We start from the raw sequence: 57,671 nt of genomic DNA on the forward strand, positions 1-57,671 counted from the left end.
TATCAGCAAATTATTGGATATTTAAAAGATGGCATGCATGCCTGGAATACACTGAATGAGCCCATCGACCTGATGATAGCAGTAGAAGCAGATGAATTGGCTATGGATATAAAATTTGATGAGCAGTTAATTTTAATTGATACACGTTCTGATGAGGAATTTGAAGCGGAACATTTGAAAAATGCTATCAATATTCCTTTCACCGAACTAAAAGATCCGGCCAGTATGGCTAATTTTGAAGATTTTCAAAATATTTATATTTATGGCGAAAATGGTTACAGGGGTATCACCGCTTGTTCACTTATTAAAAAAGAAGGCATCCATAATTTGCGGCACTTGCAGGGTGGTTGGCCCGAAATTAAGGCAATGGGTGCTGTATTTGAATTGATAAAGCCTTCCAAAAAGGCGAATCATGATCCAAAGGAAAATTAAAGCAGAAACGCCATAACTATTTTAGTAAATGTGCATGCTTCTCCTGCTGAAAAGTCCATTTCCAGCGCCGATGGCTCCACAAATAATTAGCCGGCCTTTTTCGCACTTCAGCTTCTATAAAGGCAATCATTGCTTTCGTAATGGCTGCTTCCGGTAAAACTTTGGGGGTAGTAGTAAATACGGTGGCTTCTGATTGATAGTAACCTCTTTTTACCCGGTAAAAATTACAGAAAACAACAGCAGTATCATTATAGCGGGCACTTAGTTCAGGGCCTTTTACAAAAGGGGCAGGTTTCCCAAAAAAATTAAACCAATAAGTATTATCCGGCTTGCCCGGATTTTGATCACCTACCAAAATTAATGCATATTGTTGTTTTGATTCCTGTGCAAATTCTTTCTTGAAATTAGATGCAGATACCAATTTTGTTCCAAACCTGCTACGAATGTGCATGAACAGTCGGTTAAAAATTTTATTTTCAATAGGCTTGTACACCACAATAAAGTTGTATAATAAATGTTGTGCATAGGCTACATTTGCCAGTTCCCAGTTAAAGAAATGACCCAGCAAAATTTGTACATTTTTACCTGTGGCATATAATTCGTTAATAGTATGGTAGTCTGCCTTTACTCTTTTATCCAATTCTTTCCCTGAAATAGAAACTAATTTAATTACTTCGGCAAATGTATCGGTGAATTGCCGGTAAAATTCTTTTGCAATTTTTCTTCGCTCCGCTTCCGATTTTTCAGGGAAGGCTGTCATCAAATTTTCATCCACTACTTTTCTCCGGTAACCAATGACATAATAAATAATTATATAAAAAAAATCACTTATCCAATAAATTGCACGCCATGGTAGCAAGGAGAGTAAATAAAATAATGCGTAAACAATGTAATACATATTTTTTCTGTAATGAATGATGAAAGGGGCGAGATTTTATTGAATTAAAATAGTGAATAATGTTTATAGTACAATGTTTTGCAGTAAAGCACTCTTTTCCGGATGGTCAGTATTGAAATGAAGCCCCCGACTTTCTTTACGAAACATGGCGCCTTTTACAACAAGATATCCAACGGTAATTACATTTCTTAATTCACATAGTTGTGGTGATACTTTGGCGGTTCTATACAATTGTTCCGTTTCCTCATATAACAAGTCCAATCGTTTCATGGCTCTTTGCAAGCGAATATCTGTTCTTACAATACCCACATAATCACTCATCAGTTGTTCCAGCTCTTTTCTGCTTTGGGTAATTAAAATCATTTCTTTAGGATGGGTTGTTCCTAATGCATTCCAGTCGGGAATATTTTCCTGAAATGCTATATGAACAATTTGTTCAACACTGGCTAAATAACTTCTGTGGGCAAATACCATGGCTTCTAATAAACTGTTGCTGGCTAAACGGTTGGCGCCATGCAAACCAGTACTGGCACATTCACCACAAGCAAACAAGTGTTGAATGGATGACTCGCCCCATTCATTGGTTTTAATACCTCCACAACTGTAATGTGCGGCCGGAGCAACGGGTATCATTTGACGTGATATATCAATACCAATACTCAGGCATTTTTCATAGATGTTTGGAAAGTGATGTTTAAATTTCCCCATATCCATGTGGCGGCAATCTAAATAAACATGCTCTGTACCGTCCTTTTTCATTTCATTATCAATAGCTCGGGCTACTATATCTCTCGGTGCCAGATCTTTTCGTTCATCATATCTTTCCATAAACGCTTCACCCTGCTTATTTCTTAAAATACCCCCATCACCCCGCACGGCTTCTGTAATTAAAAAGGAAGGAGAAATGCCGGGCTGATATAATGCAGTTGGATGAAACTGAATAAATTCCATATTTTCAATGCGGCCTTTGGCACGGTATACCATTGCCACTCCGTCACCGGTTGCAATGGTAGGGTTGGTGGTAGTTCTGTAAACCTGTCCGCAGCCACCGGTAGCCAGTACGGTAATTTTTGCCAGCACTTTTTCTATTTCATTGGTTAATGTATTTAGAACATATACGCCATAGCATTGAATATCCTGTGTTGATTTGGTAACTAAATAACCCAAATGGTGTTGTGTAATCAAATCTACCACAAACCAATGGTGTATTAATTGTATGTTTTTTGTGGCCTGCACCTCATTTAACAAAGTTCTTTCTAATTCCTGACCTGTAACATCTTTATGGTGTAAAATTCTGTAAGCACTATGTCCACCTTCTCTTCCCAATGCATATTGGCCGGAAGCATCTTTATCGAACTCTGCACCATATCCAATCAATTCTTGAATTCGGTTCGGGCCTTCCTTTACAACTATTTCTACAATTGCTTTATTGCATAGTCCATCTCCGGCAACCAAAGTATCTTCAATATGTTTTTCATAACTGTCGGTAGTATCATCCCAAACACCAGCAACGCCGCCCTGCGCATATTTGGTATTGGTTTCTTCTGCATTTGTTTTAGTAATAACGGTAATGGTTTTATCTGGAAAATGCTTAGCTACCTTCAACGCATAACTTAATCCGGCTATGCCGGAACCTATCACTAAGAAATCAGTACGCATATGGTTCATGTAATTATCAATAAAGGTATTAATACTAAAAATTATTCAATTTTAATGAACCGGTTCAATCCATACGTTGCTTTCTTTCAGCAAGTCAATGAGTTCATTTAAAGCAATGCCACTGTCTATATTTCTTTTTACAATTTCTTTACCTCTGTATAAAGTAATTTTTCCCGGGCCACTTCCAACATAGCCAAAATCGGCATCGGCCATTTCGCCCGGCCCATTTACAATACAACCCATGATGGCTATTTTAACGCCTTTTAAATGGTGCGTTTTTGCCCTTATTTTAGCAGTGGTTTCCTGCAAATCAAACAAGGTTCTGCCGCAACTGGGGCAGGAGATGTATTCTGTTTTAGAAATACGGCAGCGGGTAGCCTGTAAAATGCCAAAAGCGGTATTGTTTAAAAATGCTTCTACTGTGCTGTTTTCCAAATAATTTCTACCGCTGGCTGCGGTGCTTTTTTGCGCCAGATTATTGTAGATTGCTGCATCAATTTCTAAAAACAAGCCATCGCCCATGCCATCTAATAACATGGATCCGGCAACGGTTGCAAAATGTACCAGATGTTCATCAACGGTATGCCATTTGCTTGTGATATGGAAAATTACCGGATTTTGAATATTTCTATTCATCAACTCTATTGCCATTTTTCTCATAGCCGGCATAGTATGGGTGTTTTTTGTTGTTAAACAAATCACCACGGTAGGATCATTGGCCAATTCTGTTAAATATGTATAATCATTCAGCGTGGTATCATCACTAAAGCAATCTAATAAAACAAAATTAATAGCCGCATCTTTTTGAATGGTTTGTATATAACCAGAGCCGCTGAATATAGGATGATATTTACTTTTATCAGCAGCTAATGCCCAGCTGGCCGGATAACAAATTACCTGTAAGGTTCCCGGTAATTCAAATGATAGTAATTGATGGCCGGTGAAAATATAATCTGCTGCTGCATCTCCAATATTCCATTTATCTGTTGTTGCATCATAAGTATAACCAATACTACGCAAATGCTGTGGCGTTATGTTATCTATCTTGCTGAAATCGGCTACAACAACCGGCACTTGTGTGCCACCTGTATTCTGTACCATGAAAGAATCCCTTCTTTTATATTGAAATGGATTATAGGGTATGTTGTTTACAGCAGGAATTTTATTTTGATTGCTTGAGCTTTGTCTATAGCGTTTTACCAAATCTTTACAAACAGGTATTTCAAATTCAGGATCTTCAGTTAAAGAAACCCTAATGGTATCGCCAATGCCGTCTTCTAATAATGTACCAATGCCTGCAGCACTTTTCATACGTCCGTCTTCACCATCGCCGGCTTCGGTAACCCCGAGGTGTAAAGGATAACATTCGTTAAATTCTGCCATCATTTGTTGTACCAACAGGCGGTATGCTTGTACCATTACCTGTGGGTTGCTCGATTTCATACTAAGTACGATGTTATGATAATCTAAGCTTCTGGCAATTCTTAAAAATTCCATGGCACTTTCCACCATGCCATTGGGTGTATCGCCATAGCGGCTCATAATTCTGTCGCTCAATGAACCATGATTGGTGCCAATACGCATGGCAGTGCCATATTCCTTACAAATATTTACCAATGGGGTAAATCGTTCGCGGATGCGTTCTATTTCTTCGGCATATTCCGCATTGGTATATTCAATTTGTTCAAACTTCTTTTTATCAACATAATTACCGGGATTGATGCGTACTTTTTCTACTATTCTGGCTGCTATTTCTGCTGCATTGGGCGTAAAATGAATATCAGCCACCAACGGTGTGTTATATCCTCTTTTACGTAATTCATTTTTGATGTTCAGCAAATTCTCGGCTTCATTTTTTGAAGGAGCTGTAATACGGATTAATTCTGCACCGGCTTCAATACAACGAATGGCTTGCTCAACTGTGGCAATTGTATCCATGGTATTGGTAGTGGTCATGGTTTGTATGCGAATAGGGTGCCCGTTACCCAACAGCAGGTTGCCAATTTTTACTTCTCGTGTTTTTAAACGACAGTATTCTGTTAGGTTGTTACAATAAAGTTGCATAACTAATATTTTGAAGCGATTGTAATAAAAACAATTATTTGCGCTAAAAGTTGCTACCAGTCTTTTTCAGTATTAACCGGTTTTATTTTTTGTTTTTCGTATTGTTGTAATTCTTTTTCCTGCTGGCGTAACTGGTTCAGCAAATTATCGGCCTGTTGTTTGCTTAAAGGGTTTTTAGGCTGTTTTTGCTGATTGTTTTGCTGCTGTTCATTCTTTTTTTGTTCATTCAGCGCCTTTTGCAAATTGTTTCGGGCCGAGTCGCTATTAGGGTTTAACAATAAACTTTCTTTAAATGCATTAATAGCATCATTCAGCTGTTGTTGCTTGATAGCTGCCACCCCTGAATTATAATAGGCCTTTGCTTTTAATGAAACATTGTTGCTCGCCAATGCAACTTGCTGAAATTGTTTTGCGGCTGCTTCATAATTTTTTTGTTGCTGTAAAGCGTTGGCTTTGTTAAATAAAGCAATGCTGTTATTGGGATTGGTTGCTAATACTTTATCATACACTGCCTGTGCTTCCGCATAATTGCCCAACTGATACAATTGATTGGCTTTATATAACAAAGCGTATTCCGTTTTATTTTGTGCTGTTGTCTGAAAAAAAAGGAGTAAGCAGGTAAATATGATATAAATTATTTTCATTTTTTGTTTAGGCATTTACCAATTGTTTTGCCATTTTGTTTGTTTCTGTTTCTTTTGTCCGTACAATATAACTTTGTTACGCTTCTTTTCTGCAATAAATATTTCCAGCAAAAGTAATATAAGTGCTACTGACAAAAATAAAGGGTAGTACAAAATATATTGCATATACCCACCATTGTTGTTCAACGGCTTGGTTTGCATATTGTTTAATTGCATGGCTATTGCATTGGCCACACTGCCGGTATTGTCTAAAAAATAATATTTACCTTCTGTTTGGTTGGCCAGTTCCTGCAATAAAGTGGCATCTAATTTTGAAATAACTGTTTTGCCATTGGCATCTTTTTTATAAGCCCCATTTTCCATAATCGGTGCACCTCCTTCCGTTCCCACGCCAACGGTATATAAAACGGTGCCATGCTCTGCCAATGTTGCGGCAGCAGCTTTTGCACCTGCATCTAAATCTTCCCCATCGGTAACCAATACAACAGCTTTATATTTTTTTTCTTTATCATCTAGCGAGGCATCGGCTAATCGAAGTGCCGCACCAATATTGGTTCCCTGAACCGGTGCCAAATCGGGCGATGCATAATCAATAAACAATTTGGTGGCTACTGCATCGGGTGTAAGTGGCATTTGCAAATAGGCTTCTCCGGCAAAAACAACCAAACCAATGCGGTTGTGTTGAATTTCGGGAGTAAGCTGATTTAAAAATGATTTGGCCTTTTCTAAACGGCTGGGGGGTACATCCTGGCTCAGCATACTTTTACTTACATCCAATACCAGCATCACATCTATACCATTGCCCTTACCACCTTTTTCTGATGTGGGTTTGCGCAGGTTGGCCCAGGAAAATATTAAACAGCCAATGGCTATAAATACCAGTACAATTTTCAGTCCGTACCTTTTGGGCATATAATTATTGGTGAGTTGTTGCACCAATGTTGCATTGCCCAACATTTTTCTTATATGGCGCTTATGCCTTATGGCAGCAATATATGCTACCGCTAACGGAACAAGCACCAATAGTGCCCATAAATAATTTTGATTGCCAAATTGTACCATGTGCTGCAAGCTACAGGTTCCTGTTAAAAAGGAAAAACTAAATTATTGGTTCACCAACACTATTTCTTCCCTTTAAAAAATCCCAATTGGGTTAATATATCATGTACTATTTGCGGGCCGGTGTTTTGTATGGGTGTATTTGAACTTCCCTCTATATTCAACACAAAAAAATAAGGATGCTTATTTTCTTCCACCCAGCCCAATACCCAGCCAATGCTTTTTTGGTTTAGCATAGTGCCTTCGCCATCAATGTAAGATAACTGATAATTGGCATTGCTTCCTTTCAGCATCAACTTTTTGATGAGAATTTGCCAAGTTTTATCAAAGGGCAATTGGCCAAAGTAAAGGCGTTTTACCAGGCCTAATTGTTCATCTGCGGTAATGGTAAGGGTATTGTTCATCCAAAAACTGTCAATACTGCTGCCTATTTGATGATTGCCATATTGCAGGCTATCTAACCAATACTGCATTTTTTCTTTCCCGGTTCTTCTCGCTATTTCCTGAAAATAGGGGGTGGCAGCTGCCTGAAAGGCTTCATCAAAACGCAGGGTTTTATTCCAGGCCGCAGCTGTATCTCCGTTAACAGAATGGTGTACTTTACCTTCCCACGGAATCGTCATTCTTTCATTGGCAATAGTGCCAATTTGTAAACCCACCAATGCATTTACGATGTTGAATGTTGCGGTAGGCTGATAGGCAGAATCTTTATAACGTTTTAAATGATATATGGTAAAGCTGCCCCTTCCATTGTCTAATAATGCAAAGCTGCCCTGAACACCATGCTGTGTAAAATAAGTTCCCAGCGAAGTATCTTCCTCAATATTATTAGAGCTACAGGCCGATAAAAATAGTACCGGTAATAGCACTGTTGCAACTATTTTCAACCGCTGTAACCCATCTGTTTTTTTAAAAAATCTAAGAAAACTTTGCATAAATATTATTTTAACACATTCAATTTTTTGCCTACTTTTAAAAATGCCTGAATGGCATGATCTAAATGATGTTGTTCATGTGCAGCACTCAATTGCACCCTTATTCTGGCCTGCCCTTTGGGAACAACCGGGAAAAAGAAGCCAATTACATATACGCCTTCCTGTAACAATTGTGCAGCAAATTCCTGAGCCAGCACAGCATCATACAACATAATGGGTACAATGGGGTGTTCGCCGGGTTTAATGTCAAAACCTGCTTCCGTCATTTTGATTCTGAAATAGCGGGTATTGTATTCCAATTTATCGCGCAGTGCAGTGGTTTCTGTTAACATGTCTAATACTGCAATGCTGGCTCCAACAATGCTGGGGGCCAGTGTATTAGAGAACAGATAGGGGCGCGACCGTTGCCGCAGCATTTCAATAATTTCTTTTCGGCCACTGGTAAAGCCGCCGCTGGCACCGCCTAATGCTTTACCCAAGGTTCCGGTAATAATATCAATTCTGCCCATTACACCTCGGTATTCGTGGGTGCCCCTGCCGGTTTTACCTAAAAATCCGGATGAGTGGCATTCATCAATCATAACAATGGCATTGTATTGGTCGGCCAGATCGCATATTTTATCCAATTGTGCAATGGTGCCATCCATGCTAAAACTGCCATCGGTAACAATTATGCGGCTACGGCAACCGGCCGCATTTTGCAGTTGTACCTCTAAATCGGCCATGTTGTTATGTTCATACCGAAAGCGTTGTGCTTTGCAAAGCCTTACCCCATCAATAATAGAGGCATGGTTCAACGCATCGCTGATAATGGCATCTTCTTCATTAAACAAAGGCTCAAATACGCCACCGTTGGCATCGAAAGCGGCAGCATATAAAATGGTATCTTCTGTTCCCAGAAATCGGGCAATTTTTGTTTCTAATTCTTTGTGAATATCCTGGGTGCCACAAATAAACCGAACACTGCTCATGCCATAACCATGTGTATCAATGGCTTTATGTGCCGCTTCAATTACTTTGGGGTGGGCCGATAAACCCAAATAATTGTTGGCACAAAAATTCAATACTTTATGGCCGTTAACCATAATTTCAGCGCCTTGTTCGCTGGTAATAATGCGTTCTTTTTTCATTAAACCGGCTTCGGCTATGGCAGACAGTTCTTTCTGTATCCGTACAACAAAAGGTTCGTTCATGGTGCATTTTTTAAGGTGACAAAGGTAGGGAAAGCCATTGGCAAGTATCTGTTTTGTATTCCATATCTATATCCCGGCATTCACACTTCAAATAAAATGCGTTGTTGAAAATGAGGCCGGGTATTGGTTGGTTCGCTCAACTTTGCAGAACTGGCCATAAAAAAAGGCAGCTGCTGCTAACCCTTTCAAAAAAACTGTTTCGTGTATAACCGCTGATATTCAAATATACAAACCGGAAGAGGCGATAACAAATATTTTTTTACAGTATATGCGAAAAGATTGCAGTTAAATATCATGCCTGTTTTCGATTGGCTTTCCCTTAATTTAGTGGCGGAATTCAGCATGGAATTCTAAAGGCGATTGGTGTGTTTTTGATAATCATTGAACAGACTTAATTTTTCTTCTTGAAAAAAATCAGCGTATACACGGCAGCCTCCATAGTAATTGCGAATATGATTGGCACCGGTGTTTTTACCAGCGTAGGCTTTCAGCTCAATGCCATTCAAAATACCTGGAGTATTTTGAGTTTATGGGCTATTGGTGGCGTACTTTCACTTTTTGGCGCATTTGCGTATGCCGAATTGGGTACCCACTACAAAGATTCCGGCGGCGATTATATTTATTTATCCCGCATATTTCATCCTGTATTGGGTTATCTCTCGGCCTGGGCAGGTTTAACCGTTGGTTTTTCGGCGCCGGTAGCCTTGGCTGCCATGGCATTTACCCAATACCTTTCGCCCGTACTGGGCTTTGCAGGTAACCAATGGTTGGCCATTGGTATTATTGTGCTAATTGGGCTAATGCATAGTTTTACCATTCGGCATAGTAGCCAACTCCAAAATATCAGCACATTGGTTAAAATAGGTTTTATTGTAATCTTAATCATTATTGGTTTGTTGTATGCCTCACCGGCAGCCAATGCCATTCAGTTGAATAACAACTGGCATAAAGAAATACTACAACCCGGATTTGCAGTATCAATGGTATATGTGGCATTTGCTTATACCGGCTGGAATGCTGCTGCGTACGTGGTAGATGAAATTGAAAATCCCGGCATTAGCCTGCCACGTGCCTTAATTGGCAGCACTTTATTTGTTACCGTGGTGTATATTTTATTTCAATATGTATTATTGAAACATGCTACCGTATCGGCTTTAAAGGGCAGGGAAGAAGTAACTTTTATTGCCTTTAACAATATTTTGGGTACTACCGGCGGTAAATGGGTGAGTGCTTTTATTGCCATTCAGTTAATAGCTACCATTAGTTCTTATTTATGGGTGGGGCCAAGGGTAACCTGTGCTTTGGCGCAGGAAAATACGCTCTGGCGGCCTTTGGCAACTAAAAATAAAAATGGTATACCGGTGGCTGCTGTTTGGTTGCATGTGGGTATTGCTATTGTACTACTTTTAACCGGTTCGTTTGAAAAAGTATTGCTGTATGCCGGTTTTATTTTGCAGTTAATGGCATCCTTAACAGTAGCTACCAGTTTGTTTACAACGCCAAAGCCACACAAAACATTTAAAAGTCCGTTAAAACCTTTGTTGCAAATTATTTTTTTGTTGTTTAATGTATGGGTACTGGTATTTACGCTGATGGATAAACCGGTTGAAAGTACTATCGGCGTTGGGATATTACTGGCAGGGTTGGTATTGTATTTTTTCGATTCACCTTATCGGCCGCAACAAAAAGGGACAACTGCAATGGAGTTGCCCCAGTAAAAGGCACTAGTGTATTTTCTAATAATTAATTATCTGTTCTTCTATCGTTTCGGGAATATTGCGCCACTCGTATTGCTGGTTTCTGAGCTGGGGTTCAAAACCTGCTTCACGGATGGCATCCTGGATGGTTTTATAGGTAAACCGATGGGGTGCTCCGGCGGCACTTACTACATTTTCCTCAATCATAATACTGCCAAAATCGTTGGCGCCGGAATGTAAACAAACCTGAGCGGTTTCTTTTCCTACGGTTAACCAACTGGCTTGTATGTTTTTGATATTGGGCAGCATAATGCGACTAATGGCAATCATCCGGATGTATTCATCGGCAGTGGTTAAATTGTGCACGCCTCTGATGCGGGTTAACAGGGTATCTACATCTTGAAATGTCCAGGGTATAAATGCCAGAAAACCTTTGGTATTGGCGGGTTTCATGGCCTGTACTTCGCGAATGCGGGCAAGGTGTATAAACCGCTCTTCAATGGTTTCTACATGGCCAAACATCATGGTAGCACTGGTGGTAATATTCAGTTCATGGGCTTCATGCATTATGGTCAGCCATTCATCTGCACCACATTTGCCTTTTGATATTAATCTTCTTACCCTGTCAACCAATATCTCAGCACCTGCACCGGGCAAAGAATCCAATCCCGCTTCTTTCAATGCAGTTAATACTTCACGGTGGGTTGATTGTTCTAATTTGGTAATATGGGCAACTTCCGGCGGACCAAGTGCATGCAATTTAATGGTGGGAAATTCCTGTTTGATTTGCCGGAAAATATGGGTGTAAAAATCCAAACCCAACTCCGGATGGTGGCCGCCTTGTAGCAACAACTGATCGCCACCGTAACGAATGGTTTCCTTAATTTTTTTCCGATAGGTATCCATATCGGTAATATAGGCTTCAGCATGTCCGGGTATACGGTAAAAGTTACAGAACTTACAATTGGCTATACATACATTGGTGGTATTTACATTGCGGTCAATCTGCCAGCTAACCTTACCATGTGGCACCTGTTTTTTCCGCAGCGTATCAGCCACAAACATCAATTCGGTTAGTGGGGCCTGCTCAAACAAAAACATGCCCTCCTCAATGGTTAAAAATTCCAGATTTAATGCTTTCTGATATAAATCATTCAATTGCATAAACAATATTTAAAGTGTAACAAAGGTAGGGGGCTAAAAGTTGTATTTACAAATGCAGCTTATAATAAACCCTATTTTCATGTGTTGCCTTTTTTTGGTTGCACAATACTCATCCATGCTTCGGTTAAAACATGTCTTTGTTTTTCCGTTTAAATATTCATCACACCTTTCGTGTTTTTGTATAAACTAAACTTGTGTAAATTATAAATCTTGCTTATATTGAATAACATTACCCATACATGCTAAAATCTGAATGGGAATCATTGCATGAAATCAATCCTTGTATTTTGTATCAGTTTATTCAGTATTTCATTAATTGAGGCACAGTCGGTACAAGCTACTAAAACCTTTGCCCAATTGCTCCCAAAACCCATAGCCGGTTTTCAATTTATACAATTAAGCGGAGGCATCATTATTTTAAAAGCGGCTTTGGATGATATACCCGATTCACTCAATTTTATTTTAGATACCGGCAGTGGCGGCATATCGCTCGATTCGGCTACGGTAGATGAATTTCATTTGGAAAGGGTGCACACCGACCGCACCATTCGGGGAATTGCCGGCATTAGAAAGGTTGATTTTACTTATCATCATCGCCTTTCATTTCCGGGGTTGAACTTAGATAGCCTCGATTTCCACATCAATAATTACGATTTGTTAACCAGCGTTTATGGCGTAAAAATTGATGGCATTATTGGCTATTCGTTTTTTAGCAGGTATGTAGTAAGTATTGATTATGATACCCATACCATTGGGGTGTATCCGCCGGGTCCATTTAAATATCCAAAGGGTAGTGGCGGATATATTTTACATCCCCGGTTTAGTACATTGGTATACCAGCCGGCTACCATTACCGATGCCCGAAAAGTGCTGAGCCGTTTTATTTTTGATACAGGAGCCGGGCTGTGTTTTTTAATTTCCGATCGTTTTTTGCAGGATAGCAATTTGCTGAAAACCAAACGCAAATTATACCCCACACAAGCCGAGGGTTTGGGCGGTAAAAAGGAAATGCAGTTAACCGTTACAGAAAAAATTAAGATTGGCCCCTACCAGTTCAGAAGAGTGCCTTTACTAATATTCAGGGATGATTACAATATTACCAGCTATCCCTTTTTGGGTGGCATTCTGGGTAATGATTTGATGCGCCGGTTTAATGTAATTCTCAATTATTCAGAAAGAAGTATTTACATTGTTCCCAACCAGCATTACTTCGATCCATTTGATTATTCTTATACCGGACTGGGTATTTATTGGGTAGATGGTGCCGTAAAAGTAGTAGATGTAATGCCCGGCTCGCCCGGCGATAGGGCAGGCTTTTTACCCGATGATATCATTCTTGCCATGAACAATGTGTTCACTCAAAATATTCAAACTTTTAAAAATATACTGCAAAATGCAGGCTCAAGAATAAAAGTAATTGTGCAACGCAAAGGCCGACTCGAAACTTTAGATTTGAAAATTGTGAATATTTTGCGCCGATAAATCCTGTTTTATCAATTTTTAAATCTGCTGTTCCAAAACAGGTGCGCTAACTCTCCTTTTTTGTTGCTATTTTGCACCCTTCACTGAACGATTATGATTGAATTTAACCGATTTGTTTTAGAGAATGGATTAAGGGTACTGGTACATGAAGATACCGCTACACCCATGGCTGTTGTGAATGTGATGTATGATGTGGGTGCCCGTGATGAAAACCCAGCTAAAACAGGCTTTGCCCATTTGTTTGAGCATTTAATGTTTGGCGGCAGCAAACATATTCCCGATTATGATGAGCCCCTGCAAAGAGCCGGAGGCGAAAACAATGCCTATACCACCGACGATTTAACCAACTACTATTGCCAGTTGCCCGCCGAAAATATTGAAACCGCCTTTTGGTTAGAGAGCGACCGGATGTTGAGTTTGGCCTTCAGCAAAAAAAGCTTAGAAGTGCAACGGAAAGTAGTGTGTGAAGAGTTTAAAGAACACTATATCAACAAGCCTTATGGCGATATGTGGCATAAAATGCGGGCATTAGCTTATCAGGTGCATCCTTACCAGTGGTTAACCATTGGTAAAGAACTGAGCCATATTGAACAGGTGCAGTTAGAAGACGTAAAAGCATTCTTCTTCAAACATTATCGACCCGTTAATGCCATATTGGTAGTGGCAGGCAATGTAAAAACCAACAATATCCGCCGTTTGGCCGAAAAATGGTTTGGCGATATACCCAAGGCCGAAAAATATGTACGCCATTTACCTGCCGAGCCTTTGCAAACGGCTGCCAGAACAATGGAAGTAACTGCCGATGTGCCTTTGGATGCGTTAATGAAAACCTGGCACATGGATGGGCGCTTACACAAAGGCTACTACGTTGCCGACCTGATTACAGAAATTTTAGGTGGTGGCAGCTCTTCCCGTTTATACCAGGCATTGGTAAAAGAACAGCAATTGTTTTCTGATATTCAATGTTATCAGTTGGGTAGTATTGATCCGGGATTGTTAACCATACAGGGCAAATTGGTAAAAGGGGTTGCCATGCAACATGCCGAAGCTGCCGTGAATGCGGTAATACAGCAATTGGTGGAAGAGCCGGTATCTGAAACTGAATTAATGAAAATTAAAAACCGAACAGAAAGTGTGATTGTGTTTGAAGATATGGCCCTCATGAACCGTGCCAACAGCCTGGCTTATTATGAACTGCTGGGCGATGCTAATTTGATTAACCATGAACTGAACCGTTATCATGCCGTTACTATAGAAGATATAAGGCAAGGTGCACAAACTATTTTTAAACCGGAAAATGTAAATACCCTTTATTATTACAGCAAAGCATTATGATGAACAGAACCCAACAACCTTCCATTACTGAACCTATACACCTGCATTTACATTTACAGCCTGCCAGGCATTTTACACTCGATAACGGTGTACTCGTTTATGCAGTGGAAGCTGGTGCTCAGGAAGTAGTACAGTTAGAATTGGTTTTCCATGCAGGTAACTGGTACGAGCAAAAAAATATACAGGCAGCTACCACTAATTTCTTATTAAAAAATGGCACCCGCACCAAAAATGCATTTGAACTGAATGAACATTTTGAAATGTATGGCGCTTATCTGAACCGGGGCTGCTACCACGAAAGGGCTTCGCTTAGTTTGCACAGTTTAACCAAATACCTGCCACAGTTATTGCCTGCTATGTCAGAAATTTTAAGCGAGTCGATTTTTCCCGAAGAAGAACTGAACATTTACCGGCAAAATCAAAAACAACGGCTGGCGGTGAATTTGAAGAAGGCAGATTTTGTGGCCAATCGTATGATAGATGCCTATTTGTTTGGTGAACAACATCCTTATGGCAAATACAGTAATCCGGCTGATTATGATGCATTAACGCGTGAAGATCTCTTGCAGTTTTATGCGCAATATTATTTGAAAGGCAACTGTACCATTTTTATTGCCGGTAAATTACCGGCCAATGTTGAGCAGTTGCTCAATCAGTTTTTTGGTCAACTGCCATTGAACGGTACTGCATTGGCGAAGCCTAATTTTTCAATTACACCTTCGGCTCAGAAAAAGTATTCTGTAATGAATGATGCCAATGGAGTACAGGCTGCCATTCGTTTGGCAAGGTCTTTTCCCAATCGCCATCATCCCGATTTTTTGAAAGCGCAACTGCTGAATGCATTGTTTGGCGGATTTTTTGGGTCGAGGCTGATGAGTAATATTCGCGAAGACAAAGGCTATACCTACGGCATCCACTCTTTTATACAGGCGCATCAGCAACAAAGTGCCTGGATGGTTACTACCGAAGCGGGAAGAGATGTTAGCCGCGCTACCATTGAAGAAACCTATAAAGAAATGCTGGCCCTGCAAAAAGAACCTGTAACGGCAGAAGAGTTGAGCCTTATTAAAAATTTTATGATTGGAACCTTGCTGGGTGATGTGGATGGGCCTTTTCATATCATAGAACGTTGGAAAAGCTATATTTTGAATGAGATGCCTGCCGATTATTTTTATACCAGCATTCAAACCATAAAAAACACTACCGGAGAGGAGCTGCAGGTACTGGCAAAAAAATACCTGAATCCGGATGATTTTTACGAACTTGAGGTGATATAAATTAGAATTGTATGGTATCATTCCTCTCTAAAGTATTATTCACAGCGGTAGCCATACTGCTGGCCACATTCATTTTGAATGGCGTGCATGTGAATAGCACTGCTACTGCCATATTGGTGGCGGCTGTGCTGGGTTTACTGAACACATTTGTAAAACCCATCTTAGTGCTGTTAACCATTCCATTCACCATACTTACACTGGGTTTATTTCTGTTGGTCATTAATGTAATAATTATTAAATGGACATCGGTGCTGGTGCCCGGATTCAGGGTTGATGGCTGGTGGCCTGCCCTTTGGTTCAGTATCATTGTATCGCTCGTATCTTCTTTTATAGAAGGGTTGGTGCAAGCTCAGGAATAAAAATGTTTTATAAAATTTTATGGGCTCAGCAATCATCTGTAATACATAACAATTATGTATTGGTGTACTTCAGTATTACCATATTCCTGCATTTTTCATTAACTGGTGTATAAATTTCGGAAAAGGTTTTTCTGCCAGCTTTGCCAATGCAATGGTTTCATATTGTTGCAAGGCAGGCAATTCTGTTTTGAATTGAACATGTATCAATCTTCCTGAAATTTGTTGGTGTGTAAGCTGCTGTGTTTCCTTGCCCGAAACCTGCAATAAAGTATAATCCTTCACCCCCCATTGTTCGTGTAACCATTGCTGCACCTGCCTTTCCGTCCATTCTATTTCTTCTGCACTTTCAACCAAAAACAATTCATACAAATTTTCCCATATATCTTTTCTAGCTCTTTTGTGTATCCATACCATTCCATTGTGTTCCAATAAAAAATAATAAAACCTGCGTTTTTTTTTCAGCAATATTTTTTCTTTCACGGGTAATTGGTATACAGTTCCTTCCTGATGTGCTTTACAGATGGGCTGTAATGGACAAGCACTGCAGTGTGGTAACATCGGTTTGCATACCGTAGCGCCAAAATCCATAATTGCCTGATTAAATAAATCTGGGTGTTGCTTGCACAATACTTCCTGTGCCAGTTGTGTAAATACCTTTTTTCCTTTTGTACTATCGGTAGGGGTATCAATGCCAAATACACGTGCCAACACACGAAAAACATTACCATCTACCACGGCATAAGGCAGTTGAAAGGCAAATGAAGCAATGGCTGCTGCTGTATAAGGGCCAATTCCTTTCATACCCAGCAGGGCAGTATAATCGGCAGGAAATTGTCCGCCGTATTCTTGTAATACGAATCGTGCAGTATGCAATAAATTTTTGCAGCGGCTGTAATAGCCCAGTCCTTCCCATAATTTAAAAACAGCTTCATCTGTTGCATGGGCTAAATCGGGCAGGCCAGGGTACTGCTTTAAAAAGCGTTCATAATAAGCCCAACCTTGTTCTACACGGGTTTGTTGCAGTATAATTTCGCTCAGCCATATTTTATAGGGGTCTTTCTCACCCTTCCAGGGCATGGTGCGTACATTATGGTGCCGGTGCCAGTGCAAAAGCAAGGGTGTTAATTTTTGTTGCCGCATAGGGCAAAGTTGTAATAAAATTGGCACAATACATGAAACTGTTGAGCGGTTAAAGTATAATTCAATCAAAGAATATCCGGCATAATATTATGTAAATCATGCACTTATAAATATATTTGCAATCAGTCATTAATATGTATTATTTTTTTATTTTCTTGTATTACTCAAAATTTATCCTAATTTTAAGAACTATTTATCCGAAAAGCTTTTTTTATGAGAAAATCAGATCTCATTACCATCATTTCCGAAAAAACAGGTATACCAAAAGTGGATGTACTGGTAACGCTTGAAACCATGTTAGGCGAAATAAAAAACAATCTGGCTGCCGGTCGTAACATTTATATCAGGGGTTTCGGCAGTTTTGTTACCAAAAAAAGGGCGGCTAAATTAGGCCGTAATATCAAGTACAATACCACAGTGCAAATACCCGAGCATTTTGTTCCCGCCTTTAAGCCTGCAAAAGAATTTATGGAGGAAGTTCGGAACAAGCGCAAGTCGGAATAACTTTGCGCAAAATTGAAATAGTGAAAAGAAGTCAAATTTTACTGGTTGCCGGTGCCGTTGTGGCGGTAGTGTTGTTATTTGTATTTGGAAAAGTGAGTGCCCCCAAATCCTCCGGAGCCGCAGCTTCAATGGAGCAACAGGCAGGTGCACCACCCGCAGTTCAGTTCAAAGATATTTTACAAAAAGCCCGCCAGCAGCTCAACCCCGAACAAAATCAAAGAATCATTGCCCTTGAAAATGCCATAACCCGTGGCGATGTAAAAGACCAGCAATTGCACGTTTACCACCAGTTGGCAAAGTTCTGGAAAGACTCTGCCCACGTTTTTGAACCCTATGCTTATTATACTGCACAGGCAGCTAAGTTGGAGAATTCGGAAAAAAGTCTCACATTTGCCGCCCAACTGTTTGTAGATAACCTGCTGACAGAGAATAATCCGGCTATGCAACACTGGCTGGCAGAAAATGCAAAAGATCTTTTAGATAGGGCACTTGTTATCAATCCCAACAACGATTCCAGTAAAATAGGGTTGGGGGCTTGTTATATGTTCGGCAATATTTCCGATAATCCCATGCAGGGTATCCTGCCGGTTCGTGAAATAGCGCAGAAAGACTCCAATAACCTCTATGCACAAATGGTATTGGGGTTAGGCGGTAAAAAAAGTGGTCAGTTAGACAAGGCAATTGAACGTTTTCAGTTTATTGTGCGGAAAGATCCGCATAATCTGGAAGCCATTTTTCAGTTAGCCGAAACCTATGATATGCAGGGCGATAAAGCCCATGCCATTCAATGGTATGAAACGGCTAAACGAATGATTAACAATGATGCCATCAAAAAAGAAATCGATAAGCGTATCAATGAACTAAAATAAATTAATTAACTAAAAAAAACCTGACAGCGTATGCCTTGTGGTAAGAAAAGAAAACGTCATAAAATTGCTACTCACAAACGTAAAAAACGTTTAAGAAAAAACCGTCATAAGAAAAAGAATAAATAATTTCTTAACAGGTTTTCATTTTATAAAGTAAAGGTCTCCGTATCCTTTATACAGGAGGCCTTGCTTCTGTTTCACTGTAATGTATTTGCCGCCTCCTTTCCGCTGCAACTTTACCTTTCCCACCTTTAAGGGTAAATACATGAAGTGTACACTGCGTGCTCCTGCTTATAACCGGGGTGCGTCATTATGTATATTAAAGTTGCCAAATTTGTGAACAAAGAACTGATTATTAACGTCTCCCCCAGTGGGGTTGAGATTGCTTTACTGGAAGATAAAAAACTGGTAGAACTGCACAATGAAAAAGCAGATGCCAATTTTGCCGTGGGCGATTTGTATTTGGGAAAAGTAAAAAAACTGATTCCAGGATTGAATGCCGCATTTATTGATGTGGGATTTGAAAAGGATGCTTTTTTGCATTATACCGATTTATCGCCCTATGCACACTCTATCCTGAAATTTACCCAATTGGCTATGCACGATAAGGGCGAAAAACCTTTCGACTTTAGTACTTTCAATATTGAACCTGAAATTGTAAAAACAGGCAAAATCAATGAAGTACTGAACGGGAAGCCCAATATATTGGTGCAAATTTTAAAAGAACCCATTGCAGCCAAAGGCCCACGCCTCAGTTGCGAATTAAGCCTACCCGGCCGGTTTGTAGTATTAACCCCCTTCAACGAAATTGTTGCTGTATCTAAAAAAATTCATTCTGCTGAAGAAAGAAAGCGCCTGCATAAAATTGTAGAAGCCATTCGCCCCAAAAACTTTGGGGTTATTGTTCGTACTGCTGCTGAAGGTAAAAGTACTGCGGAACTGCATCAGGATTTAATTGCACTCAACGAAACCTGGAAGCAAATTCAACACAACCTGAAAGGTGCAGTGGCACCGGCTAAAATACTAAGCGAGCAGGATAAAACAACCAGCATGCTGCGCGATTTGCTGACAGTAGATTTTAACCGGGTGGTGATTAATGATAAAAATATTTACAACGATACCAAGGCCTATATTCAAAAAATTGCACCTGATAAGGCCGATATTGTTACCTATTACAATGGCCCCTTACCCATATTTGATCAATATGGGGTAACCAAACAGGTAAAAGGCTCTTTTGGTAAAACGGTGAACCTGCCCAGCGGTGCCTATTTAATTATTGAACATACCGAGGCCCTGCATGTTATTGATGTAAACAGTGGGTATAAAAGTGTTAGCAATAACCAGGAAGAGAATGCCCTGCAAACCAATTTGGAAGCAGCAGAAGAAATTGCGCGGCAGTTACGCTTACGCGATATTGGCGGCATTATTGTGATTGATTTTATTGATATGAAATTGCCCGATAACAAACGAAAATTGCAGGAAGCGATGGAAGCATACATGCAAACCGATCGGGCTAAACATGCCGTATTGCCTATTTCCAAATTCGGGTTAATGCAAATAACCCGCCAGCGGATGCGTCCGGAGGTAAACATCAATACTTCTGAAATTTGTCCGGCCTGTGGCGGCACTGGTATGGTAACGCCTTCTATATTACTGGAAGATGAAATAGAAAAACGACTGCAGTATCTGGTAACCCATGGTCATAAACAAATTGACTTATATGTGCATCCCATTGTATATGCATTCTTAACCAAAGGTTGGTTCAGGTCTATTGTAAAAAAATGGAAAATGAAATTCAAAATTGCTCTGAAAGTCATGCCCAATAACAATTATAGCTTTATAGAGTACCATTTCTTTGATGAAAATGAAGAAGAAATTAAATTCTGATTAATGCACATAAGGCTATCTTCGGATAGCCTCTTTTTATGCCGCTTTTTATTGCAACAAAATGGAAGGAACAAATAGTAGCAGTAAAACAGTTTTTTGTTTTCGTAACAGATGCATGCCATAACGCATGCTCAATAAATAAACAAACCCTAACCCTTTGTTTTCATTTCTTTTACTTAATTTAACGCCTTGCCAAATACCCTTCTATGCAACAACAGCGTTATTATTCCTTAGATGTATTTCGCGGTGCTACCGTAGCACTCATGATTTTAGTGAATAATCCGGGCTCATGGGAACATATTTTTAACCCATTGGAACATGCACCGTGGCATGGCTGCACACCCACCGATTTGGTATTTCCCTTTTTCCTCTTTGCCGTAGGTAATGCCTTCTCATTTGTACTACCCCGATTTGAACAAAAAGGGAATGCCTTTTTCCTAAAAAAAGTTTTCAAAAGAGCCATCCTTATTTTTCTCATTGGCCTCTTTTTAAACTGGACGCCCTTTGTGCAATGGCATGATGGCCAATTAGTTATTAAAGGTTTTGAACAAGTACGCATTATGGGCGTATTACAACGCATTGCACTCAGCTACTTTTTTGCAGCGCTGATTATTTATTATGCTAAGGCCCGTGGCGCTTTTGTGATTGGCTGTATTATTTTATTATTGTATTGGGTACTCACCCTGCTGGCAGGTGAGCCTGGCGATCCTTTTAGTCTGCAGGGCTTTTGGGGCACTTCATTCGATATTCATGTATTCGGACTGAACCACGTGTACAAAGGAGAGGGGGTGCCTTTCGATCCGGAGGGACTGTCGAGTACGCCCGGTGCTGTGGTGCAGGTAATTATTGGGTATTTAACCGGACAATACATACAACAAAAAGGAAAAACCTATGATATGCTGGCAAACCTCTTGGTGCTGGCACTCGTATTAATGGCTGCCGGTTATGCCTGGGATATGGTATTCCCCATCAATAAAAAAATATGGAGCAGTAGTTATGTGGTATACACCAGCGGTTTGGCCATGGCTACACTGGGCATTCTCATCTATGCCATTGAGTTTAAAGAAAAACGAGGTGCCTGGAGCCACTTTTTTGACGTATTTGGTAAAAACCCCCTTTTTATTTTTGTACTGAGTGGCTTTTTACCCCGTATACTGGGTTTAATACGCATACCACATGGCAGTAACGCAGTGGGCTTGCCGGTATATATTTCACCTTTTGGCTGGTTTTATGAACAAATCTGTAAACCCATTAGTACCGATGAACGCATCGGTTCTCTTGTTTATGCCCTTATTTTAATTGCCTTTTATTGGCTCATTGTATATATGCTGGATAAAAAGAAAATCTACATCAAGGTGTAGCCGTTAGTATCTTTTACTTAGCTTACATATCAATGTTAAATATGAAATTTATGCAAAATGAGATGTACAAAATCCAGCCCATGCCTAATGCGTAATCATGTTGAATACTTATTGGTGGCCATCCCCCCAAACAGAAAAAGCATAGAAGCTGCCACGAAGCCATGTAACAGGTATATGAATGAAATGCCATCTTCCACAAAGACTTGCTAAAAACCAATCGCCAAAGGCCCCTACGTGTGCTCTGCGTTATAACCTGGCGCCCTTTGCGTGAAAAAAATGAACCACAGTTAATTAGCATACAGTAAGGATTCCCTTTCAATGATTAAAACCCCTAAGACAAGTATTACTGACACGAACCCACAAATAAAGGAAAGAAAATTTTTAAAGCATCACCAACAGCCTACCCTCCGTACCCCCTTTTCCTCTCTACCTTCTTCGAGACTGATTCGAAACAGGTTCGACACATTTTTGGCAAATGCCGAAAAAGACTGGTATATGCATCAAACTTGTCGAACACCTGTCGAACAAATTCGCTGAAATACCCATTTTACTGCATCTTTTTTCTAAAACCTTAATTTTTCTATAAAAAAAACACCAATCATCAAATAATTCCATCAAAAAACAAGCGGCATACTTATCTTAGATGCTCTTTTTTTTGGATACTTTCCGATTATTTTTTTAACTACAAAAATTTGCACATGAAGCAATTCAATTCTTTTGTTGTTTTCCTTGTATTGGCCTGTGGCCTTAATGCCCAAACTGCCGGCTCTTACAACCAACACGAAGCTTTTGCCCCGATGTTTTATCCTGCCTTTGGCGATAAAATAAGAGCGGCAGATGGTACCCCAGGCCCCGAATACTGGCAAAACCGGGCCGATTATAACATCGATGCAAGTATCGATACCCTGGCACAAAGCATTAAAGGTGCTGTACGCATCAACTATACCAACAACAGCCCGCAAAACCTCTCGTTTCTTTGGTTGCAGTTAGATCAGAATATCTACAACCTATCCTCTCGCGGGGTAGCAACTACCGCGGTAAGTGGTGGCCGTTGGGCTAATCGCAATAATTTTAATGGTGGTTATCATATTGAATCAGTTGATGTGGTGGTAGATGGTAAAACCGAAAAAGCCAACTATCTTATTAACGATACCCGTATGCAAATTAAACTGGCCAAATTGTTGAAAGCACAGGGCGGAAAAATTCAGATAAAAATTAATTACAGCTTTAAAATTCCCGAATATGGTACCGACCGTATGGGCAGGCTGAATACAAAAAATGGTTGGATTTATGAAATAGCACAATGGTACCCCCGTATGTGTGTGTACGATAATGTATATGGATGGAATACATTGCCTTATTTAGGCCAGGGTGAGTTTTATTTGGAATATGGCAATATTGAATACCATGTTACCGTACCCGGCAATTTTATATTGGTAGGCTCCGGTGAATTAATGAATCCGCAAGAGGTATTAACCCCAACTGAATTAAAACGTTGGAAAGAAGCCACTCAAAGTGATAAAACAGTGATGCTGCGTACGGCAGCCGAAGTTACCGACCCCAATAGCCGGCCATTTAAAAAAATGCTTACCTGGAAGTTTAAATGCCTGAATACGCGTGATGTGGCCTGGGCTGCCTCCAGATCCTTTATTTGGGATGCTGCCCGCATTAACCTGCCCAGTGGCAAAAAATCGCTGGCCATGAGTGTGTATCCGGTGGAAAGCAATGGCGATAGTAGTTGGAAACGCTCTACCGAATTTGTAAAAGGCGCTATTGAATATTATTCAAAATATTTATTTGAGTTTACATACCCAACTGCTACCAACGTAGCCGGTATTGTGGGCGGAATGGAATATCCGGGTATAGTATTTTGTGGGTATCGTGCTTCAGGTTCCAGTTTATGGGGTGTTACCTCACATGAATTTGGCCACAACTGGTTTCCGATGATTGTGGGTAGCAATGAACGTAAGTTTCCATGGATGGATGAAGGCTTTAACACCTTTATTAATACCATGGCCGATGCACATTTTAATAATGGCGAATTTTTAAATCACCGCATGGATAACCACCACATGGCTGCCCGTTATGTATTTAGAGATAGTACCGAAAGTATTTTTACCATTCCCGATGTGGTACAACCCCAAAACCTGGGTATTTATGCTTATTATAAACCAGGTATGGGTTTGGAATTGCTGCGCGAAGAAATTTTAGGCCCCGGCCGTTTTGATAGTGCCTTTAGTTACTATGTGCACCAATGGGCATTTAAACATCCCACACCCTGGGATTTTTTCCATTGCATTGAAAACTATACCGGCGAAACTTTAGATTGGTTTTGGCGGGGTTGGTTTATGCATAGCTGGCGTATTGACCAAGCGGTGAAAGGCGTTGCATATAACAATAATAACCCCGCCGATGGCAGTATGATTACCATTGAAAATTTAGGTCAGTTGCCCATGCCGGTTACTGTGGCAATTACAGAAGCCAATGGTAAAACTGGTACCGTTCATTTGCCGGTTGAAATTTGGCAGCATGGTGCTACCTGGAAATTCAGGTACCCATCTACCGATAAAATTACCAAAGTGGTGATTGATCCAAACAACAAAATACCCGATTTTAACCATGCTAATAATACCTGGAAAGCAGAGTAATTAGCACAGTTATTTCATGCAATAATTTCCGGATGGAGTACCTAAAATACCCATCCGGAATTTTTTTTGTGCGGCACTTCCAGTCAATTACCGGCTTTAAGTTTAGGGTTGTTTACATGGTCTTGTCCTAAAATAGGTTCACGGAATTGTTAACTTTATTTCGCAAAAAATGATTGTTTGAAACGTAGATTAATTGAATTAAAAGATTGCACGCATTATAAGTGGAGAATTGAAATACAGGAATATAACTGCGTAGATAATTGGGGCTTCGTTTGAAGTGCATGAGTTTTTGTGAAATGGATTTCAGGAAGTAATTTATTAAAGGGCTTTGGCGTATGAAATATGAAATGCGAAAAGCAGGATTAGAATTTGAACGGGAGATAGAGCAGGATATTTTTTATAAGAATTAGAAAAACCAATAGGCACTTGAAGAGCTGATTTTGTGGTTGAAGGTAAAGTGTTGGTTGAGCTTAAGATCATTATACAATTTGAAGATGTGCACCTGGCACAAGCATTAAATTATTTAAAAGTGTATAAACTGGCAATAGGCTTACTGATAAACTTCGGCAGCAAAAGCCAAACTTTTAAGCGACTTATATTATGATGGAAATTAATTGTCTGAATTCCAGATTAGACGGATTAAGTGATTACAATTACACGGAAAAAAATCTATGACTTCTGCGTAATCAAAAAATCTGTGATGCAGACAAGAAGGTTGTTTGGGTACAGAAAAGAATTGATGAAATATGCAAGCTTATAAATGTCAGAACCTACAAAAAGATGAATTGCCTAATAAAGTCAAATATCGGGTTTTACGTGTCGGCGCCTTTTTCCGTAGCAACCATAAACTATTGTTTTTAAAAGTAAAAAAATAAGTGGGTTGCAACACCAACTATTTTCTACTTACACAGTTTATTAGATAGTCCTTAAAAAAATTAAATTCGATTAAACCATTAGCAGTATAATTTGTCTACTTTTAATCAATTTTAAATATTTAAGAATGAAGCCTTTAGCATTGTTTATTTCGTTGTTACTTTTTCTATTAGTTTCTTGCTCAAAAAATCAATCCCCTACCTATACAGATGATGATTTAGCAGGTCCAATTTCACGACCACTTTCAGGATATGGCTCAGATGGTAATTATACAGTTGCAAAAGTTACTTTCCCAAGTCCATTGTATAGCGGTAAAAATGTTGAAATATTTTATCCACAAGGTATAACTTCTCCAAAACCAACAATATTTTATTCTCACCCATTTGGGGGCGAAGAAAGTGCATATAATATTGGTCTGTTCGAATTTATAGCAAAAAAGGGATATGTTGTTGTTTTTGCACCCTATCCAACAACAGGTGTAACAATTGATGAAAGATATAATACATTATGGGAAAGTTTCAAAAAAGCTGTAACCAATTATCCTAATATAATTGATACAACAAGAGTTGGTTTTATGGGACATTCATTTGGGGGTGGAGCTTCATTTGCATTGGCTCATAAGGGATTTATGGATGAAGGTTGGGGAAAAAATGGGCGTTTTATTTTTGTAATGGCACAATGGTATTCATATCAAATTACACAATCCGAGTTACAAAATTTTCCAGCAAACACAAAATTAATTACACAAGTATATGATGATGATGTTATAAACGACCATCGACTTGCGATTGATATCTTTAAAAATATCAATATCCCAAACTCTGAAAAAGATTTTATCTTAATAAAAAAATCAGTTTTACCAAATTTTACATATACTGCTGACCATGATTTGCCGAATACACGAACTTCTTATGATGCTTATGATTATTATGGAATTTATAGATTGCTTGATGCATTGATGGATTATAGTTTTAATGGAAATGCAACGGCAAAAAATACAGCATTAGGAAATGGTTCAGTAGAACAAATAACTATGCCAAGTTATAATGGACAAGCATTATCTCCATTAGTAGTAACGGACGATCCTATTGCATTATATCCACAAAGCAAATATTTATTTCGATGTGGTGCACCCGATAATCCTAGAAAGGCATATTGTAATTAAATAGGAATAAGGTAAATGTACAACATTGTAAAAGGGGGCGGAATAATAAAACATTTGCTACTATCAGTAGTAGTCAGCTATAGACGAATAAAGCCCGGTAAATATGCTAAACTTCATAAACAAAAGCCCACTCTAAATTAATCTTTACCGTTATCCATTTAATGGTATCGGATATAGGTTTATTATTGAAAATTTTGATGTAAATATTCAGACTACCAAACCTGATTTTTGTGTTGCTCTATTTACCTTAACGGCCAAGGCTGCTTTTATTAATACCGAGGTAGAAATGCGTGATAATGATTTGAAAAGTTCCAACTTTTTTGATGTAGCGAAATTTCCGTTGATTGCTTTCAAAAGCACTTCAGTTCAACCACTAGGTAATAACCAATACAAATTAATCGGTAATTTAACAATGCATGATATTGCCAAACCGGTAGCTATGAATTTGTTGTATCGTAGTACTATTACAAAACCTATGATGAAGAAAGACGATGCCGATTTTAAATTACACGGTACTATTAATAGCATCGATTTTAATATGGGTAGTAAATATCCGTCCGCTGTAATAAGTGATGCGCTAACCATTGAAGCCTATGGTGAATTTGCTAAGGATAATTAGAATTTTTAAATACAATTTTTTAAATATAGCAGGGTATTGAGCCAGTTTTTTGTTGCACTTAACTTATTATAAAAGCAATTATCATGGTATCACTTTTATTCATTTGCAGCAAAAAAATGGGCTACTTATATACACACATATATTTTTTTTAATTGTGTGATAGGTGTGGTGCCAATTATAAATATATAATTTAAAAATATTTGTTTTCGCCTTTCTGAGGTTGTATTTTTAGCAAAATTATTAGAGCGAATTACGCCAATCTCATTTACTTTTTTCCTCCTTGCTTTGTTGGGTATGCATTTCAGTTCCTTTTAAAAATTTGTTTTAAACAGGTGGTTTTGTGCTATGTAACAATGAAGTAAGTAGGTAATTCAAAATTATGAAATATGAAAAAGCTATTACACTTTTTACTAATTGCTATTACATTACCTGTTATAACTATAGCACAGGTAACCAATCAACGTTTGTTTGATACGGCCAATTTTATGCCTGAGCATTATGCCCAACGCATGGCTTTGTTTGCTACACAAAAACTGCCTAAAAATCCTATTGTTTTTCTTGGTAATAGTATTACCGAAATGGGAAATTGGCAACAATTATTAAACGATTCAAATGTGGTTAATCGGGGCATTGGTGGTGATATTACCTATGGTGTGCTGCATCGGCTACCGGAAATTATTGCCATGCAACCGGCAAAAGTATTTCTGTTAATTGGTATTAATGATATTGGGAAAGATATTCCCGGAGCTGTTATTGCACACAACATTGCTACCATTGTACAACGATTAAAAGAAGGTAGCCCCCATACCAAAATTTATGTTGAAAGTATTATGCCTGTTAATCCCAATGTGCCTAATTTTCCGCAACACTATGATAAGCAGAGGTACATTTTAAATGCCAATAAATTAATTAAGGCAGCCATACAACCATTGCAGGTGCCCTTTATTAATATTCACGATTTGTTTACAGATGCCCAAGGCAGATTAAATGCTAAATACACGGCCGATGGGCTACACCTAACACAAACCGGTGGTGGCTATGAAAAATGGATTGCCTTTTTAAAGAAGGGTGGATATTTGTAATGGTAAATATTGATAACGTATAGGCATTGACTATTTTATAGTTGATGAATGTTAAGGAAATGGAATACGGGCAATAAAAATACGGGTTATAGAAATAACCCGTATAATACCACAATCAATGGTTTGCCAACCAATTTAAACGAAAAGCATATGTGTTCCTAATCCGGAACCTTGCTTGTAAAAATCGCCAACGGTAATAACGCCATCTAAATCATCGTACATGTCTTCTTTTTTATAATGAAACATTTCCATGGCTAATTTACAGGCCCAAAGCTTAACGCTGGAGGCTTTTAAAATATTCAAAAACTCTAATACATCGGGCATGTCAATTTTTTCCATTTCCTTTTTCATCATACTGGTGGCAAGTGCCTCCACGCCGGGTAATCCGCCTAATAGGGTAGGCATGTGCAGGGCCGGGTTTCCAACAGTGGCAGTATGTAAATGTTCTAATTTGCCTTTGTGAATGGCTTCTAACCCAAAAAAGGTAAAAAACATTTCTGCTTCTATGCCTTCCATACGGGCACCATTGGCCAAAACAAATGCAGCATACACATTTTCAAGGGTGGCTTTAGAAAGAATAATCATCATCTTTCTTACTTCACCATTCAACTCGTTCATAATAAATACATTTTAAAGGGTTAAATACAACTGGCAGGTTTGGGTATACCGGCAATTTTAGTGGCTGCCTTTAAAGGGGCATTGGGAAATAACTGATAAAACTCCTTGATGTCAACCACGCCGCTTTTTCCAATTTTACGAATACTTAACGGACTTTCGTTTTTGTATTCATTCTGTAAATATTGAATAACTTCCCAATGCCTGGGGGTTAAAGTAATATTCAAATCTTTTGCAATGGCTTCTGCAACGGCGGGAGTCCATTGTGCAAAATTGGTTAAGTAACCTTCTTCGTTTACATCAACTGTTGTGTTGGCTAATTGTGTTTCCATTGTGTTTGTTTTTTATGGTGAATGAATTAATCAAAGTATTTGCCTGCTTCCTGCATAGTGGCAGAAACAAAAGGTATGTGGGTTCCTTTCAGCAGCATGTTCCAGTAAATCCATCTGAAAGCTAATTTGCCCATGTGGTTCATTCTGCTTTCTTTTAATAGTCTTAATGGTCCAACGCCGGGGAAGGGGAAGCTGCCTTCAACAGGTTCGTGGGTATAGTTAAAATCAATCAGCAATGCCTTGCCGTTACCGGTTTCAATAAAGCAGTTGGCATGCCCGTCAAATTTTTCTTTTAAAGGTTCGTCTTTCATATAGCGAAGAATATTTTCGGTGAGTATTTCTGCTTCAAAGTGGGCTACAGAACCTGCTTTGGATGCCGGTATGTTTGATGCATCGCCAATTACAAAAATGTTTTCATAATTTTTAGATTGCAGGGTGGCGCGGTTGGTGGGTACATAATTCAGGTCATCACCTAATCCAGAACGTGCCATTAATTCATCGCCTTTATTGGTGGGCACAGTCACCAGCAGGTCAAAGGGTACTTCCTTGCCGCTGTAATCAATTATTTTTTTGTTGGCATTGTCTACTTCCTGTATAGCAAAATCACTAACAATATCAATGTGTTTTTCCTGTAACAGGTGTTCTAAGGCTTCGGTACTTTTGGGTTTGGTAAAGGCACCACTCAATGGCGTAACAAAAGTAATTTGTACTTTATCACGCATGTTTTTGTGTTTAAAATAAGAGTCTGCTAAAAAAGAAAATTCGAGTGGTGCAACGGGGCATTTAATAGGCATTTCGGTAATGTGTACTACTAAGCGGCCACCTTTCCAGTCTCTCAACTTATTGCGTAAAGCCAATGCACCTTCAAAAGTGTAAAAGTCAAATACAGACTGATGCCATTCAGTACCTTTCATGCCTTCGGTTTCTTCCGGTGCTATTTTGGCACCGGTGGCAATAATTAAAATATCGTAGGCAATGGTATCTCCATCGGCTAATTGAATGGTATTGGAAGTGGGTACTACCTTTTCAATCCGTTTATTGATGAAGTGTACACCTTTGGGTATAAACTCGGTAATAGATTTAATAATATCTTCCGGAGCATAAATATCAAAAGGTAAAAATAAATAGCCGGGTTGGTAGTGGTGTTCTTTGCGTTCATCAATAATGGTAATATCCCATTCATCATGTTTTAATTCATGTTTTAGGTGGTTGGCCATCATGGTGCCTGCTGTGCCGGCGCCTAGTATTACAATTTTTTTCATAACAATTATTTAATGTGTTTCTGTTTCAATTGCTACTGTAAAATTAGAATGGGCTTTAAACATAATTCATGACGGTTGTTAGCTGCTTTTATGATTAAAATCATATAGATTTATGCAATAAAAAAAGGGGTATTGTAATAAATATCACATTGTAGTTTATAATTGCATGTACCTTTGAATCCAATTGTAAACCCTTCATTTTTCTGGGCATAGCATTAAAATAGATAAAAAATATTTTATGGATTTAGAATTGCTTTCCCGTATACAGTTTGCTTTTACTATTGCTTTTCATTATATCTATCCGCCCCTCAGTATTGGGTTGGGTGTGGTGATTGTAGGTTTTGAAGGCTTGTTTTTAAAAACAAAAAATCCATTGTATGCAAAACTGTCTCGTTTCTGGATTAGAATATTTGCATTAATCTTTGGGATCGGTGTTGCAACGGGTATTGTAATGGAATTTGAATTTGGAACCAATTGGGCTACCTATTCGCGTTTTGTTGGCGATATTTTTGGTAGTGCCTTGGCTGCAGAAGGTATTTTTGCCTTTGCATTAGAATCGGGCTTTTTGGGTGTGCTGTTGTTTGGTTGGAATAAGGTATCACCTAAAGTACACTTTTTTTCTGCTGTAATGGTAACACTGGGTTCCATGTTTTCTGCTGTTTGGATAGTGGTGGCTAATTCCTGGCAACAAACTCCGGCGGGCTTTCATTTGGTAGGGCATGGTTTAATGGTGCGTGCCGAGGTTACCAACTTCTGGGCCATGGTGTTCAATCCTTCATCGGTTGATCGGTTATTGCATGTTTGGGTGGGGTCATTTTTAGCGGGTTCGTTTTTGGTATTGAGTGTGCATGCTTATTATATTTACAAAAACAAATATGTAGAAATATCTAAAAAGGCTTTTAAAGTTGCATTGGCTATTGCAACGGTATCTGCTTTACTGCAATTGTTTATTGGCGACAGGTCGGCCAAAGGGGTGGCCGTTAATCAACCGGCTAAATTAGCTGCTTTTGAAGGGCATTATGATAGTTTAGCTGCTGCCGATATGTATCTTTTAGGCTATGTTAATACAAAAAATGAATCAGTAACGGGTATTAAAATTCCAGGTGGATTATCTTTTTTAATAGATGGAAATTTTTCAACACCGGTAAAAGGGCTTCGTTATTTTAAACCGGAAGACAGGCCAACGGCAGTAAACTTTGTGTTTCAAACCTACCATTTTATGGTGGCAATTGGTTTATTACTCATTGCATTAACTTTATATGCAACTTTTTTATTGTGGCGAAAAAAATTGTTTCACAAAAAATTGTTGATGCTGGTATTTGCTTTCTCCGTTTTTCTTCCTGAAATAGCCAATCAGTTAGGCTGGTATTCTGCCGAAGTTGGCCGCCAGCCTTGGGTGGTGTATGGTTTGTTACGCACCAGTGATGCTTTATCTAAATCGGTAAAAGAAAATGAAGTATGGTTTTCTTTAATCCTTTTTACCATTTTATATCTGCTATTGTTTGCATTGTTTATTTATTTGTTGAATAAAAAAATTCAACACGGATTAGAAGAAAATGACAATGATGTAAGTGATCTTATGCCTTCTGCCAGTAAACGTAATAACCCTTTAATGAATTAATATGGAAACTTTTTTAGGAATAGAATTGTCAACCTGGTGGTTTGCCATTGTAGGCGCTGTATTTACCGGATATTCCATTTTAGATGGGTTCGATCTGGGTGCAGGGGCTATACATTTGTTATTTAAAAAAGAAGAAAGCAGGCGGATTGCCTTAAATGCCATTGGCCCCGTTTGGGGTGGTAATGAGGTTTGGTTGGTAATTGGCGGTGGTGCTTTGTTTGCGGGTTTTCCGGATGTGTATGCCACCATATTCTCTTCTTTTTATATACCCTTTATGTTGTTTCTGGTATTGTTAATTTTAAGGGCTATCTCCATTGAATTTAGAAGTAAAGAACCTATGCTGTGGTGGCGTAAATTATGGGATATTCAGTATTCTGTTTCCAGCAGTCTGATTGGTTTTTTATTGGGAGTGGTGTTGGGTAATTTAATTATTGGGTTGCCCATCAATGAACATTTTGAATATACCGGTACTTTTCTGCAATTATTAAATCCGTATGCCTTGTTAACGGGTGCTACTACTTTGTCGTTATTTGCCATGCATGGTTCTATTTATTTAGTCATGAAAACTGAAAAGCGTTTGTATACTAAACTTTCATTAATGGTGCAAGATACCAGCAGGGTATTTGTAGTGTTTTATATGTTGTTAACCATTGTTACTTTGGTGTATTACCCGCACATGGCCAATACCATTAAAAGGTATCCCTTTTTAATTGCTGTGCCGGTAGTAACCGTATTTAATACCATTAATACAAGGCGTTTGTTAGAAAGTGGTAAATATTTAGTGGGTTTCTTTTCTTCTGCACTAACCGTTGCATTGCTGCTTATTACTTTTGCCATGAATTTGTATCCAAATATTGTACGTTCTACTATCAATCCATTGTATTCATTAACAGTGCATAATGCGGCATCTTCTCCCCGATCACTCACCATTATGCTTATTATTGCAGCCATTGGAGTGCCAATCATTGCTCTTTATACCGGTTATGTATTCTGGACTTTTAAGGGCAAAGTGAAATTAGAGGAGAATAGTTATTAAATAGCAACTGATTTTTCTACTTAATCTATAGGGTTAATATACTAATAAAATATATTTTTTATGTGATTTTAGTCACATACTTGTATCTTGTAGTATATTATTTTCATTTTAAAATAAGATTGCTATGCCAGTACAACATCAAATTGTAATTGTTGGTGGCGGAAATGCAGGTATTTCCGTAGCCGGTAAATTATTGCTTAAGAATAAGCAATTAGATATTGCCATTATAGATGCTGCCGATAAACATTATTATCAGCCTGCCTGGACATTAGTAGGCGGAGGTGCATTTAATGTGGCAGATACCGTTCGCTCTGAAGCATCGGTAATGCCTAAATCGGTACATTGGATTCAAAAAAAAGTAACCGGCTTTTTACCCAACGTCAATAAAGTATCGTTAGATGATGGTACTGAAGTGGGTTATGAATATTTGGTGGTGGCACCCGGTATTCAAATTAACTGGAGTGCTATTAAAGGATTGCCTGAAACATTGGGTAAAAATGGGGTTTGCTCTAATTACAGCTTTCAATCGGTAAATTACACATGGGAGTGTATCAAAAATTTCAAAGGCGGTAACGCCCTATTTACCAATCCCAATACTCCGGTAAAATGTGGTGGCGCGCCCATGAAAATTATGTTTCTGGCAACAGATTATTTCAGAAAACATGATTTGCTCAATAAAACGCAGGTAGAATATTGGAGCGGCGGTACCCGTTTATTTGGGGTAGATAAATATGAAAATACTTTAAAGAAAGTGGTAGCACGAGGCAATATAAAAACACAGTTTTTTGTAAGGTTAGATGAAATAGATGGCCCCAACAAAAAAGCGAAATTTATGGGCTTTGGCGAAAATAATAAGGATCAGGAATATTGGGTTGATTTTGATATGATACATATAACCCCACCTCAAAGTGCACCCGATTTTGTGTGCAATAGCCCTTTGGCCAATGCAGCCGGGTGGGTTGATGTTGATAAAAATACCTTACAACATATACGTTATGCCAATATTTTTTCTCTGGGCGATGCTTCCAGTTTACCTACCTCACGTACAGGGGCTGCAATTAGAAAACAAGCGCCGGTTTTAGTGCAAAATTTATTGTCGCTCATGCAAGGACAGTCTTTAAATGCCCGCTATACAGGTTATACCTCTTGTCCGTTGATTACAGGATATGGCAAACTGGTATTGGCTGAATTTGATTACAACAATCAGCCTATGGAAACATTCCCATTTGATCAGAGTAAGGAGCGTTGGAGTATGTGGATATTGAAAACGAAAATCTTGCCTTGGTTATATTGGAACAAAATATTACCGGGAACAGCATAATAAATTTTGTAACCCCCAAGTAAGAGCCTGCGAACTTTTTTCTATGCAGGCTCTTTATTAATTGGCTAATTCTAAAACATGAAAAACTTAAAATTTGAATGTTTTATTACTTTAATATAAATTTTGTTAATGTTTAACCTGCTTTTATATCTGTGATTCATGTCACCGTACAATGCACTAATAAAGGCCATTTTTACAAAATAAATTTCAATCCATGCAGCTTTTTTTTGGTTATTTAGCATCGGCTTTAATTGGTATATCACTGGGTTTAATAGGTGGTGGCGGCTCTATATTAACGGTGCCGGTTATGGTATATTTATTTAGTGTAAATCCGCTTTTGGCTACATCCTATTCTTTATTTGTGGTAGGCTCTACCAGTTTGGTGGGCGCCTATAACAGTTACAGAAGAGGTTTGGTGAGTATTAAAACAGGTTTATTGTTTGGAATATCTTCTATTGCAACCGTTTTTTTAACAAGAAAATTTTTTATCCCTTCTATCCCTAAAAATATTGCTACTATTGGTTCTTTTGTCATTACGGAAAACATTATGACAATGGTGTTGTTTGCTATTTTGATGGTGGTAGCTTCTTTATCGATGATGCGGAATGGTAATAAAAAAGAAACAACAGATGTGGTGCCTGATAAAAAAATCAATATTCCTAAACTATTGGTATATGGTATCGGCATCGGATTTATTACAGGATTATTGGGTGCAGGCGGCGGATTTTTATTGATCCCCACTTTAGTACTATTAGTAGGATTATCCATGAAGGAAGCAGTGGGCACTTCTTTGTTCATCATTGCACTCAATTCCCTGATTGGCTTTACAGGCGATTTAGGTCATTTTAAAATGGACTGGAAATTATTGGGAATTGTTACCCTGATTGCAATAGGTGGTATTTTTGTTGGCGGATGGCTGGGTAAAAAAATTCATGGTGATAAATTAAAAAAAGGTTTTGGCTGGTTTGTATTGATGATGGGTATTTATATTATTGCCAGGGAATTGTGGTTACATTAGTAAAGTATGGTTTGTGTGATTTGAGTCACTGTTCATCCTGAATCGTTTCATTAATTTTAATTTTTTAAAATTTTGCTTATGGTAGTTGAACAAATTTATACCGGTTGCTTAGCGCAGGGTGCATATTATATTGAAAGTGATGGCGAAGCGGTGATTATTGATCCGCTTCGTGAGGTAGAACCCTATATTCAAAAAGCAGAAAGAAATGGTGCTACCATAAAATATGTGTTAGAAACGCATTTTCATGCCGATTTTGTATCCGGGCATCTTGATTTATCTAAAAAAACAGGTGCTCCCATTGTGTATGGCCCAAATGCTAAACCGGCATTTGATTTTTATGCAGCAAAAGATGGTGAAGAATTAAAAGTGGGTAAAGTAACCATTCAGGTATTGCATACACCCGGACATACCATGGAAAGTACCTGTTATTTGTTAAAAGATGAAAACGGCAAGCCTACTGCGTTATTTAGTGGCGATACTTTATTTATTGGCGATGTGGGCCGTCCTGATCTGGCACAAAAAGTAGTAGCCGATTTAACACAGGATAAATTAGCGGCTCATTTGTTTCATTCGCTTCGTAATAAAATAATGACGTTGCCCGATGATGTAATTGTTTACCCTGCACATGGAGCCGGCAGCGCCTGTGGTAAAAACATGAGCAAAGAAACCACCGATACACTCGGTCATCAAAAACAAATCAATTATGCACTGCGTGCAGATATGACGGAGGCTGAATTTATTAAAGAAGTAACAAACGGATTGGTTCCACCACCTGCCTATTTTCCATTAAATGTAATGTTGAATATTCAAGGCTATGAAAGTATTGATAAAGTGTTGGAACGGGGTCAACATGCTTTTTCACCCAATGCTTTTGAAGCAGCAGCCAATGAAACCGGTGCCATTATTTTAGACACCAGAGATCCGCAGGTATTTGTACAGGGCTTTATTCCCAATTCCATTAATATTGGTATTGATGGCAATTTTGCACCCTGGGTGGGTGCTATGATTCCCGATATTAAACAGGAAATTTTATTGGTAACAGATGAAGGTAGAGAGGAAGAAGTAATTACCCGATTGGCCCGGGTGGGTTATGATTATACCATTGGTTACCTGAAAGGTGGTTTTCAGGCTTGGAAAGAAGCAGGTAAAGAAGTAGATACCATTCTATCTATAACACCGGAAGAACTGGCTCAAAAAATGGAACAAGAAGAAGTTTCTATTTTAGATGTACGCAAAAACAGTGAATATTTAAGCGAACATGTAGTAGATGCCGAAAATGCACCGCTCGATTTTATAAATGAAAGCATGAGCCAAATTGATAAAAATAAAACCTACTATGTGCATTGTGCCGGTGGTTACCGCTCCATGATTTTTAATTCTATTCTGCGGGCAAGGGGTTTCGATAATTTAATTGATGTAAAAGGCGGCTTTACTGCTATTAAAGAAAGCGGTAAGTTTCCTGTTACCGATTATGTATGCCCAAGTACTTTATTATAAAACCAAATGAATACGGAAAAATAAAACATATGTCAACATTAAACGAAATCGTAAACAATTCAGCAACAAGTATTGTAGATGTACGCACGGTAATGGAGTTTCAAAGTGGCCATGTACCCGGGGCTATCAACATTCCATTAGATGAAGTTCAGAACAGATTGGAAGAGTTTAAAAAGCTACCCAAACCAATTGTGGTATATTGCAGAAGTGGTGCCCGCAGTGGTATGGCCATGTCAATTTTAAAACAATCCGGAATCAACGAAGTATACAACGGTGGTGGATTGGCTGATATGCAATTTATGTTAAACTAAAAAATCAGTTATGCTTTCATTTCTTAAAAAATTATTTTCAGGCAAAAAAGTGGATTATCAGGAATTACAAAACCGTGGTGCGATTATTATTGATGTTAGAACACCTGCCGAATTTAAAACAGGCCATATTCGCGGGGCTATTAATATTCCGGTTGATCAAATCAAATTAAAAACAGCCGAACTGAAGAAAAAAAATAAGCCGGTAATTACCTGCTGCCGTAGTGGCGCCAGAAGCGGCATGGCTAAATCTGTGTTATCTGCTGCCGGTATTGAAGTGTACAATGGCGGTGCCTGGTTTATGTTGGAGAAAAAATTATAAATACATTTTAAATTTAAAAAAATGTTAGAGCAATTGAAATACGGCTGGAACCTGATGCGGATTATACGTCTTGCTATTGCAGGTTTTGCCATTACGCAGGCCTTTTTGTCGCACGATTGGTTACTGGGTATATTTGGGGGAATAGTAGCGTACATGGCTTTGGCGAATGTAGGCTGTTGCGGTGTTGGTGGCTGCAGTACCAACGCTTATCAACGCAAAACAATCAATCATCAGGCAGCAACAGAAGAAGTTACTTATGAAGAAGTGGATCATCAAAAATAAATTATACATAGCCGGTGCAATTACCGGTGGTGTTGCAGGCTATTTGTACTATTACTTTGTAGGTTGTGCAACCGGCACCTGCTTAATTACCTCAAAACCGATAAATAGTACGCTGTATTTTGCCATGTTGGGTGCGCTTGTTTTTGGAATGTTTCAAAAGCGTTCGGCAAAGCCAACTAAAGTGCAACCTTAAACAGTACTCATGTTGAATTAATTTGAGTGCTTTAAAATAAATTGGTATGTTAACCTCTGCTGATATTCAGGTACAGAACATAAAATGTGGCGGCTGTGTAGCTGCCATCGAAAAAAATATTGGCTCCATGCCGGGCGTGCAACATGTTTCTGTGAATCAGGCAACCGGCATGGTTACCATTACCGGCATTGGTTTACAAACCGATGTAATTGAACAACAATTAACAAAACTTGGCTATCCGCCCGCTCCAAAAAACAGTGTATTCAAACGCATTAAAACAAGTATTCAGTGCGTATTTAAACAATAAAAATTACTGTATGGAAATAAATATTAACAATATTGATATGGCTGCTTACGAAAAAATTAAACAGTCCATTACCAGTAAAGATAGTGTGGTAGGTATTGATGCGGTACATACACACATTCTTATCATTCATAAATTAATGCAGATAGAGCAGCAATTGCAGCAGCTCCAGCAAAGGTTAGATGGCTTAGATAAATAATCTCTCAACATTACGTAAATGGTATACCGTTTAGGAATAACATTTGCAAATTTATTTGGTATGAAACCTTACAAAGCTATTATTCAATTAACTTCTGATGAACCAAGGGTGTATAAAAGTATTATTGGACAAATAAATAATTTATTGCATGCTTTGCCCGGTAAAGTCACAATAGCAATGGTTTGCCATGGCGGTAGCAGCGCTTTTTGTTTGAATGATAACAATCCTAATCGAGCGGCTATTTTGCAATTAATGGAACAGGGTGTTGTAATTAAAGTGTGTGAAAATATGTTGCGATCTAATCATGTTTCGGTGCAGCAACTTATTCCCGGCATTCAAACAGTTCCTGCAGGCATAGCTGAATTGGTTATTCGGCAACAGGAGGGCTGGAGCTATATTAAAGCCGGATTCTAAAAGTAGTATCAGTTAGATGGCTACCTGTTCATTATGCAAAAAAATATTTATTCAATACTAATACTGTTGTTGTTACAGTTAAGTTTCTTTTCATTACAGTCGCAAAGTACAGAGATAACATTTAGTAAAGATGATACCTCTAAAAAGCATACTCTAAAAGATACTTACAACGCTTTTGAATATTTTTCGATCCGGTACATTTGAAAGCCGCTTCCGCTACTTTTTTATGTCGGCCATTAACGAAGGCAATCTATCTGATTATTATGCCAATGCTTTTGGAGGCGGTATTAAATATCAAACGGCGCCATTCCATCATTTTCAATTTGGGTTGGGGGGGGTTATACTTTTAATCTGGATTCATCCAATCTTGCAAAAGCCGATTCTATTACTGGCTCCCCCAATCGTTATGAAATTGGATTATTCAATATTCAAAATCCGGCACAGAATAACAATTTGTATAAGCTGGAATATTTTTATTTGAAATACACCTTAAAAAATTTTCAGGCTACCCTTGGTAAATAATTGTTGCAAACTCTTTTCATCAATCCGCAGGATGGAAGAATGCGGCCAACTTTTGAAGATGGCATGTATTTGAAATATAACCCTAACAAAACAATTTGGGAAGGGGGCTGGTTATACAACATTTCGCCGCGCAGCACCATACAATGGTTTTCTGTTCCCAATTCAATAGGTTGGTATGCACAAGGCATTAATCCAGATGGAACAGCAGGTAATTACCGGGGTAATCTTTCCGGAGCCGGTATTGGTTTATTCGGCATTACGCATCATTTCAATAAAAATGTAAGTATTAAACTTTGGGAGCAGTTTGTTGAAAATATATTCAACACTTTGCTTGCCGAATTCAACTACATGCCTGAAACAATTCAGCAAAAGCCTGTTTTCTTTACCGGTATTCGCTTCATTACCCAACAGTCCATTCATGATGGTGGTAACCAAAATCAAGATAAAACCTATATGCTGAAAGGCAATGTAGCCTATGTTTTTTCAGGGAGAGTGGGATTGAAAAATAAACGATGAGAAACCACTTTGAATTATACCCGTATTACAGATAATGGTTGTTTTCTCAATCCCCAAGAATGGGGTATTGAGCCCTTTTATACTTTTATGTATCGCGAAAGAAATGAAGGCAACGGCAATTTGAATGCTGTGATGTGGAATGTAAAATGGAATACAATGGCTAAACAATTGTTGCTGAAAGGCCAATTGGGATATTTTGCCCTACCCAATGTAAAAAATACTGCCATGAATAAATATGGCATGCCATCTTACGGCCAATTGAATCTTGACCTGAAGTATCAGTTCAATAAGCAATTAGCAGGGTTTGATGCTGGGTTTTGTACACCTGCAAAAAAGGATATGGCGATACCTACAATAACCCAAAATATGTGTTTAACAAGGCAAATCTTTCGCTCTTTAACTTTATTATCAATTATTCTTTCTGAAATTTATTGGGGGAAATAAATTTTTTGTACTTTCCCGGTTCGTTCAATTGTGTTTAAATTGTAATTAATAAAAACTGCTATGATTTTAGTAACCGGAGGTTCAGGTTTATTGGGCACTCATTTAATTGAGGAGTTACTGCGAAGAGATTTTTCCGTAAAAGCAATCTATCACAACAACATACCCCCTCATCTGGCCAATAAATTAGAATGGGTAAAGTGCGATATATTAGATGTGGAAGCGTTATCTGCTGTCATGGAAAATGTGGAACAGGTTTACCATTGTGCAGGACTTGTTTCTTTTAATCCGGCTAAGAAAAAGTTGTTGTACAAAGTAAATGTAGAAGGTACCGCTAATGTGGTGAATGTTTGCTTAGAAAAAAACATAAAAAAATTAATTCATGTTAGTTCAGTAGCTGCGCTGGGTAGAATGCGGGAAGGCAGACCGGTTTCTGAAAGAATGAAATGGAGCATGGCCACCAGTAACAGTGAATATGGCAGAACAAAATACTTAGGCGAAATGGAGGTATGGCGCGGAATCGGCGAAGGATTGAATGCCGTAATTTTAAATCCTTCTATGATATTGGGGGCAGGTGATTGGAATACCGGCTCTACAGAATTATTTAAAAAAGTATACCATGGTTATTCCTGGTATACAGAGGGCACCAGCGGTTTTGTAGATGTAAAAGATGTAGTAAGGTCCATGCTCATTTGCATGCGTGGTACTTGCAACAAAGAACGTTTTATTATTAGTAGTGAAAATAAAAGTTACAAAGAAATTTTAACAAGCATTGCCCATCACTTTGCTGTAAAACCACCACATAGAAAAGTAACTCCTTTTTTAGCAGAAATAGTTTGGCGAATAGAAGCAGCAAAAGCATTTTTTACGAAACAAGAACCGCTGATTACAAAAGAAACGGCTAAAACTGCATTAACAAAAGTTACATACGATAATCTCCGCTTTCTTACCTATGCTGTAAATTTTGAATACACACCCATTGATGCAGCCATTGAAAGAATATGTGGTGAGTTAAAAGCTAAGTATGGATTATGATGGTGTATCCATTACTTTTTTCCATAACTCCGGAATTCTTTTTATCCAAACCAATTCTCTTCTTTTAACTGCGGCCTCCTGTGTGGGGGTACCCCAATACACTTTATTACCTTCTAAATCGCTCGGTACTCCGCCTTGTGCCAGTACAACAGCATTTTCGCCAATGGTTAAAGTTTTGCTTACACCTACCTGCCCCCATAAAGTAACCCCATCTTCAATTACTACAGCGCCTGCAATTCCTACTTGTGCAGCAAACAAACAATTTTTGCCCACAAGGGTATCATGCCCAATATGTACCTGATTGTCTAAAATAGAACCCCGGCCAATTCTCGTTTCAGAAGTTACACCTCTGTCAATGGTACAACCTGCGCCTATTTCCACATAATCTTCAATTACAACATGCCCGCAACTTTTCATGCGCTTAAACCATACAGGTCTGTTTTTTTTTGTATTATAATAAAAAGCATCGCTGCCAATTACGGTGCCTGATTGTATTACAACATGATCTCCAATAATACAGTCATCACCAATGGTAACATTGGGATGTATGATGGTGTTTTTACCAATTACAACATGATTGCCAATATAACAATTGGGCATTACCACACTGCCTGCTCCAATTTTTGCTGAACTACTAATTGCTTTTTCTGAAGGTGTAAATGGTTTAAAATAATCTACAATTTTTAAGTACGCTTCAAACGGATCAGCTGTATACAATAATGCTTTTCCTTCCGGTATTTGAACTGCTGTGCTATTAATAATTATAACACTGGCAGCACTTTGTAAACAAGTGTCATAATATTTTGGATGATCTACAAATACAATATCACCTTGTTCAACTTTATGAATTTCATTTATACCGGTGGGGGTTACAGCAGCATTGCCAACAACTTCAGCATCAATCAATGTTGCCATCCAGGTTAAGGTTACAGGTGTAGGAAATTTCATAATTCTATTTATGGGTGTAAAATGCAAAGTTAAATCTGCTTGCTGTTATAAATTTTTTTTGTTGCAGAACAAATGTGAACGTTGTGTTTTTTTTATGTAAAAACGCTTCGGTTTTTTAATTTGTTATTCAAAATTTATAAAACAGTTTCTTTTGAAATGCACTGTTCATCAATATTACAGCTATTTGTAAAAAGTTAAATGCAAACAATTGAAAGTAGTGCGCTATAGTTTTTAGAACAAAAATTTTGAAGATCTGTACTCCGCTATTCACATTTTTTTAAAAGATGTGAATAAAATAGTTTGCAAATTTTTTTGTATTGGAAAAAACTCTTTATAATATTGTGGTGGGAATTGTATTCCCGTACTTACTAACCCATCCATATATAAAGTCCCGCTTCTGCGGGATTTTTATTGTAATAGAAAATCAACACCATCCATTCAAAAAAAATAGTGCAACTTCAAACATAAAAAATTGGATGTACATTACAATTGCTGCATTAAAAAACAACTTTTACAAATTGTATGAAACACACTGTTCATCAATATTTCATTATTTATAAACCATTTCAGGCATTATCGCAGTTTACAGCAACGAATGATAAAAAATGTTTGAAAGATTTTTTTTCGGTTCCTGATAATGTATATCCTGTTGGTCGTTTAGATTTTGATAGTGAAGGCTTATTGCTGCTCACCAACGATAGCAGCATCAATAAGAAATTATTAGATCCTGCATTTGCACATGAACGTGAATATTGGGTACAAGTAGATGGCGCTATTACACCTGACGCAATCTTTCAATTACAAAATAGTGTAAACATTCAGGCAAATGGCAAGAAATATCAAACTTTACCCTGCAAGGCTGAACTGTTTGTAACTGCACCACAGGTGCCCGATCGTTTTCCGCCCATACGATTTCGAAAAAATATTCCGGCACCCTGGATTAAAATAATTTTGAAAGAAGGCAAAAACAGACAGGTGCGTAAAATGACGGCTGCTGTTGGATTTCCTACCCTACGGCTCATTCGCTACAGAATTGGACATTTAACATTGGATGGCTTATTGCCGGGAGAAATGCGAATATTACATGATACAGACATCGAGGCTTTTTTTGCAGCAGATAAATTAAGGAGCACACGAACTGTTTAATGTATCCATAAACAATGGTTTGTATTGGTGCCTGCTACCAACACTCATTTTTTTGTGAATAGCATTTGTAAAGATTTATTTCCTTTGAAACACGATTTCATTGAAACAAGTGCTGGTTGAATAAAAAGTAATGCAACGCTGCGAATGGCATAGCTGCTTTGCACTTATCTTTGCAGCCATTAATTTTCTAAGTTATGAGTGTACAACTGAGTGAACAAGAGCTAATTCGCAGAGAAAAATTAGCAAAATTAAAAGCAGCAGGTATAGAACCTTATCCTGCAGCCTTATACCCCGTTACACATTATTCATCTGATATTAAAGTCAACTTCAGTGAGGAAAATAAAGATAATTTTCAAAACGTTTGTGTGGCCGGCCGAATCATGAGCATCAACGATAAAGGAAAAGTTTTCTTTATAAAAATTCAGGATAGCAAAGGTATTTTTCAGTTGTATGTAAAGCGCGATGATATTTGCCCTGGTGAAGACAAAAGCTTTTGGGATGCTGTAATTAAACATGGTTTAGACCTTGGTGATATTATTGGTGCAACCGGTTTTGTGTTCATAACAAAAACCGGTGAAACCTCATTACATACACAAACCATTACACTACTTACCAAATCATTAAAACCACTTCCGGTTGTAAAGCGCGATGATGAAGGGAATGTGTATGATGAAGTAACCGATCCGGAATTCAGGTATCGCCAGCGGTATGTTGATTTAATCATTAATCCTTCTGTAAAAGAAAATTTTGTGCAGCGTACGCAACTCATCAATACCATCCGCACATTTTTAAATGAAAAGGGTGCATTGGAAGTAGATACGCCGGTATTACAGCCAATTCCCGGTGGTGCAGCTGCAAAGCCCTTCATTACCCATCACAATGCATTGGATATTCCATTGTATTTAAGAATTGCAAACGAATTATATTTAAAAAGATTAATTGTTGGCGGATTCGATTGGGTGTATGAGTTTAGCCGAAACTTCAGAAATGAAGGGATGGACAGAACACACAATCCTGAGTTTACAGTATTGGAATGGTATACTGCTTATAAAGATTATTTCTGGATGATGGAAACAACCGAACAACTCATGGAAAAAATTGCATTGGCTTTGCATGGTACCACTGAAGTGCAGGTGGGTGAAACAATCATTAATTTCAAAGCGCCTTATAAACGCATCAGTATTTTTGAAGCCATTCAGGAAAATACAGGTATTGATATTAGCCAAATGGAGGAAGCCGGCCTGCGTGCAGTTTGTCAGCAACTGCATATTGATGTGCCCGGTAATATTGGCAAAGGAAAATTAATTGATGAAATTTTTGGTGCTACCAGCGAACACAAATACATACAACCTGCTTTTATTATTGATTATCCGGTTGAAATGAGCCCGCTTACTAAAAAGCATCGCAGTAAAGCCGGTTTGGTTGAACGTTTTGAATTGATGGTGAACGGAAAAGAAATTGCCAATGCTTACAGCGAATTAAACGATCCGATCGATCAGCGGGAACGCTTTGAAGAGCAACTGCAATTAATGCAACGCGGCGATGAAGAAGCCATGTATATTGATTATGATTTTTTACGTGCATTAGAATATGGTATGCCACCTACTTCGGGTATAGGAATTGGTATTGACAGGTTGTGTATGTTAATGACCAACCAGCCTTCTATACAAGATGTTTTATTATTCCCCCAAATGCGGCCAGAAAAATTGTAAAAATTAAATAGCCATTAATTTATAACCACTAACACCTCTTTTCGAGGTGTTTTTTTTGCGGCACTTGCAAATATGAAAAATGATTTTTACCTTAAAGCCTAAATCAAAACTCCTAACTATGAACAAAAACATGGTTTCTCGTATTTCCAGTATTGTATTTGCATTGGTAATGGCCGTATTTGGCATTAACCATTTTAGAATGGGTGATGCAATGGCAGGGTATGTTCCCGGTTACTTGCCTGTTGCAGTTTTTTGGGTATATCTGGTAGGTGCAGCTTTAATTCTGGCAGCTATTGCCATTATTATCAACAAACAAACCCGTTTAGCCTGCTATTTATTGGGGCTTATGCTGTTTTTGTTTGTAATATTATTGCATTTGCCCGGAATGATGCATGCCACTGACCCTCAAATGAAAGCTATGTCAATGACCATGCTATTAAAAGATTTAGGATTGGCTGCCGGTGCTTTCTATATCGGTTCACACAATCAATAAAAGGCAATTGGCGGTTATGAATTTTTCCCGGCAATTAACCACTTGCCGGGATTTTTTATGTGCAGTTCTGTCATAATCTTTCGCTAAATCAATAAATTCGCAATAATATCAATGTTCTCCATCTATTTTTGCTAAAAATATTATTCATTGAGTTTAAGCATACATACAGAAGCATTAGTAAAAAGTTACAAGGGCAGAACCGTTGTAGGCAAGGTAAGCATAAATGTAAAACAGGGCGAAATTGTTGGGTTGTTAGGTCCCAACGGCGCCGGTAAAACCACAACGTTTTACATGGTAGTGGGCTTAATTAAACCCGATGAAGGACGTGTTTTTTTAGATACTGCCGATATTACAAAATTACCTATGTATAAAAGGGCACAAATGGGTATTGGTTACCTGCCGCAAGAAGCCAGTGTATTTAGAAAATTAACCGTACAAGATAATATAATGGCTGTTTTGGAAATGACGAATCTTTCTAAAAAACAGCGTCATGAAAAATTAGAACAGTTGCTCAATGAATTTAATTTACATCATGTAAGGCACAATAATGGCGATAGTTTAAGCGGAGGAGAAAGAAGACGCACTGAAATAGCACGTGCACTGGCTGTTGATCCTAAATTCATTTTATTAGATGAGCCCTTTGCAGGGGTTGATCCCATTGCTGTAGAAGATATTCAAACAGTAGTAGCCAAATTAAAGTATAAAAATATCGGCATCCTCATTACCGATCATAATGTAAACGAAACCCTTTCTATCTGCGACCGGGCCTATTTGCTGATTGAAGGGAAAATATTTAAACATGGTACTGCCGAACAACTGGCGAAGGATGAAAAAGTACGCCGTTTATACCTAGGTACTAATTTTGAACTGCGCAGAAAAGACTGGATTATTGAAATGGAGAGAGATAATGCCATGAAACAAACCACTGAAGGTTTTACAGAAGCGATAGAAGAATAATCTTTTTACTGTAAAATTGTTTTCTTAAATTGCTGCAACCTCAATTTGAATGAAACTGCTTAGTCCTGCCATATCAAGATTTGCACGGTTGCGAAACTGGCGTATTGAACAGTGGATGCAAAATCCCATTGCTACCCAGCGCGATGTGTTGCAAGATTTGGTTACCCACGGGCAGTTTACGGAGTTTGGCCGAAAATATGGTATGAATAATTTATTCACCATTAAAGAATTTAAACAACGGATACCCATTAACGAATATGAAGATTTAAAGCCTTACATTGAAAGACTGATGCAGGGCGAGCAAAACTTATTATGGAATACACCGGTTTATTGGTTTGCCAAAAGTAGCGGCACTACCAGCGATAAAAGTAAATTTATTCCCATTACAGAAGAAAGTTTACAGGATTGCCATTACCAGTCTGCGAAAGATGTGCTTAGCCTTTATTATAAATTTAATCCGGAGAGCGACTTACTAACGGGGAAGGGATTGGTGATTGGTGGAAGTCATCAAATCAGTCCTATTAATGATGAGGCTCAATATGGCGATTTAAGTGCCGTATTGTTACAAAACACGCCAATGTGGGCTTCGTGGATACGCACCCCCGAATTATCCATTGCATTAATGGATGAATGGGAACACAAAATTGAGCAACTGGCACAGTCTACTATTCAGGAAAATGTAACTTCTATTTCCGGCGTACCTACCTGGACTTTATTGCTAATTAAACGCATACTCCAAATTACCGGCAAAAATACCCTAAGTGAAGTTTGGCCAAATTTAGAATTGTATTTGCATGGTGGGGTTTCCTTTATTCCTTACAAAAAACAATTTCAAAAACTAATTGGGAAGAATATCTATTATTTAGATTTATATAATGCCAGCGAAGGTTTTTTTGCCGCACAAAACGATGCTGACGAAGAGGGCATGTTATTGTTTTTAGATTATGGTATTTTTTATGAATTTATGCCGGTGGAAGAATATGGAAAAACATCGCCTGTTACTATTGGGTTACAACAGGTAGAAATAGGAAAAAACTATGCGCCGGTTATTTCAACCAATGGCGGTTTATGGCGCTATCTTACCGGCGATACCATTCAATTTACTGCTTTACACCCCTTCAAAATCAAAGTAAGCGGCAGACTCAAACATTTTATCAATGCCTTTGGTGAAGAATTAATTGTAGATAATACTGATAAAGCCGTTGCCATTGCTGCCCAAAAAACGAATAGCATTATAAGTGAATATACTGCAGCCCCTGTATATTTTAACGATGAACAAAACGGTGCACATGAATGGCTGATAGAATTTGAACGGCCGCCCCAAAACATGGAACATTTTGCATTTGAATTGGATTGCGCTTTAAAATCTTTAAATAGTGATTACGAAGCCAAACGCCAGAAAGATATTGCCTTACGGATGCCCATTGTACATGCTGTTCAAAAAAATATTTTTAATGGATGGTTGCGGCACAAAGGCAAATTAGGCGGCCAACATAAAGTGCCTCGCTTGTCGAACAACAGAATATATGTGGATGAATTATTACAACTTATGCGGGAAGAGTTTAAACAATAATATTATTTTTACCCCACAAAAACAGTATTCGAAAGAATGAATGCAATGCAAACACATTCATCACACGCATTATCAAAACATAAAACAAGTGTATCTTTTATGAAATTGTTAGAAGGAAAAACAACCGTAATTACCGGCGCAGCCAGAGGCATAGGAGCCGCAATTGCTTTAAAATTAGCCGAACAGGGAAGTTATATTGCTTTTACCTATGTTAGTGATAGCAGCGCAGATAAAGCAGCCGAACTGGTAAAACAAATAGAAGCAATGGGTGTAAAAGCTAAAGCTTATCAAACCAATGCAGCCAGTTATAGTGATACAGAATTGTTCATTAATGAAGTACTAAAAGAATTTGGAACCATTGATGTTTGTGTAAATAATGCCGGCATATCAAAAGATAATTTGTTATTGCGTATGAGTCCGGATCAATGGAATGATGTAATCAATACCAACTTAAATAGTGTGTATAATGTTACCAAACAGGTAATTAGGCCCATGATGAAAGCCAAAGCCGGCAGTATTATCAACATGAGTTCTATTATTGGCATTCGTGGCAATGCCGGACAAAGTAGTTATGCTGCCAGTAAAGCGGGTATCATTGGTTTTACAAAATCAATTGCTGCTGAGTTGGGTAGTCGTAATATTCGTTGCAATGCCATTGCACCCGGATTTGTTGAAACCGATATGACTGCTTATTTGAAAGAGGGCGATGCAGGTAATACATTCCTCAGTAAAATACCGTTGGGCCGTTTTGGTAAATCAGAAGAAATAGCCAACACAACCCTTTTTTTAGCGAGTGATTTAAGCAGTTATATCACCGGTCAGGTGTTGAGTGTATGCGGCGGATTGAATATTTAATTCAATAAAATTTGCTACCCTATGTAATTTTATGATTTAAGCAACATATTCTTTTTTAAATTTTGTTATTTTCGCGGCAATGCTAAAACCACTCATCGCTGCTTTTTTATTAATGACCATTTCCCTGCAAATCATTCCGATTAAGCAGGTGGGTGTGCTTTTATTCAATAATTCCATTACCGAAGAGTTGGCACATGGCCACAGTCTTGAAAAAGATACCATCAAAAAATTCAATTTTTTGTATAATTTGCTTTATAACACTAATCAGCATTTCAATATCCTTTCCTTTAACGCATTGGATGTTTACATTCAACGCTCCGAGAAACTTCCCATTCAATTCAGTCCCGATATTTTAGTGCCTCCCCCCAACAAGGCCTAATGCAATCACAATCCGGATTGCAAATATGCTCCACATTTTACGAATGATCATGCGTTTAATTCAATTATAATAATTATTAGGCATGCTTATCAATAAATACAGCATAGTTCTGTGTATGCAATACCGGAAGCCTGCATTTCTATTTCTTTCTATTAAATTGTAATTAAACATATTCATGAAAAATTATTTTCGTTCTGCCGGAAAAGATATTCCGGCCTCTATTGTAGTGGTATTGGTAGCATTGCCCTTATGTTTGGGAATTGCTTTGGGATCGGGTGCCCCATTGTTTTCCGGTATCATTGCTGGAATTGTAGGAGGTATTGTGATTGGATTATTAAGTGGTTCACATTTAAGTGTTAGTGGACCTGCTGCCGGCCTAACCGTTATTGTTGCAACGGCTATTGCCAAATTACAAGTGTATGAAGCATTTTTACTGGCTGTGGTAATAGCAGGAATATTGCAGGTGGTGTTGGGTTTTATAAAAGCGGGCATTCTGGGCGATTATGTACCCAATGCAGTGATAAAAGGCATGTTGGCTGCTATTGGCATTTTACTCATTTTAAAGCAAATGCCACATTTAGTAGGTTATAATTCCGATTTTATTGGTGATGAATCGTTTAAAGAAGCAAACTCACAAAATACATTTACCGCTTTCGAAAACTTTGCTTCAAAAATAAATGAAGGTGCATTATTGATAGGGATAGTTGCTTTATTAATTTTAATTGTTTGGGATGGTTGGATTGTAAAAAAAATTAAAAAAGTACAATTGATTCCCGGGGCATTACTGGCTGTAATTGCAGGCACATTCATGAATGAATACTTTAAAACAAGTATACCTTCTATAGCGTTGCAATCAAACCATTTGGTAACCCTGCCTGTAGCAAAAGATGTTATCAGTTTTCTCTCTTTCTTTACCTTTCCTGATTGGTCGTTCATTACCAACAAAGAAGTATGGATTGCAGCCGTAACCATTGCCATTGTTGCTTCATTAGAAACGCTGTTAAGTATAGAGGCTATTGATAATTTAGATCCTTTAAAACGGGCAACACCTACCAACCGTGAATTAAAAGCACAAGGGGTGGGTAATTTAATCTCCGGTTTAATAGGCGGTATACCTGTTACTTCAGTTATTGTAAGAAGTTCTGCTAACGTATATGCAGGTGCAAAAACCAAACTTTCTGCAATTCTGCATGGGTTACTGTTATTATTGTTTGTATTATTTATTCCTGAAATCATTAATCATATACCGCTAAGCGCATTGGCTGCTATCTTAATTTTTACCGGATATAAATTGGCTAAAGTTTCTTTGTTTAAAGAGTTTTACAAAAAAGGATTAGACCAGTTCATTCCTTTTGTAGTTACCATTCTTGCTATTTTATTAACCGATTTGTTAATTGGAATATTAATTGGGTGCGGAGTGGCATTGTTCTTTTTAATTAGAAGTAATTTTCATTCTGCTGTTTTGGTGGTGAATGATACCAATAACTATTTAATCAGATTACGGAAAGATGTATCATTTTTAAACAAGCCCATTATCAAACAAAAATTAGAGGAAATTCCTGAAAATTCTTTTGTACTGATCGATATTACCAGGGCTGATTTCATTGATAAAGATGTGATAGAAGAAATTAATCATTACATGCAACATGCACATCTGAAAAATATTAAGGTAGAAGTTAAGAAAAGCCGGAACAAAAGCATGCACCAATTATTTTCACAACCAAATGAATTAAAATATGAATTCAATTGATAAATTATTTTTAGAAAATAAAGCATGGGCCAATGAACGCAGGAAAGATGACCCTTCATATTTTAAACGCCTTAGCGAAATTCAAACACCCGAATTTTTATGGATTGGTTGCAGCGATAGCCGGGTGCCCGCCAATGAAATAACCGGTACCGATCCTGGTGAAATTTTTGTACACAGGAATATTGCCAATATGGTGGTACATACCGATTTAAATTTGTTGAGTGTATTGGGGTATGCTGTGCATCATTTAAAAGTGCAGCATGTAATTGTATGTGGTCATTATGGTTGTGGTGGTGTAAAAGCTGCTGTTACACAACATAATTTTGGCATCATCAACAAATGGCTGCGCAATATAAAAGATGTAAAAAGGCTGCATCAATCTGAAATTGAACAATTACCAACCGACGAACAACAACTAAACAGATTAGTTGAATTGAATGTAGAAGAGCAGGTGATTCATTTAGCCAAAACTTCTATCATTCAAAAGGCATGGCAGTATCATCATCGTCCAAGCTTGCATGGTTGGGTATACAATTTGGAAGACGGGTTATTAAAAAAAATAAAAGAAATACAACCAAACGATGTAATCGATGACTTATACTGTTACGATAATTTATAAAACTGTTTTTAAATGCCTATCAATACCTTTATGGCCCTAATTCATTCACTCAAATTAATTATTTTATGAAAGTTTACGAGCAATTATTGCAGAATAATTTGGAATGGGCAAAGAAAAGAACCAGTGATGACCCTGAGTTTTTTACCCGATTGGCACATTTACAAACCCCACAGTTTTTATGGATTGGTTGCAGCGATAGCCGCGTACCTGCCGATATGATTACCGGCACACAGCCGGGCGAAATTTTTGTGCATCGGAATATTGCCAATATGGTGGTGCATACCGATGTTAATTTGTTAAGCGTTTTAGAATATGCCGTAAATCAGTTAAAAGTGCAACACATTATAGTTTGTGGGCATTATGGTTGTGGCGGTGTTAAAGCAGCCATGACCAAACATAGTTTGGGTATAATTAACAAATGGTTGCGTAATATTAAAGATGTGTACCGTATTCACCGCGAAGAGTTAGACGCCATAACCGATGAAGAATCAAGAGCAGACCGGTTAACCGAACTGAATGTTCGTGAGCAGGTAATGAATCTGGCCAAAACATCCATTATTCAAAAAGCATGGAAATATGAAAACCGGCCACATATACATGGTTGGGTGTATGGGTTAAAAGATGGCATTATACATCCTGTTTTTGAAATGGCATCCCGCACACATATCGACCCATTGTATGAATATGATGATTTATAAAAATAAATGAAAAAAAAGTATGGCAAAAACTGCAAACATTTCAATTATAGGTGCAGCAAAAAAGTTTTTTGAAATTTTAAAGTTCGATAGAAGGGATATTTCTGCTATTTATTTCTTTGCCATTTTAGGTGGTTTAATTTCACTTTCGCTACCACTGGGCATTCAATATATCATCAGTTTTGTACAGGCAAATACCATCTCAATATCAATTGTAGTGCTTATTTCAATTGTATTGATAAGTGTATTTATCAGTGGTTTATTACAGATACGGCAGATGGAAATAATAGAAAAAATTGAGCAAAAAATTTTTGTAAGATATGCATTAGAATTTGCTGACCGTATTCCTAAATTGGATGTTGAAAAATTAGACCACTACCACCTGCCGGAACTGGTGAATCGTTTCTTCGATACTACTGCTTTAATCAAGAGTATTGAAAAAATTTTATTAGATATACCGGCAGCAATCATTCAAATATTTTTTGGTTTGGTTTTATTGTCCTTCTATCATCCTGTTTTTATTGCCTTCGGTGCTTTACTGGTAATAGTACTTTCTGTTATCATTAAATTTACTTCACCCCAGGGTTTTGAAACCAGTTTAATTGCAAGTGATTATAAGTATAACATTGCCGCCTGGTTTCAGGAAATGGCTGCAGAAATTAAAACGTTTAAATATGCAAAGAAAACAAACATTCATATTAAGAAAGCCGATGAAGATGTAAATGGATACCTCATCGCAAGAACAAACCATTTTCGCATTTTGGTAATGCAGTATTGGAGTTTTATATCATTTAAAATTATTATTATTGCCACAATGCTGATTGTTGGGTCAATATTATTGGTGAACCAGCAAATTAACATTGGGCAGTTTATCGCCTCAGATATTGTTATCATTCTCATTATCAACTCCATCGAGAAATTAATTCAGTCGCTGGATAAAGTGTATGATACTCTTACTTCAGTTGAAAAATTAAGTAAGGTGGTTCACGCACCCATTGAAAATGAAGGCAGCATGCTATTGCCAAATAATAATGTTGGCGTGCAAATAACACTGAATCAGGTAAATTTTACCTATCCTGATGGTAAAATAGCCTTAACAGATATTCATGTAAATATACCTGCAGGCAGTTTGGTGCAATTGTGTGGTGCTTCCGGTTCAGGAAAATCATCATTTCTGCGTTTATTAACCGGGGCATTTAATCATTATACCGGCAATATTTTAATTGACGGAATACCCATCAATAATTTTCAATTGGCCGATTTACGTGCCAAAACTGGTATTTTATTTGACAGGCAGGATGTTTTTAAAAGTACATTACTCGAAAATATTACAATGGGGAATGAGGCGATTGCTGTGCAGGATGTTTTAAAATTGGCTGAACAAATCAATTTTCTTTCTTACATTAATGAACTGCCAATGGGACTGTATACACAGATTGATCCTGTTGGTAAACGATTGTCGCAAAAAATAAAAAAAGAAATTTTATTAATGCGTGCCCTGATTGGCGATGCACGTTTAATATTACTGGAAGAGCCTTGTGCACACAAATCTGAACAACAAATGTTAGCCTTGCTTGAATTTTTAAGAAAGAAAAAAAGCAATGCCACCATTATTGTAACAACAGAAACACCCATGGTAAAACATTTGTTTGATATGTTCATTCAATTAGCTAATGGTAAAATAATTTTTATTGAGGAAAAATGAATACAGAAAAATCAACTTATTTAAACATTGAAATTGAATCGGTAGCAACAAATCATTCGTTGCAATCATTTCATTCTATCTATAAAATACACAAAAGAAAATACATCAAAAAATGGATTATTGGCTTAATTGTTTTTTGTGTAATTGTACTTTTTTTACCCTGGACACAAAATATCAGAACCAAAGGAAAAATTACTACTTTACGCCAGGAAGCTCGTCCGCAACAGCTCAATACCATTCTGCCCGGTAAAATTGTAAAATGGTATGTAAAGGAAGGTGATATGGTGAAACAAGGCGATACCATATTACAATTGGGAGAAGTAAAGGTAGATTATTTTGATCCACAATTATTAAACCGCACAGAACAACAAATTACTGCAAAAAAACAAAGTATTCAGGCTTATCTTGAAAAAGCTGCAACTGCCGATAAACAGGCTGCTGCATTAAAAAAAGGGTTGCAATTAAAATTAGCATCTTTCGATAATAAAATTGCGCAGCAACAATTAAAAATAGTAAGCGATAGTATGGATTTTTTAGCAGCTGTGAATGACGTAAATATTTATAAGCGACAAATTGAAGCAGCCAGGCTAATGCTGGATAGTGGCGTAATTTCATTAACAGATTTTGAAAAACGAAAAGCGAACTATCAAAATGCAATTGCAAAAAAAACAAGTACCGAAAATAAATTTTTACAAAACAAACAGGAACTGTTGAATCTTAAAATTGAAAAAAACAGTGCCATTCAGGATTATACCGATAAAATTTCAAAAGCCGAAGGTGATAAGTTTGCTGCCCTTTCGCAAGTTGCTTCAACCAATGCCGAAGTAAGTAAATTAGAAAATATTTATACAAATTATGATATCCGGAATCAACTCTATTATATTACCGCACCTCAGTCTGGCCAAATAACAAAAGCTAAAAAAGCCGGGTTAGATGAAATTGTTAAGGAGGGGGATATGATCGTTGAAATTGTACCCGATTTCAACAATTATGCTGTTGAAATGTATGTATCACCCACCGATATTCCGCTCATTTCTAAAGGGCAAGAAGTGGCTATTATTTTTGACGGATTTCCTGCCATTGTTTTTAGCGGATGGCCACAATCTACATATGGCACTTTTACAGGAAGGGTATCAGCTATAGAAAATAATATTAATACTTTTGGAAAATACAGAGTGCTGGTAGCACCCGATACCACCAAAAAACCATGGCCCAAACAATTAAAATTAGGGGGCGGCGCTAAGTGTATTGCACTGTTAAAAAATGTACCGGTTTATTATGAATTATGGAGAACCATTAATGGCTTTCCACCTGAATACTATACTGCAGAAAATAATTCAGCAAAAATATCGAAAAAATAAATTAATTTTTGAATGTGTAAATAGAGGTAATTTGGTATGAAAGTATTTTTTATTGGTATATTATTGTGTTGCATTAACAATGTTGTGTTGGCTCAAACTGAAACTGAAATTGTATTTTCATTCAATGAATATTTACAGGGAGTGAAAAAAAACCATCCGGTTGCACGTTCTGCAAATCTGTCTGTTGAAAGTGCTCAGGAAGGAATTGTAGCCGCGAAGGGTGAATTTGATCCAAGCATTAGTTATACAAACAATCAAAAAACTTTTAACGGAACCAATTATTTCTATTATAACAATGCTGAACTAAAAATACCCATACCAATTGGTATGGATATTAAAGCCGGAGTAGAGGACAATGGAGGCAACTACATTACAAGAGAAGTAACAACAGGTAAAACAAGTTATATTGGTGCAGAAGTAGCAGTATTAAAAGGATTATTAATTGATAAAAGAAGAGCCGCTATTCAACAGGCTAAAATTTTAAACAGCCAGTCAGTTCAGGAAAGAAATGCAATGGTCAACGATTTACTGCTTGATGCAGCATTGCGCTACTGGCAGTGGTATGGTGCCTATGCACAAAAAAAATTGTATGAAAGATTTTTGGACGTTGCTAAAAACAGGTTACGTTTAATAGTGATTGCTTACCAACAAGGTGATAAAGCTTTAGCAGATACTATTGAAGCGAATGCACAGGTTTTAAACTATCAGTTATTGCTGGGTGAATCAATCATTAAATTCAATAAAGCAAGTTTTGAATTAACCGATTTTTTATGGGATGAAAACGCAATGCCTTATTTTTTGCCCGGTCATTTTATTCCTGATACCACAGCACTGCAGGATTATATTGTTCCATTGTCATTGGATGATTTGATGAATCAGGCAGTACCTAATCATCCGGAAATAAAACAATATGAATTTAAGCTAGATGCATTGGAGGTTGAGCGGAAATTAAAATGGCAAAGTTTTCTGCCTGCACTAAATCTAAAAGCAAACTTGCTTAATAAAGGGTACAATGCTTTATATAATGTTGCTGATGCAGCTTTTCTTGAAAATAACTACAAGTTCGGCATTGATTTTAAAGTGCCTTTGTTTTTAAGAACAGCCCGTGGTGAGTACAAGAAAACACAAATTAAAATTCAACAAACCAATTTAAGTTTGGCTTCAAAAAAATGGCAGATTCAAAACAAAATAAATTCTTACTATGTTCAAAATCAATTGTACGCAGCACAATTTCAGCAAGTTACAGCTCTGATTAATAGTTTTGAAATTTTATTTAGAAATGAGTTGTTGAAATTTAATAATGGCGAAAGTTCTCTGTTTTTAATCAATAGCCGCGAATCCAAATTATTAGAAACAAAGCAGAAAATGATTGATTTGCAAACAAAATTGGTGGTATCAAAATTTCAAACCGAGTGGGCTGCCGGTTTACTTTTTTAAACTATTTCTGCTTATTTTTAAATTGCTCAATGAACTTTTTGGTATAGTCGCTCAGCACCAATTTACCGCTAACGGATGCACGCTTGTGTAAAAGGTCATCCCAGTGCTCTGTTCCCTGCCAAAATACATGTTTCAGTTCTTTAATGGCAGTGATGCTGCTTTGCGATAAAAAGTTAGCCAGACGATGAATGCTTTCATCCATTCCTGAAATTTCAGCATGCAGCTCTGCATACAAGCCTTTTTGTTTGGCCCATTCTGCCGGTCGCCAGTTGGCTGCATCAATGGCTAACTGCGAAAAAGCAGATAATCCTATTTTTCTTTCTACTGCCGGTCCTACAACAAATGGCCCAATGCCTACTGCCAACTCGCTTAATTTAACATCAGCACCTGTTGTTGCAATGGCATAATCGGCTGTAGCTGCTAATCCTACGCCACCACCTACACATTTTCCCTGTAT

57 protein-coding genes (2 of these 57 cut by a window edge) are annotated in these 57,671 nt (G+C 37.9%); 43 read left to right on the forward strand and 14 right to left on the reverse strand.

The annotated features are described in order from the left end of the window. A protein-coding gene (locus A0F92_RS04690) for a rhodanese-like domain-containing protein (RefSeq protein WP_068242203.1) crosses the window boundary here: on the forward strand, positions 1-432 show its 3' portion. It extends 261 nt beyond the left edge of the window; 432 of the gene's 693 nt are visible here — the last part of the coding sequence; its start codon lies off the left edge, out of view; its stop codon occupies positions 430-432. Between the two features lie 16 nt (positions 433-448). Here the strand turns inward: A0F92_RS04690 and A0F92_RS04695 are convergent, their stop codons facing one another. Genes A0F92_RS04695 through kbl form a run of 7 tightly spaced genes read right to left on the reverse strand, consistent with a single transcriptional unit; the run spans position 449 to position 8,884 of the window. Beyond that, positions 449-1,351 (reverse strand): lysophospholipid acyltransferase family protein, encoded by a 903-nt coding sequence (locus tag A0F92_RS04695; protein WP_317038888.1) that lies wholly within the window; start codon positions 1,349-1,351, stop codon positions 449-451. 42 nt (positions 1,352-1,393) lie between these two features. Further along, positions 1,394-2,989, reverse strand: coding sequence for an L-aspartate oxidase (gene nadB, locus A0F92_RS04700; protein WP_068242401.1), 1,596 nt, complete (start codon positions 2,987-2,989; stop codon positions 1,394-1,396). A gap of 51 nt (positions 2,990-3,040) precedes the next feature. Then, positions 3,041-5,053, reverse strand: coding sequence for a (E)-4-hydroxy-3-methylbut-2-enyl-diphosphate synthase (gene ispG / locus A0F92_RS04705; protein WP_068242206.1), 2,013 nt, complete (start codon positions 5,051-5,053; stop codon positions 3,041-3,043). A gap of 53 nt (positions 5,054-5,106) precedes the next feature. Beyond that, the gene (locus tag A0F92_RS04710) at positions 5,107-5,712 is read right to left on the reverse strand and encodes a tetratricopeptide repeat protein (protein WP_068242208.1); all 606 of its coding nucleotides are present in this window, start codon (positions 5,710-5,712) and stop codon (positions 5,107-5,109) included. After that, complete coding sequence (locus A0F92_RS04715; protein WP_068242210.1) at positions 5,713-6,759, reverse strand: VWA domain-containing protein; 1,047 nt, start codon at positions 6,757-6,759, stop codon at positions 5,713-5,715. A gap of 59 nt (positions 6,760-6,818) precedes the next feature. Next, the gene (locus A0F92_RS04720; protein ID WP_167516817.1) at positions 6,819-7,691 is read right to left on the reverse strand and encodes a class D beta-lactamase; all 873 of its coding nucleotides are present in this window, start codon (positions 7,689-7,691) and stop codon (positions 6,819-6,821) included. A gap of 5 nt (positions 7,692-7,696) precedes the next feature. Continuing rightward, positions 7,697-8,884: a glycine C-acetyltransferase gene (kbl, locus tag A0F92_RS04725; RefSeq protein ID WP_068242212.1), complete on the reverse strand. Its 1,188-nt coding sequence runs from the start codon at positions 8,882-8,884 to the stop codon at positions 7,697-7,699. 404 nt (positions 8,885-9,288) lie between these two features. Between kbl and A0F92_RS04730 the strand changes: the two genes are divergently transcribed. Continuing rightward, complete coding sequence (locus A0F92_RS04730; protein WP_253810171.1) at positions 9,289-10,602, forward strand: APC family permease; 1,314 nt, start codon at positions 9,289-9,291, stop codon at positions 10,600-10,602. Between the two features lie 18 nt (positions 10,603-10,620). On the opposite strand, the gene mqnC is transcribed toward A0F92_RS04730, so the two are convergent. After that, complete coding sequence (gene mqnC / locus A0F92_RS04735) at positions 10,621-11,745, reverse strand: cyclic dehypoxanthinyl futalosine synthase (RefSeq protein WP_068242216.1); 1,125 nt, start codon at positions 11,743-11,745, stop codon at positions 10,621-10,623. A gap of 267 nt (positions 11,746-12,012) precedes the next feature. Here mqnC and A0F92_RS04740 point away from each other — a divergent pair, with 267 nt between their 5' ends. The 4 genes from A0F92_RS04740 to A0F92_RS04755 all read left to right on the forward strand — a co-directional run bounded on the left by A0F92_RS04740 (position 12,013) and on the right by A0F92_RS04755 (position 16,198). Beyond that, the gene (locus A0F92_RS04740) at positions 12,013-13,227 is read left to right on the forward strand and encodes an aspartyl protease family protein (RefSeq protein WP_068242218.1); all 1,215 of its coding nucleotides are present in this window, start codon (positions 12,013-12,015) and stop codon (positions 13,225-13,227) included. Between the two features lie 93 nt (positions 13,228-13,320). Next, positions 13,321-14,562 carry a M16 family metallopeptidase gene (locus tag A0F92_RS04745; protein ID WP_068242220.1) on the forward strand — a complete coding sequence of 414 codons (1,242 nt, stop codon included), beginning with the start codon at positions 13,321-13,323 and terminating at the stop codon, positions 14,560-14,562. Further along, positions 14,559-15,839 (forward strand): M16 family metallopeptidase, encoded by a 1,281-nt coding sequence (locus A0F92_RS04750; protein ID WP_068242223.1) that lies wholly within the window; start codon positions 14,559-14,561, stop codon positions 15,837-15,839. The genes A0F92_RS04745 and A0F92_RS04750 overlap by 4 nt, the downstream gene beginning before the upstream one ends. Before the next feature lie 11 nt (positions 15,840-15,850). Next, positions 15,851-16,198, forward strand: a complete 348-nt coding sequence (locus tag A0F92_RS04755) for a phage holin family protein (RefSeq protein ID WP_068242225.1) — start codon at positions 15,851-15,853, stop codon at positions 16,196-16,198. Between the two features lie 75 nt (positions 16,199-16,273). Here the strand turns inward: A0F92_RS04755 and mutY are convergent, their stop codons facing one another. Further along, positions 16,274-17,338, reverse strand: a complete 1,065-nt coding sequence (gene mutY, locus A0F92_RS04760) for an A/G-specific adenine glycosylase (RefSeq protein WP_068242227.1) — start codon at positions 17,336-17,338, stop codon at positions 16,274-16,276. Positions 17,339-17,551: 213 nt separating this feature from the next. On the opposite strand from mutY, the gene A0F92_RS04765 reads away from it, so the two are divergent. The 9 genes from A0F92_RS04765 to A0F92_RS04800 all read left to right on the forward strand — a co-directional run bounded on the left by A0F92_RS04765 (position 17,552) and on the right by A0F92_RS04800 (position 28,346). After that, a complete protein-coding gene (locus A0F92_RS04765) occupies positions 17,552-17,842 on the forward strand; it encodes an HU family DNA-binding protein (protein WP_068242229.1) in 291 nt (96 codons plus the stop codon). Between the two features lie 20 nt (positions 17,843-17,862). Beyond that, a complete protein-coding gene (locus A0F92_RS04770) occupies positions 17,863-18,711 on the forward strand; it encodes a tetratricopeptide repeat protein (RefSeq protein ID WP_253810173.1) in 849 nt (282 codons plus the stop codon). Between the two features lie 312 nt (positions 18,712-19,023). Next, on the forward strand, positions 19,024-20,598 hold the full coding sequence (locus A0F92_RS04775; RefSeq protein ID WP_068242231.1) for an Rne/Rng family ribonuclease: 1,575 nt from the start codon (positions 19,024-19,026) through the stop codon (positions 20,596-20,598). Between the two features lie 206 nt (positions 20,599-20,804). Next, positions 20,805-21,959, forward strand: coding sequence for an acyltransferase family protein (locus A0F92_RS04780; protein ID WP_068242233.1), 1,155 nt, complete (start codon positions 20,805-20,807; stop codon positions 21,957-21,959). Positions 21,960-22,657: 698 nt separating this feature from the next. Beyond that, positions 22,658-24,607, forward strand: coding sequence for a M1 family metallopeptidase (locus tag A0F92_RS04785; RefSeq protein WP_068242234.1), 1,950 nt, complete (start codon positions 22,658-22,660; stop codon positions 24,605-24,607). A 442-nt stretch (positions 24,608-25,049) separates the two neighbouring features. After that, positions 25,050-25,211 carry a GxxExxY protein gene (locus A0F92_RS16035; protein ID WP_394330964.1) on the forward strand — a complete coding sequence of 54 codons (162 nt, stop codon included), beginning with the start codon at positions 25,050-25,052 and terminating at the stop codon, positions 25,209-25,211. Between the two features lie 396 nt (positions 25,212-25,607). After that, entirely contained in the window at positions 25,608-26,645 is a 1,038-nt protein-coding gene (locus A0F92_RS04790) for an alpha/beta hydrolase (protein ID WP_068242236.1), read from the forward strand. A gap of 184 nt (positions 26,646-26,829) precedes the next feature. Next, positions 26,830-27,264, forward strand: coding sequence for a YceI family protein (locus A0F92_RS04795; protein ID WP_394330965.1), 435 nt, complete (start codon positions 26,830-26,832; stop codon positions 27,262-27,264). Between the two features lie 386 nt (positions 27,265-27,650). Beyond that, a complete protein-coding gene (locus A0F92_RS04800; RefSeq protein WP_068242239.1) occupies positions 27,651-28,346 on the forward strand; it encodes a GDSL-type esterase/lipase family protein in 696 nt (231 codons plus the stop codon). A 135-nt stretch (positions 28,347-28,481) separates the two neighbouring features. Here A0F92_RS04800 and A0F92_RS04805 read toward each other — a convergent pair whose 3' ends face one another. Genes A0F92_RS04805 through sqr form a run of 3 tightly spaced genes read right to left on the reverse strand, consistent with a single transcriptional unit; the run spans position 28,482 to position 30,555 of the window. After that, complete coding sequence (locus tag A0F92_RS04805; RefSeq protein WP_068242241.1) at positions 28,482-28,964, reverse strand: DsrE/DsrF/DrsH-like family protein; 483 nt, start codon at positions 28,962-28,964, stop codon at positions 28,482-28,484. Between the two features lie 20 nt (positions 28,965-28,984). Beyond that, complete coding sequence (locus A0F92_RS04810; RefSeq protein ID WP_068242243.1) at positions 28,985-29,293, reverse strand: TusE/DsrC/DsvC family sulfur relay protein; 309 nt, start codon at positions 29,291-29,293, stop codon at positions 28,985-28,987. 26 nt (positions 29,294-29,319) lie between these two features. Further along, positions 29,320-30,555 (reverse strand): type III sulfide quinone reductase, selenoprotein subtype, encoded by a 1,236-nt coding sequence (gene sqr, locus A0F92_RS04815; RefSeq protein WP_068242245.1) that lies wholly within the window; start codon positions 30,553-30,555, stop codon positions 29,320-29,322. Between the two features lie 238 nt (positions 30,556-30,793). Between sqr and A0F92_RS04820 the strand changes: the two genes are divergently transcribed. From A0F92_RS04820 to A0F92_RS04895, 15 genes are all read left to right on the forward strand, one after another. Continuing rightward, complete coding sequence (locus A0F92_RS04820) at positions 30,794-32,176, forward strand: cytochrome ubiquinol oxidase subunit I (RefSeq protein ID WP_068242247.1); 1,383 nt, start codon at positions 30,794-30,796, stop codon at positions 32,174-32,176. Position 32,177: 1 nt separating this feature from the next. Further along, on the forward strand, positions 32,178-33,212 hold the full coding sequence (gene cydB, locus A0F92_RS04825; RefSeq protein ID WP_068242249.1) for a cytochrome d ubiquinol oxidase subunit II: 1,035 nt from the start codon (positions 32,178-32,180) through the stop codon (positions 33,210-33,212). 124 nt (positions 33,213-33,336) lie between these two features. Then, a complete protein-coding gene (locus A0F92_RS04830; protein ID WP_068242250.1) occupies positions 33,337-34,533 on the forward strand; it encodes an NAD(P)/FAD-dependent oxidoreductase in 1,197 nt (398 codons plus the stop codon). A gap of 214 nt (positions 34,534-34,747) precedes the next feature. After that, the gene (locus tag A0F92_RS04835; RefSeq protein WP_068242252.1) at positions 34,748-35,551 is read left to right on the forward strand and encodes a sulfite exporter TauE/SafE family protein; all 804 of its coding nucleotides are present in this window, start codon (positions 34,748-34,750) and stop codon (positions 35,549-35,551) included. A 78-nt stretch (positions 35,552-35,629) separates the two neighbouring features. Continuing rightward, entirely contained in the window at positions 35,630-37,048 is a 1,419-nt protein-coding gene (locus A0F92_RS04840; RefSeq protein WP_068242254.1) for an MBL fold metallo-hydrolase, read from the forward strand. Positions 37,049-37,077: 29 nt separating this feature from the next. After that, positions 37,078-37,359: a rhodanese-like domain-containing protein gene (locus A0F92_RS04845; protein WP_068242406.1), complete on the forward strand. Its 282-nt coding sequence runs from the start codon at positions 37,078-37,080 to the stop codon at positions 37,357-37,359. A gap of 10 nt (positions 37,360-37,369) precedes the next feature. Continuing rightward, positions 37,370-37,678, forward strand: coding sequence for a rhodanese-like domain-containing protein (locus A0F92_RS04850; protein ID WP_068242256.1), 309 nt, complete (start codon positions 37,370-37,372; stop codon positions 37,676-37,678). Between the two features lie 21 nt (positions 37,679-37,699). Continuing rightward, the gene (locus A0F92_RS04855; RefSeq protein ID WP_068242259.1) at positions 37,700-37,960 is read left to right on the forward strand and encodes a hypothetical protein; all 261 of its coding nucleotides are present in this window, start codon (positions 37,700-37,702) and stop codon (positions 37,958-37,960) included. After that, positions 37,935-38,153 carry a hypothetical protein gene (locus A0F92_RS04860; RefSeq protein ID WP_068242261.1) on the forward strand — a complete coding sequence of 73 codons (219 nt, stop codon included), beginning with the start codon at positions 37,935-37,937 and terminating at the stop codon, positions 38,151-38,153. Before A0F92_RS04855 ends, A0F92_RS04860 begins: the two co-directional genes overlap by 26 nt. 46 nt (positions 38,154-38,199) lie before the next feature. Next, the gene (locus A0F92_RS04865; RefSeq protein ID WP_068242262.1) at positions 38,200-38,460 is read left to right on the forward strand and encodes a heavy-metal-associated domain-containing protein; all 261 of its coding nucleotides are present in this window, start codon (positions 38,200-38,202) and stop codon (positions 38,458-38,460) included. Between the two features lie 10 nt (positions 38,461-38,470). Further along, positions 38,471-38,656 (forward strand): hypothetical protein, encoded by a 186-nt coding sequence (locus A0F92_RS04870; RefSeq protein WP_068242265.1) that lies wholly within the window; start codon positions 38,471-38,473, stop codon positions 38,654-38,656. Positions 38,657-38,716: 60 nt separating this feature from the next. Further along, positions 38,717-39,070 (forward strand): DsrE family protein, encoded by a 354-nt coding sequence (locus A0F92_RS04875; protein ID WP_068242408.1) that lies wholly within the window; start codon positions 38,717-38,719, stop codon positions 39,068-39,070. A 522-nt stretch (positions 39,071-39,592) separates the two neighbouring features. Then, positions 39,593-40,108 carry a hypothetical protein gene (locus A0F92_RS04885; RefSeq protein ID WP_167516819.1) on the forward strand — a complete coding sequence of 172 codons (516 nt, stop codon included), beginning with the start codon at positions 39,593-39,595 and terminating at the stop codon, positions 40,106-40,108. Between the two features lie 9 nt (positions 40,109-40,117). Further along, positions 40,118-40,552, forward strand: coding sequence for a hypothetical protein (locus tag A0F92_RS04890; RefSeq protein WP_068242271.1), 435 nt, complete (start codon positions 40,118-40,120; stop codon positions 40,550-40,552). 60 nt (positions 40,553-40,612) lie between these two features. Beyond that, the gene (locus tag A0F92_RS04895; protein ID WP_068242273.1) at positions 40,613-41,584 is read left to right on the forward strand and encodes an NAD-dependent epimerase/dehydratase family protein; all 972 of its coding nucleotides are present in this window, start codon (positions 40,613-40,615) and stop codon (positions 41,582-41,584) included. Here the strand turns inward: A0F92_RS04895 and A0F92_RS04900 are convergent. Beyond that, on the reverse strand, positions 41,579-42,532 hold the full coding sequence (locus A0F92_RS04900) for a UDP-3-O-(3-hydroxymyristoyl)glucosamine N-acyltransferase (RefSeq protein WP_068242276.1): 954 nt from the start codon (positions 42,530-42,532) through the stop codon (positions 41,579-41,581). The two genes, A0F92_RS04895 and A0F92_RS04900, sit on opposite strands and share 6 nt — an antisense overlap. Positions 42,533-43,054: 522 nt before the next feature. On the opposite strand from A0F92_RS04900, the gene A0F92_RS04905 reads away from it, so the two are divergent. The 13 genes from A0F92_RS04905 (at position 43,055) to A0F92_RS04965 (ending at position 57,214) form a co-directional block, all read left to right on the forward strand. Next, entirely contained in the window at positions 43,055-43,678 is a 624-nt protein-coding gene (locus A0F92_RS04905) for a pseudouridine synthase (RefSeq protein WP_068242278.1), read from the forward strand. 194 nt (positions 43,679-43,872) lie between these two features. Continuing rightward, positions 43,873-45,390: a lysine--tRNA ligase gene (lysS, locus tag A0F92_RS04910; RefSeq protein WP_068242280.1), complete on the forward strand. Its 1,518-nt coding sequence runs from the start codon at positions 43,873-43,875 to the stop codon at positions 45,388-45,390. A 118-nt stretch (positions 45,391-45,508) separates the two neighbouring features. After that, positions 45,509-45,883, forward strand: coding sequence for a DoxX family protein (locus tag A0F92_RS04915; protein ID WP_253810176.1), 375 nt, complete (start codon positions 45,509-45,511; stop codon positions 45,881-45,883). A 147-nt stretch (positions 45,884-46,030) separates the two neighbouring features. Then, positions 46,031-46,840 (forward strand): LPS export ABC transporter ATP-binding protein, encoded by an 810-nt coding sequence (lptB, locus tag A0F92_RS04920; protein ID WP_068242283.1) that lies wholly within the window; start codon positions 46,031-46,033, stop codon positions 46,838-46,840. 49 nt (positions 46,841-46,889) lie between these two features. Then, positions 46,890-48,413: a GH3 auxin-responsive promoter family protein gene (locus A0F92_RS04925; protein WP_068242285.1), complete on the forward strand. Its 1,524-nt coding sequence runs from the start codon at positions 46,890-46,892 to the stop codon at positions 48,411-48,413. Positions 48,414-48,512: 99 nt separating this feature from the next. After that, positions 48,513-49,268 (forward strand): 3-oxoacyl-[acyl-carrier-protein] reductase, encoded by a 756-nt coding sequence (fabG, locus tag A0F92_RS04930; RefSeq protein ID WP_068242413.1) that lies wholly within the window; start codon positions 48,513-48,515, stop codon positions 49,266-49,268. A 79-nt stretch (positions 49,269-49,347) separates the two neighbouring features. Beyond that, positions 49,348-49,647, forward strand: a complete 300-nt coding sequence (locus tag A0F92_RS04935) for a hypothetical protein (protein ID WP_167516820.1) — start codon at positions 49,348-49,350, stop codon at positions 49,645-49,647. 175 nt (positions 49,648-49,822) lie between these two features. Next, positions 49,823-51,397, forward strand: a complete 1,575-nt coding sequence (locus A0F92_RS04940) for a SulP family inorganic anion transporter (RefSeq protein ID WP_068242291.1) — start codon at positions 49,823-49,825, stop codon at positions 51,395-51,397. After that, on the forward strand, positions 51,384-52,016 hold the full coding sequence (locus tag A0F92_RS04945; RefSeq protein WP_068242292.1) for a carbonic anhydrase: 633 nt from the start codon (positions 51,384-51,386) through the stop codon (positions 52,014-52,016). The genes A0F92_RS04940 and A0F92_RS04945 overlap by 14 nt, the downstream gene beginning before the upstream one ends. A gap of 65 nt (positions 52,017-52,081) precedes the next feature. Next, a complete protein-coding gene (gene can / locus A0F92_RS04950; protein ID WP_068242294.1) occupies positions 52,082-52,714 on the forward strand; it encodes a carbonate dehydratase in 633 nt (210 codons plus the stop codon). Positions 52,715-52,733: 19 nt separating this feature from the next. After that, positions 52,734-54,416 carry a peptidase domain-containing ABC transporter gene (locus A0F92_RS04955; protein ID WP_068242296.1) on the forward strand — a complete coding sequence of 561 codons (1,683 nt, stop codon included), beginning with the start codon at positions 52,734-52,736 and terminating at the stop codon, positions 54,414-54,416. Continuing rightward, on the forward strand, positions 54,413-55,777 hold the full coding sequence (locus A0F92_RS04960; RefSeq protein WP_068242298.1) for an HlyD family secretion protein: 1,365 nt from the start codon (positions 54,413-54,415) through the stop codon (positions 55,775-55,777). The genes A0F92_RS04955 and A0F92_RS04960 overlap by 4 nt, the downstream gene beginning before the upstream one ends. 36 nt (positions 55,778-55,813) lie before the next feature. Continuing rightward, positions 55,814-57,214: a TolC family protein gene (locus tag A0F92_RS04965; RefSeq protein ID WP_068242300.1), complete on the forward strand. Its 1,401-nt coding sequence runs from the start codon at positions 55,814-55,816 to the stop codon at positions 57,212-57,214. A 1-nt stretch (position 57,215) separates the two neighbouring features. Here the strand turns inward: A0F92_RS04965 and A0F92_RS04970 are convergent, their stop codons facing one another. Further along, positions 57,216-57,671, reverse strand: partial view of an enoyl-CoA hydratase/isomerase family protein gene (locus tag A0F92_RS04970; protein ID WP_068242301.1) — the 3' portion only. The gene runs 315 nt beyond the window's last position; the window shows 456 of its 771 coding nt (coding positions 316-771); the start codon falls outside the window, past its right edge — the gene reads right to left on this strand; the stop codon is at positions 57,216-57,218.

Origin of the sequence: Hydrotalea flava, from assembly GCF_001623405.1 — a bacterium.
Lineage (GTDB): Bacteria > Bacteroidota > Bacteroidia > Chitinophagales > Chitinophagaceae > Hydrotalea > Hydrotalea flava.

Coding starts and splice junctions, on each gene's coding strand:
- A0F92_RS04800 (WP_068242239.1), top strand. CDS start 27,651: ATGAAAAAGCTATTACACTTTTTACTAATTGCTATTACATTACCTGTT.
- A0F92_RS04900 (WP_068242276.1), bottom strand. CDS start 42,532: ATGAAATTTCCTACACCTGTAACCTTAACCTGGATGGCAACATTGATT.
- A0F92_RS04925 (WP_068242285.1), top strand. CDS start 46,890: ATGAAACTGCTTAGTCCTGCCATATCAAGATTTGCACGGTTGCGAAAC.
- cydB (WP_068242249.1), top strand. CDS start 32,178: ATGGAAACTTTTTTAGGAATAGAATTGTCAACCTGGTGGTTTGCCATT.
- A0F92_RS04905 (WP_068242278.1), top strand. CDS start 43,055: ATGAAACACACTGTTCATCAATATTTCATTATTTATAAACCATTTCAG.
- A0F92_RS04915 (WP_253810176.1), top strand. CDS start 45,509: ATGAACAAAAACATGGTTTCTCGTATTTCCAGTATTGTATTTGCATTG.
- A0F92_RS04790 (WP_068242236.1), top strand. CDS start 25,608: ATGAAGCCTTTAGCATTGTTTATTTCGTTGTTACTTTTTCTATTAGTT.
- A0F92_RS04895 (WP_068242273.1), top strand. CDS start 40,613: ATGATTTTAGTAACCGGAGGTTCAGGTTTATTGGGCACTCATTTAATT.
- fabG (WP_068242413.1), top strand. CDS start 48,513: ATGAAATTGTTAGAAGGAAAAACAACCGTAATTACCGGCGCAGCCAGA.
- mqnC (WP_068242216.1), bottom strand. CDS start 11,745: ATGCAATTGAATGATTTATATCAGAAAGCATTAAATCTGGAATTTTTA.
- A0F92_RS04710 (WP_068242208.1), bottom strand. CDS start 5,712: ATGCCTAAACAAAAAATGAAAATAATTTATATCATATTTACCTGCTTA.
- lysS (WP_068242280.1), top strand. CDS start 43,873: ATGAGTGTACAACTGAGTGAACAAGAGCTAATTCGCAGAGAAAAATTA.
- A0F92_RS04740 (WP_068242218.1), top strand. CDS start 12,013: ATGAAATCAATCCTTGTATTTTGTATCAGTTTATTCAGTATTTCATTA.
- can (WP_068242294.1), top strand. CDS start 52,082: ATGAAAGTTTACGAGCAATTATTGCAGAATAATTTGGAATGGGCAAAG.
- A0F92_RS04765 (WP_068242229.1), top strand. CDS start 17,552: ATGAGAAAATCAGATCTCATTACCATCATTTCCGAAAAAACAGGTATA.
- A0F92_RS04860 (WP_068242261.1), top strand. CDS start 37,935: ATGAAGAAGTGGATCATCAAAAATAAATTATACATAGCCGGTGCAATT.
- ispG (WP_068242206.1), bottom strand. CDS start 5,053: ATGCAACTTTATTGTAACAACCTAACAGAATACTGTCGTTTAAAAACA.
- A0F92_RS04785 (WP_068242234.1), top strand. CDS start 22,658: ATGAAGCAATTCAATTCTTTTGTTGTTTTCCTTGTATTGGCCTGTGGC.
- mutY (WP_068242227.1), bottom strand. CDS start 17,338: ATGCGGCAACAAAAATTAACACCCTTGCTTTTGCACTGGCACCGGCAC.
- A0F92_RS04810 (WP_068242243.1), bottom strand. CDS start 29,293: ATGGAAACACAATTAGCCAACACAACAGTTGATGTAAACGAAGAAGGT.
- A0F92_RS04960 (WP_068242298.1), top strand. CDS start 54,413: ATGAATACAGAAAAATCAACTTATTTAAACATTGAAATTGAATCGGTA.
- A0F92_RS04755 (WP_068242225.1), top strand. CDS start 15,851: ATGGTATCATTCCTCTCTAAAGTATTATTCACAGCGGTAGCCATACTG.
- A0F92_RS04965 (WP_068242300.1), top strand. CDS start 55,814: ATGAAAGTATTTTTTATTGGTATATTATTGTGTTGCATTAACAATGTT.
- A0F92_RS04775 (WP_068242231.1), top strand. CDS start 19,024: ATGTATATTAAAGTTGCCAAATTTGTGAACAAAGAACTGATTATTAAC.
- A0F92_RS04955 (WP_068242296.1), top strand. CDS start 52,734: ATGGCAAAAACTGCAAACATTTCAATTATAGGTGCAGCAAAAAAGTTT.
- A0F92_RS04820 (WP_068242247.1), top strand. CDS start 30,794: ATGGATTTAGAATTGCTTTCCCGTATACAGTTTGCTTTTACTATTGCT.
- A0F92_RS04945 (WP_068242292.1), top strand. CDS start 51,384: ATGAATTCAATTGATAAATTATTTTTAGAAAATAAAGCATGGGCCAAT.
- A0F92_RS04865 (WP_068242262.1), top strand. CDS start 38,200: ATGTTAACCTCTGCTGATATTCAGGTACAGAACATAAAATGTGGCGGC.
- sqr (WP_068242245.1), bottom strand. CDS start 30,555: ATGAAAAAAATTGTAATACTAGGCGCCGGCACAGCAGGCACCATGATG.
- A0F92_RS04935 (WP_167516820.1), top strand. CDS start 49,348: ATGCTAAAACCACTCATCGCTGCTTTTTTATTAATGACCATTTCCCTG.
- kbl (WP_068242212.1), bottom strand. CDS start 8,884: ATGAACGAACCTTTTGTTGTACGGATACAGAAAGAACTGTCTGCCATA.
- A0F92_RS04940 (WP_068242291.1), top strand. CDS start 49,823: ATGAAAAATTATTTTCGTTCTGCCGGAAAAGATATTCCGGCCTCTATT.
- A0F92_RS04805 (WP_068242241.1), bottom strand. CDS start 28,964: ATGAACGAGTTGAATGGTGAAGTAAGAAAGATGATGATTATTCTTTCT.
- A0F92_RS04850 (WP_068242256.1), top strand. CDS start 37,370: ATGCTTTCATTTCTTAAAAAATTATTTTCAGGCAAAAAAGTGGATTAT.
- A0F92_RS04845 (WP_068242406.1), top strand. CDS start 37,078: ATGTCAACATTAAACGAAATCGTAAACAATTCAGCAACAAGTATTGTA.
- A0F92_RS04835 (WP_068242252.1), top strand. CDS start 34,748: ATGCAGCTTTTTTTTGGTTATTTAGCATCGGCTTTAATTGGTATATCA.
- A0F92_RS04830 (WP_068242250.1), top strand. CDS start 33,337: ATGCCAGTACAACATCAAATTGTAATTGTTGGTGGCGGAAATGCAGGT.
- A0F92_RS04745 (WP_068242220.1), top strand. CDS start 13,321: ATGATTGAATTTAACCGATTTGTTTTAGAGAATGGATTAAGGGTACTG.
- A0F92_RS04750 (WP_068242223.1), top strand. CDS start 14,559: ATGATGAACAGAACCCAACAACCTTCCATTACTGAACCTATACACCTG.
- A0F92_RS04840 (WP_068242254.1), top strand. CDS start 35,630: ATGGTAGTTGAACAAATTTATACCGGTTGCTTAGCGCAGGGTGCATAT.
- nadB (WP_068242401.1), bottom strand. CDS start 2,989: ATGCGTACTGATTTCTTAGTGATAGGTTCCGGCATAGCCGGATTAAGT.
- A0F92_RS04870 (WP_068242265.1), top strand. CDS start 38,471: ATGGAAATAAATATTAACAATATTGATATGGCTGCTTACGAAAAAATT.
- A0F92_RS04855 (WP_068242259.1), top strand. CDS start 37,700: ATGTTAGAGCAATTGAAATACGGCTGGAACCTGATGCGGATTATACGT.
- A0F92_RS04720 (WP_167516817.1), bottom strand. CDS start 7,691: ATGCAAAGTTTTCTTAGATTTTTTAAAAAAACAGATGGGTTACAGCGG.
- A0F92_RS04875 (WP_068242408.1), top strand. CDS start 38,717: ATGAAACCTTACAAAGCTATTATTCAATTAACTTCTGATGAACCAAGG.
- A0F92_RS04715 (WP_068242210.1), bottom strand. CDS start 6,759: ATGGTACAATTTGGCAATCAAAATTATTTATGGGCACTATTGGTGCTT.
- A0F92_RS04780 (WP_068242233.1), top strand. CDS start 20,805: ATGCAACAACAGCGTTATTATTCCTTAGATGTATTTCGCGGTGCTACC.